Genomic DNA, 56145 nt, shown 5'->3' with positions numbered 1-56145 from the left:
GCCAAACGCCGTAATCACTTTATTTCCTTTATCTCGATGACTTCGATGATTGGCTTGGCGCTCGGCGTGCTGGCGATGATTGTGGTGCTGTCGGTGATGAACGGCTTTCAAAAAGAAATGAGTACGCGGATTCTCGGCATGGTGCCCCACGCGGCCATCCATGCCAGCGCGCCGCTGGACGACTGGCGGCCGCTGGCGGCCGCAGCCATGCAAAACCCGCAGGTGCTGGCGGTTGCGCCCTTTAGTGAGCTGGAGGGCATGTTGTCTTACAAGGGCAGCATGCAGCCGATTCAGATCAGCGGGATTGAGCCGGCGGAGGAATCCAAGGTTTCGATCATCGGTGAGCACATGACCCAGGGGCGTCTCGATGACCTCAAGCCCGGCGAGTTTGGGGTGATTGTCGGCGACATCACCGCCCGGCGTTTTCGCTTGAATCTCGGCGACAGCCTGACCCTGATCATCCCCGAGCGCAGCAGTAACGCCGGCGGCATCACCCCGCGTTTGCAGCGTTTGAATGTGGTGGGAGTGTTTAAGGTGGGCGCCGAGCTGGATGGCACCCAGGCCTTGATTAACCTGGCCGATGCCGCACAAATGCAGCACTGGCAGCCCAATCAAGTGCAGAGCCTGCGCTTGGCGCTGAAAGACCTGTATCAGGCGCCGCAAGTGTCAACGGCGATTGTGGCCCAGCTGGGCGCCGGTTATCAGGCGGCAGACTGGACCCTGACCCAGGGTGGGCTGTTCGCCGCCATGAAAATGGAGAAAACCATGATCGGCCTGCTGTTGCTGTTGATAGTGGCGGTGGCGGCGTTCAATATCATCGCCACCTTGATCATGGTGGTGGCCGACAAGGGCGCGGATATCGCCATCTTGCGCACCCTCGGTGCTACACCCGGACAGATCATGCAAGTTTTCATGGTGCAGGGCACCTTGATTGGCTTGGTCGGCACCAGCATTGGTGCGGTGCTGGGGGTGCTGGCGGCGCTGAATGTCAGTGAACTGGTGGGCTGGCTCGAGCGGCTCAGCGGTCAGCATGTGTTCAGCTCGGATGTGTACTTCATCAATAACCTGCCCTCTGATCTGCACGCCATCGATGTGCTACTGGTCTGTTCGGCAGGTTTTGGCCTGAGCTTCTTGGCCACCCTGTACCCGTCCTGGCGCGCCGCGCAGATTCAGCCGGCGGAGGCGTTGCGCTACGAGTAATGGCGCCGCCCCACATAAAAACGCCGTGGTTCAGGTGATCTGAGCCACGGCGCTTTTATTTAGGTTATGTGCCCGTGATGTGTTGCAAGGCGCAGTTCGTAGGGTGGGTTAGCGGCGCCACGCAGATTCAAAACCCACCGAGCAGCCCGTGCGCCGTGTAACCCACCAAGCGGTTTCAGTCTCTTACTGAGTTAGCGCGACATAGATCCGATGTTGGGTTACGCGGCGGCTCAAATCGTTGCGCCGCTTAGGTCATGCCAGTCGCCGCTAACCCAACCTACGAACGCGGCGTTTTTATTTAGGGCTGTTTTGCGCGACGCGCTTGTTGGCGTTTGTGCCAAGCATGGCGCACCCAGCAGCGCCAAAAGGTCATGGTTGCGCAGTAACCCAGGGCGCCCGCCAGCAAACCAGTGATCACCGAACCGAGTAAAAACGGCTGCCAGAGGGCGTTGAGTTCGGTGCCGATCCATTCCCAAGAGAGGCTGTCTGGCAGGTTGATGGCCGGGGTCTGCAGCAGCCAACTGCCGAGTTGGTAGGTGCAATAAAACACCGGTGGCATGGTGATTGGGTTGGTTAGCCAAACCAGGCCAACGGCAATCGGCAGGTTGGCCCGGCACAGCACCGCCAGGCTGGCGGCCAACAGCATCTGCATTGGCAGCGGAATAAAAGCCGCGAACAGACCCAGCGCCATGGCGCGCGACACCGAGTGGCGGTGGAGGTGCCAGAGGTTTGGCTCATGCAGCAGTTTGCCCAGAAATCGCAGCGAGCGATGCTCCTTGAGGCGCTCAGGGTCTGGCATATAGCGCTTGAATAGTCGACGCGGCATCTGGGCGCTCTCTAGGTTCTGTTGCTGTCGGCGCGCAGGCCGCGACGCAGGCGTCAACAGCGGCGGTGGGACTTCGACAATATTATGCACAGCTTTGCGCGACTCACCCTCGACCACTTTGTGACAAGTCTTGAGCGGGGCGGGCAAAGGCCACTGAGCCGCTATGCTCAGAGCGGTGAATCTGTTTTTCGGGAGTGTTTGGCTATGCGCGCAGGGATGCTGGCGCTTGCTCTGGGGCTATTGGTCTTGCGTTTCTTGCCGGCCTTGCCGCCGTTATGGCTATTGCTGTTATTGCCGCTGCTCGGTCTGTTGCTGCTGCCGACCCGCGGCTATCCACTGGCGTTTTTTCTCTTTGGTTTCAGCTGGGCCTGTGTCTCGGCGCAGCTGGCCTTGGATGATCGTTTGGCCCCTGAGTTGGATGGCCGCACCCTGTGGTTGGAGGGTGTGGTGGTGGGCTTGCCGGAATTACGCGGCGGCGTGGTGCGCTTTCAATTAGCCCAGGCGCAGGCGCGACGGGCCGAGCTGCCGCAGCTGATACGGGTGTCGTGGGTGGCCGGGCCTTCGGTGCTTGCAGGTGAGCGCTGGCGGTTGGCAGTGCAGTTGCGCAGCCCCTATGGCTCGGTTAATCCGCGGGTTTTCGATTATCAGGCGTGGCTGCTGGCACAACGGGTTGGTGCGCTGGGCACGGTTAAGGCCGGCGAGCGCGTGCAAGCGGCGACAGGGATTGCCGCTTGGCGCGACCAGTTGCGCAGGCGTCTGCTGGCTGTCGATGCCTTTGGCCGCCAGGGCGCGCTCGCCGCTTTGGTGCTGGGTGACGGTTCGGGGTTGTCACGGCAAGACTGGCAGCTGCTGCAGGCCACGGGAACCGTGCATCTGCTGGTGATTTCCGGTCAGCAAATCGCGTTGCTGGCCGGCTTGGTCTATGCCCTGGTGGTGGGCTTGGCGCGGCTCGGCCTCTGGCCAAAGAAATTGCCCTGGCTGCCTTGCGCCTGCGGGCTGGGCTTTGTCGTCGCCCTGGCTTATGCGCTGTTGGCAGGTTTTGAGGTGCCGGTGCAACGGGCCTGCGTGATGGTCGGGTTGGTGTTGCTGTGGCGCTTGCGTTTTCGTCATCTGGGCGTCTGGTGGCCGTTATTACTGGCGTTCGCTGGCGTGTTGTTGGTCGAGCCGCTGGCCAGTTTGCAGACCGGTTTTTGGCTGTCGTTTGCGGCGGTGGCGTTGCTCGCCTGGGTGTTTGCCGGGCGTCTCGGCGCCTGGCCCTGGTGGCATGCATGGTGGCGAGCGCAGTGGAGCCTGGCGTTGGGCTTGTTGCCGCTGCTGCTGGCCTTGGGTTTGCCTATTAGCCTGAGTGGCCCGCTGGCCAACCTGTTTGCAGTGCCCTGGCTGAGCTTGCTGGTGACGCCCTTGGCATTGCTCGGCACCTTGCTGTTGCCGATTCCTTGGTTGGGGGAGGGCTGTTTGTGGCTGGCCGGCGGTTTAATGCAGTTGTTGTTTGTGTTGCTGGGGCAGGTGGCCAGCTGGTTCCCGGCTTGGCTGTCAGCCACAGTGCCGCTGTGGGGCTGGTTGCTGGCCAGTCTTGGCGCATTGCTGCTGTTGCTGCCCGCAGGCGTGCCTTGGCGTGGTTTGGGCCTGCTGCTGCTGTTGCCGCTGTTTTACCCGCCGGTTGTTACGCCGCCTCTGGGGGAGGTGGAGGTCTGGCAGTGGGATGTGGGGCAGGGTTTATCGGTGCTGCTGCGTACTCGTACGCACAATCTGCTGTATGACGCCGGCCCCAAACATGCCGATTTCGATCTGGGTGAGCGCATAGTGCTGCCGGCGGTGCGTGGCTTGGGGGTGAAAAAACTCGACCTGATGCTGCTCAGTCATGCCGATATGGACCACGCCGGTGGCGCTTTGGCCCTGGCCCGTGGTTTGCCTATAGCCCAGGTGTTAAGCGGGGAGGCCGGCGAATTGCCTGCCTCTTTAGCGGCGCAACCCTGCGTCGATGGTGCGCACTGGCAGTGGGATGGGGTGGGCTTTACCACCTGGCGCTGGCAGCAAGCGCCGGCCGGTAATCCATCGTCTTGCGTGCTATTGGTCGAGGCGCAGGGTGGCGAGCGCTTATTGTTGACCGGCGACATTGATAAGGCCGCAGAGTTTGCCTTGCTTAAGCGTGCCGGCGATCTGCATGCCGACTGGCTGCAAGCGCCCCATCACGGCAGTCTTAGTTCGTCTTCCAGGGCTTTTTTACGCGCCGTGCAGCCGCGTGGGGTGCTGCTCTCGCGGGGCCGGCGCAACCCTTATGGTCATCCCCATCCACAGGTGTTGGCGCGTTACCAGGCATTGGGGGCGGTGCTGTACGACAACGTGCCCAGTGGTGCGCTGCGGATTCAGTTGGGCCGCCGTGCACCCGCGTACGGGGCGCGTGAAGTGCGGCATTTTTGGCAGCCTGAATTGATAAAATAAGCGAAGTGCGTCGGTCGGCGCACTGGCGACCCTATGCTAGAGTGTGGCCACTTTTTATTGGAGGGTGGCTTGCGTGTGGGAATTAGTGAAAGCCGGCGGCTGGATGATGCTGCCAATTATTTTGAGTTCGATAGTCGCCACCGCCATAGTCGCCGAACGCCTGTGGACCTTACGCGCCAGTCGCGTGTCGCCACCGCATCTGCTCGGGCTGGTGTGGCGCTGGATCAAAGACAAACAACTGAATGCGCAAAAGCTCAAAGATCTGCGCGCCACCTCGCCCTTGGGTGAAGTGCTGGCCGCCGGCTTGGCCAACTCCAAGCATGGTCGTGAGATCATGAAGGAGTGCATCGAGGAGGCCGCCAGTCGGGTTATCCATGAGCTGGAGCGCTACCTCAATGCCCTCGGCTCGATTGCCGCCATGGCGCCGTTGCTGGGTTTGCTCGGCACAGTGTTCGGCATGATCGAGATTTTTAACGGCTTTATGGGCGATGGCATGAGCAACACCGCCTCGCTCGCCAGTGGTATTGGCAAGGCTTTGATCACCACAGCTGCCGGCTTGATCGTGGCGATTCCGGCGGTGTTCTTCCATCGCTACCTGCTGCGTCGGGTCGATGAGTTGGTGGTGGCGATGGAGCAGGAGGCCATCAAGTTGGTCGAGGTGGTGCAGGGTGACCGTGAGGTGGATTTCAGCGAGGAAGCTAAAGCGTGAAATTTCGCCGCAGAGCGGGCAATGTGGCTCGCGAAGAGGTTTTCCTCAACCTCACCTCGTTGATTGATGTGATCTTCGTGTTGCTGCTGTTTTTTGTGGTGACTACCACTTTTAGTCGGCCCAACCAGCTGAAGATCGAGTTGCCCGAGGCGTCCAGTGGCAGCCCGCCGACGCAGACCGAGCTGAAGCAATTGGAAATCGCCATCGGCGCCGATGGCCAATACCAAGTCAATGCACAAAGCTTGCTAACCAACGACCTGGCCAGCCTGATGAGCGCCCTGCAGCGCGAGTCCGAGGGCGACAACAGCTTGCCTTTGACCATTAGTGCCGATGCCAAAACCCCTCACCAAGCCTTTATCACCGCGATGGATGCTGCCGGCAAACTGGGCTTTGCTCACCTGCGCATCACCACCGTTGAGGCCAAGGCGGCGCCTTGATGAGCGTTACCGAACGCCTGCTGCAAGCTTGGTATCAAGGCCATCCGGCGTTGCTGCTGCTGCGCCCGCTGGAGTGGCTGTACCGCGCGGTGGTCAAGCGTAAGCGCGGTAATTTCGTGGCCGGGCGTGGCGCCATTTATCGCGCGCCAGTGCCGGTGATAGTGGTGGGCAATATCACCGTCGGCGGCACCGGCAAGACTCCGCTAATTCTGTATTTAATCGAACATTGCCGGACCCGTGGCCTGCGCGTCGGCGTGGTCAGTCGCGGCTACGGCGCCCAGCCGCCCAGCTGGCCTTGGCGAGTGCGTGGCGAGCAGTCGGCTGCGGTGGCGGGCGATGAGCCCTTGCTGATAGTGCAGCGCAGTGGCGTGGCGCTGATGATCGATCCTGATCGTGGTCGCGCCGTCCAGGCGTTATTGGACGCCGAGCCGCTGGACCTGATTCTCTGCGATGACGGTTTGCAGCACTACCGTCTGGCCCGTGACCTGGAGCTGGTACTGATCGATGCTGCCCGGGGCCTGGGCAATGCTCGTTGCCTGCCGGCCGGTCCCTTGCGCGAGCCGGTCGAGCGCCTGCACAGCGTCGATGCGCTGCTGTATAACGGCGCCGCGGCTGATCGCAGTGATGGTTACGCCTTTACCTTGCAGCCTACCGCGCTGGTCAACTTGCTAACCGGCGAGCATCGCTGCCTAAGTGCTTTCCCGCCTGGCCAAGCGCTGCATGCGGTCGCCGGGATCGGCAATCCGCAGCGTTTCTTCAACACGCTCGAGGCGCTACACTGGCAGCCGATTGCGCATGCCTTTGCCGACCACGCGCAGTACAGTGCCGCGCAACTGTCGTTCAGCCCGTCGCTGCCATTGCTGATGACGGAAAAAGACGCGGTCAAGTGCCGGGCCTTTGCCCAGTCGGACTGGTGGTATTTGGCGGTGGATGCCCGGCCATCGGCGGCGTTTAGTCTGTGGCTGGACAGCCAGCTCGATCGCCTGTTGGCTGTCTCACGCTAAAGCGCAGTTGTCTGCTTGCGGGCTACTCGCCGCGCCGTTTTAACCCCCTTATCAAGGAGTCCCCATGGACCCGAAACTGCTCGATATTCTCGCCTGTCCCCTGTGTAAAGGCCCGTTGCACCTGGCTCGCGACAAGTCCGAGTTGATCTGCAAAGCCGACGCCTTGGCGTTTCCAGTACGCGACGGTATCCCGGTGATGCTGGAAACCGAAGCGCGTACCTTGAGTACCGATGAACGCCTAGATAAATAGGATAAGTAAGTCATGAGCAGCGTGTTTACCGTCGTTATTCCGGCCCGTTATGCCTCCAGTCGCTTGCCCGGCAAACCCTTGCAAGACATCGCCGGCAAACCCATGGTTCAGCATGTGTGGCAGCAGGCGAAAAAAAGCAGTGCCGCGCGGGTGGTGATAGCCACCGATGACCTGCGCATTCTTGAGGCTTGTCAGGCCTTTGGCGCCGAAGTGGTATTGACCCGCGTCGATCACAACTCCGGCACCGATCGCTTGGCTGAAGTGGCATTGCAACTGGGGTTGGCGGCGGACGCGATTGTGGTCAACGTGCAGGGTGATGAACCGCTGATTCCGCCGGCGATTATCGATCAGGTTGCGGCCAATTTGGCGAAGCATGCCGAGGCGCAAATTGCCACTTTGGCCGAAGCTATTACTGATGTGGAAACCCTGTTTAATCCCAATGCGGTGAAGGTGGTTGCCGATGTGAACGGGCTGGCGCTGACTTTTAGTCGCGCGCCCTTGCCTTGGGCGCGGGATGCGTTTGCCTTGGGGCGTGAGCAGTTGCCGGCGCAGGTTCCGTATCGCCGGCACATCGGCATTTATGCCTATCGCGCGGGCTTTTTGCAGGACTTCGTCGCCTGGGGCCCATGCTGGCTGGAAGATACCGAATGCCTGGAGCAGTTGCGGGCGCTCTGGCATGGCGTGCGTATCCATGTGGCCGACGCGCTGGAGTCGCCACCGGCCGGCGTCGATACCCTGGAAGATTTGCAGCGCGTGCGCGCGTTGCTGGGGGCTTGATGCGAGTCTTGTTTGTTTGCCTGGGCAATATCTGCCGTTCGCCGACCGCCGAGGGCGTATTGCGCCACAAGCTGGCGGCGGCCGGGCTGCAGGAGTTGGTTAGCGTTGATTCGGCCGGCACCAGCGACTGGCATGTGGGCAAGCCAGTCGACAGTCGCACCCGTTTGGCCGCGCAACGTCGGGGCTACGATCTGTCGGCGCTGCGTGGGCGGCAAGTGTGCGCGGCTGACTTTGCCGGCTTTGAGCTGATTTTCGCCATGGACCAAAACAATCTGCAGCACTTACAAAGCATGCAGCCCGCCGCCGGCATCGCGCAGCTGGACCTGTTCTTGCGCCGCTATGGCTTGCCGACTGAGGAGGTCCCCGATCCCTACTACAGCGGCGAAGAGGGCTTTGAGTTGGTGCTGGATTTGCTTGAGCAGGCTTGTGATGAGCTGGTCGCCGAGCTGAAGGGGCGCTTGTGAGTTTGCAACTAGAGCAAAATGTTTCGCTAAAAGCCTTTAACAGCTTCGGGCTGAACGTCAGGGCTCGCCTGTTTGCCCAGGCTCAGGATGATGCGCAGGTGCGTGAAGCCTTGGCCTTGGCCCGTGAGCGACAGTTAGCCTTGCTGGTGATCGGCGGCGGCAGCAATCTGTTGCTGACTCACGATGTTGATGCACTGGTGCTGCGCATGGCTAGTCGCGGTATTCGCTTGCTGGCTGACAGCGACGATGAGGTCATGGTCGAAGCCGAGGCCGGCGAACCCTGGCATCCCTTCGTGCTCTGGAGTTTGGCGCAGGGCTTGATGGGGTTGGAGAATCTCAGCTTGATCCCCGGCACCGTCGGCGCCGCGCCGATGCAAAACATCGGGGCCTATGGGGTGGAGCTGAAGGATGTGTTTGCCGGCTTGACCGCGCTGGATCGAGAGACTGGTGAGTTGCGCGAGTTTAGCCTCGAGCAAGCCGCTTTCGGTTACCGCGACAGTCTGTTCAAGCGTGAGGCGGGGCGTTGGTTAATTTTACGGGTGCGCTTTATCTTGCGCCGACAAGCCGCTTTGCATCTGCAGTACGGGCCCTTGCGCCAGTATCTGCAAGGGCAGGGCATAGCTGCACCAACCGCCAGCGATGTCAGTCGCGCGGTGTGCGCCATCCGCAGTGAAAAACTGCCCGATCCGGCCGTGCTCGGCAATGCCGGTAGCTTCTTCAAAAATCCTGTGGTCTCGGCTGCGCTGGTGCAACGCTTGCGCAGCGAGCACCCAGATTTGGTGGCTTATGAGCAGCCCAATGATCAGTTTAAGTTGGCCGCCGGTTGGTTGATTGAGCGCGCGGGCTGGAAGGGTTTTCGCGAGGGCGATGCCGGCGTACATCAACAGCAAGCGCTGGTCTTGGTCAACTATGGCGCGGCCACCGGTGCGCAACTGTTAAGTCTGGCGCGGCGGATTCAGGCCGATATCGCCGAGCGGTTTGCGGTCGAGTTAGAGATAGAGCCAAACGTGCTCTGAACCAATAAGCGCTGTCGGGGGCTGTGGTGCTTTTCCATGGCCCACAAAAAAGGGGATGCTTTTGGCATCCCCTTTTCGTTGGTGCAGCTTTTAGGCGAGAGGTTTCTCTTCCTCGGTCTGCGGAGCTGCTACTGGCTCAGGCTCTTGCGGGCCGGCAGTCTCGACTTCAGTCGGGGCTACGAACTCGATAGTGGCTTGGGCGGGCTCTTCAGCGCTGCTGCTTTCGGCTGCTGGTGCGGCGTCTACCGCTTCAACTGCTTCAGTTACAGCCTCAGGAGCTGCGGCCTCAACGGCAACCTCGACAGCGGCTACTTCAACCTCGGCCACGCTCACTTCGATAGGCGCAACAACAGGAGCTGCTGCAGCTTGGCTGGCAAGCGCCTCGGCTTCGCGTTGACGGCGACGAATTTCCCGTGGGTCGTTCGGTGCGCGACCAGTGCTGCTAACCGGCTCGGCAACGACTGCGGGTGCAGCTTCGATAGCGGCAGCTTCGTTGACTACTACTGGTTCGGCGACCGCAACCACTTCTGCAATTACTGCTGCGGGTGCAGGCTCGGCCTCTGCTTGGGTTTCTGCTGGGGCTTCGACGCGGGTCGGTGCTGGTGCAGTAACTTCAACAATGGCTTCGATTACCGGAGCGGCGACCACTTCGGTCTGCGCTACGGCAACTTCAGCTGGCTCGGTGCTGGCAACAGCTTCAGTGCTTGCGGCGCTTTGGTTGTCGGCGATTACTTCGCTGGCTACTGCAGCGGCTACTGCCACAACAGTGCTGGCCGGCAAATCTTGGCTGCTTTCTTCGCCGTCGTTTGCCTCAGTGCTTTCTTCGCTGCCTTCAATCACGTTGCCGTTGGCATCGCTTTGACGCTCGCGACGATTGCTGCGACGACGCTGACCGCGTGAGCGACGACGTGGACGCTCGCCTTCGGCGCCATCCTGCTCGTCATCCAGCAGTTGCTCATCAACAGGCAGTGCTTCTTCTTCAGTTGCGGCAGTTTCGCTAGCGGCGGCAGGGCGTGGCTGGCGCTCTTCACGTGGCGCCCGTGGTTGACGCTCTTCGCGCGGTGCACGAGCCGGGCGTTCTTCGCGGGGTGCGTCGGTGCGTGCAGCTTCTTGCGCTACTGGCTGGCCTTGTGCATCCAAAGGCTCGCGCAGTTCACGGGTTTGCCGCTCTTCTCTTGGCTGGCGTTCTTCACGCGGTGCGCGGGCCGGGCGTTCTTCGCGGGGTGGACGCGATTGACGAACTTCTTGTGGCTCGCGAACTTCTACTGCTTCACGGGGCTGGCGTTCTTCACGCGGTGCGCGGGCTGGACGCTCTTCGCGCGGCTCACGGGGTTCGCGGGCGGCACGTTCTTCGCGGGCAGGGCGCTCTTCACGCGGCTTGCGCTCTTCATCGCGACCACCGCTGCGGCCACCACGGCCACGGGTTTGCGGACGACCGCTGTTGCTGCGGCGGGCTTCTTCGGCGCGCGGAGGGCGTTCGCCGGCAGGCTTTTCGATGACCAGCAGCGGTTCTTCTTTACCGGCAAACAAGCTCACCAGCGATTTGACCAGACCTTTGAACAGGCTTGGCTGGGCGCTTTCAACGTGAGCAACTGGCGCGGCCGGAGCCTCGCTCACCGGCACAGGTGCAGTGCGCTGTGGCGCGGTCTTAATGGCTGCGTCTTGGCGAACCAGGGTGCGGGTGGCCGCAGCTGGTTGGACTTCTTCGACTTCGACGGCAGTCATTTCGTAGCTTGACTGGCCGGCTTGCAGATCGGCGCTGTCATCACGCAGGCGCTGCACTTCAAAGTGCGGCGTTTCCAAGTGATCGTTCGGCAGGATGACGATGCGGGCACGGCTGCGCAGTTCGATCTTGGTGATCGAGTTGCGTTTCTCGTTGAGTAGGAACGCGGCGACCGGGATCGGCACTTGCGCGCGAACTTCGGCGGTGCGGTCTTTCAGGGCTTCTTCTTCGATCAGGCGCAGGATCGCCAGCGACAGCGATTCGACGTCGCGGATCAGGCCTTGGCCGTTGCAGCGTGGGCAGACGATGCCGCTGCTCTCGCCCAGCGATGGACGCAGACGCTGACGGGACATTTCCAGCAGGCCAAAGCGCGAGATACGCCCAACTTGCACGCGGGCACGGTCGGCTTCGAGGCTTTCGCGGACCTTGTCTTCCACGGCGCGCTGGTTTTTGGCCGGTGTCATGTCGATGAAGTCGATCACTACCAAGCCGCCAATGTCGCGCAGGCGCAGCTGGCGGGCGATTTCTTCGGCGGCTTCGAGGTTGGTCTGCAGCGCGGTTTCTTCGATGTCGGCGCCTTTGGTGGCGCGGGCCGAGTTGATGTCGATAGAGACCAGAGCTTCGGTCGGGTCGATCACGATCGAGCCGCCGGACGGTAGGGTCACTACGCGCTGGAAGGCGGTTTCGATTTGGCTTTCGATCTGGAAGCGGTTAAACAGCGGCACGCTGTCTTCGTACAATTTGATTTTGCTTTCGTACTGCGGCATCACTTGGCGGATGAAGCTCAGGGCTTCTTCTTGCGCTTCGACGCTGTCGATCAGTACTTCGCCGATGTCTTGGCGCAGGTAGTCGCGGATGGCGCGGATGATCACGTTGCTTTCCTGGTAAATCAGGAAAGGTGCGGCGCGGTCCAGGGAGGCTTCTTTGATGGCGGCCCAGAGCTGCATCAGGTAATCGAGGTCACCCTGCATTTCGTCGCTGCTACGGCCAAGGCCGGCAGTGCGCACGATCAAGCCCATGTCGGCCGGTGCGTTGAGGCCGTTGAGGGCTTCACGCAGTTCGTTACGCTCTTCGCCTTCGATGCGCCGTGAAATGCCGCCAGCCCGTGGGTTGTTCGGCATCAGCACCAGGTAACGGCCAGCCAGGCTGATAAAGGTGGTCAGGGCGGCGCCCTTGTTGCCACGCTCTTCTTTCTCGACCTGAACTATGACTTCCTGACCTTCGGTCAGCGCGTCCTTAATGTTGGCACGGCCTTCGGTGCCTTTCTTGAAGTATTCGCGGGAAACTTCTTTGAGCGGCAGAAAGCCGTGGCGATCAGAGCCGAAATCGACGAAAGCGGCTTCAAGGCTTGGTTCTACGCGGGTGATGCGGCCTTTGTAGATGTTCGATTTCTTTTGCTCGCGTGCCCCGGACTCGATGTCCAGGTCATACAGGCGTTGACCATCTACTAGTGCGACACGCAACTCTTCGGGTTGAGTTGCGTTAATTAGCATTCTTTTCATGTTGTACCGTCGGTTTCCGGGCTGGCGGAAATGGCGCTCGGCACACACGACTCTAACGGTCGGTGCAGGTGCGTCAGGAGCGCTTGTCAGGCGCTCCAGTGTCTAGCGATGCTCGGCCAATTGGCCCGGGTTCGCGACGACGTCTCCTGGTATTGGTGAAGACTGAACGTATCAGTCAGGAGGAGGAATCAACCATCGGTAGCGGACAGAATGAAGCGTCTTGAAAAGCCCAGTGCTACACAGTCCGATGGTTGTGCGTCTCCACCCTACACGTATCCGAAGAATCGGGTGCCGCTCGCAGATTTCGCAGCGGGTTGCATTAATTGCGATTACCCCAGCGGGGTTCTCGCGGCTGATATCTCAAGGCCTTGGTTTCCGGAGTGTTCGCGGCCTTGGTGGCCTTTCTATCTTCGAACAGTCCGTGGGACGGCCCTACGTCCTGAATAACTCTTTGTCGTTCAGCGATGGCTATAGCGATCATCCGCTGAACGGGCCACTTTTGGCGGCGTTCGGGAATATAGCAGTAATCATTAAGTGCTTCAAATCCATAAAAAATTGTTATCATTGCCGGATGATAACTACTACCTCTCCGATCACCGCAGTGCAGCTGCTGGAGGTCGCGCCGGAGCTTGCCGGTCAGCGTATTGACAACTTTCTTCGCACCCAACTCAAGGGCGTGCCGAAGACCTTGATTTACCGCATTTTGCGTAAAGGCGAAGTGCGGGTGAATAAGGGTCGGATCAAGCCTGAGTACAAGTTGCAGGCCGGCGATATCATTCGCGTGCCTCCGCTGCGGCTGGCCGAGCGCGATGAGCCGGCGCCGCTGGCGAAGGGGCTGCTGGATCGGTTGGAAGCGGCGATTGTCTATGAAGATAAGGCGCTGATCGTTCTGAATAAACCGGCAGGCATTGCGGTGCACGGCGGCAGTGGCCTGAATTACGGGGTGATTGAGGCTTTTCGGCAGTTGCGCCCGGATACCAAAGAGTTGGAGCTGGTCCATCGCCTGGATCGCGACACCTCCGGCCTGTTAATGATCGCGAAAAAACGCAGCATGTTGCGCCATTTGCACGCCGCCTTGCGCGGCGATGGCATTGATAAGCGCTATATGGCGCTGGTGCGTGGCAATTGGCCGACGGCCAAGAAGCAGGTCAATGCGCCGCTGTTGAAAAACACCTTGCGCTCCGGCGAGCGGATGGTCGAAGTCAATGAAGAAGGCAAAGAGGCGCTGACGATCTTCAAGGTGTTGCGCCGTTTCGGTGAGTTTGCCACCTTGGTCGAGGCCAAGCCGGTTACCGGTCGCACCCATCAGATTCGCGTGCATGCCTTGCATGCCGGGCATGCGATTGCCGGTGATGATAAGTACGGTGATGAAGATTTTTCCCGTGAGATTCGTGATCTGGGCGGCAAACGCTTGTTTTTACATGCTTATTCATTGCGGGTGCCGCTGCCGGACGGTGGTGAAATGCAGTTTGAGGCGCCAGTCGATGAGTTGTGGCAGCGTACTATCGAGCGTTTAAGTGTCTGATATAGAAGTGCCGAGCGGTTATAAGCTGCTGATTTTCGATTGGGATGGCACGCTGGTGGACTCCATTGCGCGCATCGTTGAGGCCATGCATCTGGCGGCGGACAGTTGCGACTTGCTGCGCCGCGATGATGAAGCGGTCAGGGGTATTATCGGTCTGGCCTTGCCAGAAGCGGTTCGCGTGCTTTATCCCGATTTGCGCGAGTTGGCAGATGTTGAGCGTTTCACTCGAGTTTACAGCGAATGCTATCTGGCTCTTGAGGTTGAGCCGTCGGAGCTGTTTGCCGATGTCGATGAGTCGTTACAGGCTTTTCGCGAGCAGGGTTATCACTTGGCGGTGGCCACCGGCAAGAGTCGTCATGGTCTTGATCGAGTGCTCGCCGGGCGCGGCTGGAGTGATTACTTTGATATCACTCGTTGCGCCGATGAGTCGGCGAGCAAGCCGCATCCGTTGATGTTGGAGCAAATCCTCACGCATTTTCAGTTGCAGCCGCAGCAGGCGTTAATGGTCGGTGATTCAATCTTCGATTTGCAGATGGCCCGCAATGCCGGCATGCAGTCAGTGGCGGTTGGTTATGGGGCGCAGTCGTTGGCAGTATTGCGCCAGCAGCAGCCGCATTTGGCGATCGAGCGCTTTAGTCAGTTGCGTGACTGGTTGTCCTGTTAGGCGAATGATCAATAAATGGAGTGAGTGAATATGTCGGATGAATGGAAGGCTGCATCTGCTCCCGATGCGGATGGCAAAAGCTGGAAGCTGCTGGAAACTACGCTACTGGCTGGTGTGCAGGAGCAGCGTCGTGCGCGGCGTTGGGGGATTTTCTTTAAGTTGCTGACCTTTGTGTACTTGTTCGGTGCGCTGGCGATGTTTTCGCCGATGCTGGATCTGCAAAAAACGGCGGCGCGCGGCGAAAACCATACGGCGCTGATTGAAGTGCGCGGCATGATTGCCGATCAAGAGGCGGCCAGCGCGGACAATATAGTCGGCAGCTTGCGCGCCGCCTTCGATGATCCGAAAACCAAGGGCATCATTCTGCGCATCAATAGCCCGGGCGGCAGTCCGGTGCAGTCGGGCTATATCTATGATGAGATCCGGCGTCTGCGCGCGGAGCATAAAGACATCAAGGTCTACGCAGTGATTACCGATCTCGGCGCCTCGGGTGCTTACTACATTGCCAGTGCGGCAGATGAGATTTACGCCGATAAGTCCAGCCTGGTTGGCTCCATTGGTGTGACCGCCGCGACCTTCGGTTTTGTCGATGTGATGGCGAAGTTGGGGGTTGAGCGCCGCGTTTATACTTCGGGTGAGCACAAGGCTTTCCTGGATCCGTTCCAGCCGCAAAAGGCCGAAGAGACGAAATTTTGGCTGGGCGTGCTGGATACCACCCATCGCCAATTTATCGACAGCGTCAAGCAGGGTCGTGGTGATCGCCTGAAGGTCGACGGGCATCCTGAGCTGTTTTCCGGCTTGATCTGGTCGGGTGAGCAGGCGTTAGCGCTGGGCTTGATCGATAAGCTGGGCAATAGCAGCTATGTCGCACGGGAAGTGATTGGTGCGAAAGAGCTGGTTGATTACACCGTGCAGGATTCGCCGCTTGATCGCTTTGCCAAGAAGATCGGCGCTAGCGTGGCTGAGCGATTGGCCTTGTGGACTGGCTTTCAAGGGCCGGCATTGCGCTAAGTGGTGTTGCTTGCGTGAATGGAGCCCGGTTTTACCGGGCTTTTCATTTATGGGCGCTTCAAGGGATCTGTACGCCTTCGTTGAGCAGCATGTCGACCAGTCTAATCAGTGGCAGGCCGACCAGGCTGGTGGCGTCAGTGCCTTCGGTGGCGCGAAACAGGCTGACCCCAAGGCCTTCGGCTTTGAAGCTGCCGGCGCAGTCAAAAGGCTGTTCCGCTTCTAGGTAGCGGCTGATGCTGGCTTCGGATAGCCGGCGAAAATGCACCGTGAAGGGGATGCAATCGATCTGCCAGGTATTGGTGGTGCTATTGAGTAAGGCTAAGCCCGTTAGGAAGGTTACCGATGCGCCGCTGGCGGCTTGCAGCTGGGCTTTGGCGCGGACAAAGTCGTGGGGCTTGCCGATGATTTGGCCGTTGAGTACCGCTACTTGGTCTGAACCAATGATTAAGTGTTGGGTAAAGTCGCCGGCCAGCGCTTGGGCTTTTTCTTGGGCGAGGCGGCGTACCAGTGTTTCGGCGCTTTCATTGGGTTGATGGGTTTCGTCGATGGCGGGCGCGCTCCAGCTAAAGGGCAGCTGCAAGCGGCTGAGCAATTCGCGGCGGTAAGGGGAGCTGGAGGCGAGCGCGAGCGGCGTCATGGGCTTCTTCTTGGGCTTGTTTTTGGGTAAGAATACGATTCTAACTGGCGGGCCTGCAGGCGCACAGCGAGCAATTTCCTTTGACACTGAATGGGTAGATCCCTAGAATGCTGCGCCTATGTTGAATGCACCGATTCCACCTCATGTTGATCCGCGCAAGCTGGCTGATCGTGGCGCTACCCTTGAAGGGGAAGTGTCGCTAGCGAGTTTGTTGCGACTCTGCGATCCGCTTGCGGATAACAGTGGTTCTGTTCGAGCGAAATTTTCTTTCGGTCGGGACGAGCAAAAAGCTGTGGTTATTCGCAGCCGGATCGACGTTGAAGTCAAGATGGTTTGTCAGCGTTGTCTGGAGCTGGTCGCTCTGCCGATCCATAGCGAATGTGAATACGCTGTGGTGAAGGAAGGAACGGCCATTGAGTTGCAGCCTAAGGGCTACGATGTCCTGGAAATGGGTGAGGAGCCGCTGGATCTGTTGGCGTTGGTTGAGGATGAGTTACTACTCGCCTTGCCTATTGTTCCGACCCATAACACTAATTTTTGCCAGCAGCCGGCCGGTCTCGATGAGCCTGAGTCGAGCGAGGACGAGGTAACGCGGTCCAACCCGTTCAGCGTGCTGGCACAGTTAAAGCGTGACCCAAACGTTTAGGAGTTAATAAGTTATGGCTGTTCAGCAGAACAAAAAATCCCGTTCCGCCCGTGACATGCGCCGTTCGCACGACGCCCTCACTGCTAGCACTTTGTCGGTTGAGAAAACCACTGGCGAAGTACACCTGCGCCACCACGTATCGCCAGAAGGCGTTTATCGTGGTCGTCAAGTGATCGACAAGGGCGCTGACGAGTAAATCTTGTCCGCTCCGATCATCGCAGTTGATGCAATGGGTGGGGACTTCGGTCCCCACTGTATTGTTCAGGCCAGCCTTGCCTGTTTGGCCGCTATACCCTCGCTTCACCTGGTCCTTGTCGGCCAATCTCCCGTCATTGAAGAATTAATTACCCGCCATCCCGGTGTCGATCGTTCGCGCCTGCAGATTGAACATGCCAGTGAAATAATCGGTATGGCTGAGCGGCCTGCGCAAGCGCTGCGCGGTAAGCCTGATTCGTCGATGCGCGTGGCGCTGGAGTTGGTGCGCAGTGGTCGGGCGCAGGCCTGTGTCAGTGCCGGCAACACCGGCGCCTTGATGGCGCTGTCGCGCTATGTGTTGAAGACCTTACCGGGCATTGATCGCCCGGCGATGGTCACGGCAATACCCACCGCTCGCGGCCCGTGTTACTTGCTTGATCTGGGCGCCAATGTCGATTGCAGCGCCGAGCACCTGTACCAGTTCGCGTTGATGGGGGTGGTGGCCGCAGAGGCCTCAGGGGTGACCAATCCGCGCGTGGCGCTGTTGAATGTCGGCACCGAAGAAATCAAGGGCAATCAGCAGGTCAAGCTGGCGGCGAGTCTGCTGCAGCAAGCCATTGGCTTGAACTATATCGGCTTTGTTGAGGGTGACGGTCTGTATCGTGGCGAGGCCGATGTGGTGGTCTGCGACGGTTTTGTCGGCAATATCTTGCTCAAATCCAGCGAAGGTTTGGCGGCGATGATTGCTGCGCGCATCGAAGCTGTTTTTAGTCAGAGTCTGCTTTCGCGGTTGGTGGGTGCGTTGGCGTTGCCCTTGCTGCGCCGGCTAAAAAACGAGTTGGGCCCGGTACAGCACAATGGTGCGAGCTTTCTGGGTTTGCAGGGGATTGTGGTCAAGAGCCATGGCTCGGCGTCCCCTGAGGCCTTTCAAACGGCCATTCGCCGTGCCTTGGCTGAGGTGCAAGAGAATCTGCCGCAGCGTCTGCATGGACGTCTTGAGCATCTGCTGCTGTAACTCAGTCGTAAGCTGGTTGCGGCAGGATGTGACTGAGGTGTTTGGCTTTGCATCCAATTCAACAGTTTCTGGCGCGGCGCCCGCAGTGGTGCAGTTGTCGCTGAACCTGCTTGGCGCTGGCTGAAGGCGCAAAGCAATTATTTCGACGGTTAGATCACTAGAGAGCAGTTTAAATGTCTGCAAACCTCGCATTCGTTTTCCCCGGTCAAGGTTCGCAGTCGCTCGGCATGCTTGCCGAGCATGGCGCGCAACAACCGCTGATTATCGACACCTTTGCTGAAGCCTCCGAGGCGCTGGGCTATGACCTCTGGGCGTTAACTCAGCAAGGTCCAGAAGAGTTGCTGAATCAAACCGATAAAACTCAGCCGGCGATTCTCGCAGCCTCCATCGCACTGTGGCGTTTCTGGTTGGCTGAGGGCGGCATGCGCCCGGCTTTTGTCGCCGGGCACAGCTTGGGTGAGTATTCGGCGCTGGTCGCGGCGGGTAGCTTGGGCTTTGCCGATGCGCTCAAGTTGGTCGAGCGCCGTGGCCAGCTGATGCAGCAAGCGGTGCCGGCTGGGCAGGGCGCCATGGCGGCGATTCTTGGCTTGGACGATGCTCAGGTGATTGCGGCCTGCGCCGAGGCCGCGCAAGGCGAAGTTGTTAGCGCAGTAAATTTCAATGCGCCGGGGCAAGTGGTTATTGCCGGTAGCGTCGCCGCCGTTGAGCGGGCGATTGCGGCCTGTAAGGTCCATGGGGCGAAACGCGCCATGCCGCTGCCGGTGAGTGTGCCGTCGCATTGCGATTTGATGCGCCCGGCGGCTGAACGCTTTGCTCAGGCAATTAGCGAAGTCACGTGGCAGGCGCCAGAGATTGCCTTGGTGCAAAACGTCAGTGCCGCCGTGGTGGCCGATTTGGACACGCTCAAACGTGACCTGCTGGCGCAACTTTACAATCCGGTGCGCTGGGTTGAATCAATGGTTTGTTTGGCTGAGCGCGGTGTCACTGATTTGGTCGAGTGTGGGCCGGGCCGGGTGCTGAGTGGCTTGAATAAGCGCTGCGTTAAAGGCGTGAATAATCACAATTTGGATAGTCCAGAGGCTTTTGCGGCGACTCGCGCGGCGCTGGCCTGAATATCGCAACCTGAACTTAAGGAGAAATAGTTATGAACCTACAAGGTAAAGTTGCTCTGGTAACCGGCGCTAGCCGGGGTATTGGTCAGGCCATTGCACTCGAATTGGGGCGCCAGGGCGCGGTCGTCATTGGCACCGCAACCACCTCGGGCGGCGCTGAGCGTATCGCTGAAACCTTGAAGGCTGCGGGTGTCGAAGGTGCGGGTTTGGTGCTGGATGTGAGTAACAGCGAGTCGGTGGCGACAACGCTGGAACACATTCAGCAACACCTTGGTCAGCCGCTGATCTTGGTCAATAACGCCGGCATTACCCGCGATAATTTGATGCTGCGAATGAAGGACGATGAGTGGTTTGATGTCATCAACACCAACCTCAACAGCGCGTATCGTTTGTCCAAGGCGGTGCTCCGTGGCATGACCAAAGCGCGCTGGGGGCGGATTGTTAACATCAGCTCAGTCGTCGGCGCCATGGGCAATGCCGGGCAGTCGAATTACGCCGCATCCAAGGCCGGCCTTGAAGGTTTTAGCCGAGCCTTGGCGCGTGAAATTGGTTCCCGAGCGATCACCGTTAACTCGGTGGCGCCAGGCTTTATTGACACCGACATGACCCGCGAATTGCCTGATGCGCAACGAGAAGCCTTGCTGACGCAGATCCCTTTGGGGCGTCTGGGGCAGGCCGAAGAGATCGCCAAAGTAGTGGCTTTTCTGGTTTCTGATGGCGCTGCCTATGTCACAGGCGCTACTATCCCGGTGAATGGCGGTATGTACATGAGCTGAATGTGCCGGCATTGGCGCGGAGCGGGAGCGCCAGCAGGCGGTTACCTTATCCGGCCCCGGTGAATGGTGGTATGTACATGAGTTGAATGTGACGACATCCTGCGAGCTGTTGTCATATGGGTTGTGTAACATTGGGTATAAAGCACTAACTGGTTTATAAGCAGATCGTTGTGGTGTTGTTGAGCGGGTGACTGCATACAGCTTGAAATGCAGAAAACCCTTTCGCTACACTTAGCCGCAGACCAGTTGTCCAGAATTTTCAATAGGAGTGAAAGCAAGGTATGAGCACCATCGAAGAACGCGTCAAGAAAATCGTAGCCGAGCAACTTGGCGTCAAAGAAGATGAAGTAACCAACAGTGCTTCCTTCGTTGAAGACCTGGGTGCCGACTCCCTTGACACCGTTGAGTTGGTAATGGCTCTGGAAGAGGAATTCGAGACCGAAATCCCGGACGACAAAGCTGAAAAGATCACCACTGTTCAGGAAGCAATCGATTACGTTACCGCTAACGCGTAACACTCTGTAATCGTCGATTTCTGACTTGGAAAAACCGCACTGCCTTAACCGGCGTGCGGTTTTTCTTTAAGTGCAGTTAAATCGAACAACAATCAAGGAGCTTGCTGTGTCGCGTAGACGTGTAGTGGTCACTGGGATGGGCATGTTGTCGCCGCTGGGGAATGATGTAGCCAGCAGTTGGCAGGGCATTCTGGCTGGTCGTAGTGGTATCGGTCTGATTGAGCACATGGACCTTTCTGCCTACACCACCCGTTTTGGCGGCTCGATTAAGGGCTTCAATGTCGAGGAGTACTTGTCCGCCAAAGAGGCGCGCAAGATCGACCTGTTTATTCAGTACGGCCTGGTCGCGAGTTTCCAGGCCATGCGTCACTCCGGGTTGGAAGTGACTGACGCTAATCGTGAGCGCATTGGCGTAGCGATGGGTTCGGGTATTGGCGGTCTGACCAATATCGAGAATAACTGCAAAATCCTGCATGAGCAGGGGCCGCGGCGATTGTCGCCGTTCTTTGTGCCCGGCTCGATCATCAATATGATTTCTGGCTTTCTGTCGATTCACCTGGGTTTGCAGGGGCCGAATTACGCCATTGCCACCGCTTGCACTACCGGTACTCACTGCATTGGCATGGCCGCGCGCAACATCGCTTACGGCGATGCTGACGTGATGGTCGCCGGCGGTTCGGAAATGGCCGCCTGCGGTCTGGGCTTGGGTGGTTTTGCGGCGGCGCGCGCCTTATCTACCCGTAACGATGAACCGGAGCGCGCGAGCCGGCCGTGGGATAAAGGCCGCGATGGCTTTGTGCTGTCTGACGGTGCTGGCGCCTTGGTGCTGGAGGAGTTGGAGCATGCCAAGGCCCGTGGCGCGACCATTTATGCCGAGCTGATTGGCTTTGGCATGAGTGGCGATGCCTATCACATGACCTCGCCGCCAGACGATGGCGAAGGGGCAGCGCGCTGCATCAAAAACGCCCTGCGCGATGCCGGTGTGAACCCTGAGCAAGTCGATTACATCAATGCCCATGGCACTTCGACCTCGGCCGGTGACAAGGCGGAGGTGGCGGCGATCAAGTCGGTATTTGGCGAGCACGCCTACCAGCTTTCTGTCAGTTCGACCAAGTCAATGACCGGCCATTTGCTGGGCGCTGCCGGTGCGGTTGAGGCGATTTTCAGTGTGTTGGCGTTGCGCGATCAGGTGGCGCCGCCAACCATTAACCTCGATGAGCCGGATGAGGGCTGCGATCTGGATTTTGTCGCCCATCAAGCCAAACCGAGGCCAATTAATGTGGTGCTGTCGAATTCCTTCGGCTTTGGCGGTACCAACGGCTCGCTGGTGTTTCGCCGGTTTGCTGAGTGATGTTGAGCTGGGTCGACGGCCAGCCAGCGGAGCTGCTGTCGGTTAAGGATCGCGGTCTGGCCTATGGCGATGGCTTGTTTGCCACCCTGGGCGTGCGCAATGGCCAGCCGCACTTGTTGGAGCGCCAGCTGGCGCGCTTGCAGCTGGGTTGTCAGCGTTTGGCGTTGCCCTGTGATCAGGCGCTGGTGCGCAGCGAGCTGCTGGCCTTTGCCGAACAAGTGGGCAGCGGAGTACTCAAGCTGATTGTCACCCGTGGCGATGGTCAGCGCGGTTATGCCATGCCGCAGCCGACGCAGTCGCGGCGGATCTTGCAAGCGGCGCCGTTGCCGAGTTATCCCGCTACTAACGTCAACCAGGGCGTGCAGCTGTTTCCCTGTGCCACCCGGCTCGCCGAGCAGCCGTTGTTGGCCGGCTTAAAGCACCTGAATCGACTCGAGCAAGTTTTGGCGCGCGCCGAATGGCAATCAGACGATTACGCCGAAGGCTTGTTGTGCGATCACAGCGGGCGAGTGATTGAGGGGGTCTACAGCAACCTCTTTATGGTTCAGCAGCAGCGGTTGCTGACCCCAGCCTTGACCCGTTGCGGCGTGGCCGGGGTGATGCGCGCCGAGTTGCTGGCCCAGGCCACGGCGTTGGGCGTCGCGGTGGTTGAGCGGGATATCAGTTACGCCGAGTTGCTGGCCGCCGATGAAGTGTTTGTCTGCAACAGTCTTTATGGTGTCTGGCCGGTTCGCTCATTAGCTGGGCATGACTGGCCGGTCGGCCCGCTCACCCGTAAACTGCAGGCCATTGCTGGCGATCTACTGGGCTGCTGATTCGTGAAACGAAAAATATTGTTGTTGCTCGAAACCGGCCTGTTGCTGGCTGGCCTGTTATTGGCCTTGGCCGGCTGGCTACAACACAGTGCGCTGGAGCAGCCCTTGCGGGTCACGGCCGAGCAGCTGCTGGAGGTGCCTGTTGGTGCCACCCCAAGCGGGGTGCTCAACCGTCTGCAGCGCGAGGGCGTCTTGCAAGATGCGTTTTGGCTGCGTCTGTATTGGCGTTTCAATCTGTCAGGTCAGGCGCTACAGAGTGGCGAATACCAGCTGAAGCCGGGCATGCGGGTGGTGGATTTGCTCGGGCTTTGGCGGCGTGGCGAGGTGGTGCAGTACAAGCTGGCACTGATCGAGGGCTGGAGCTTTAAGCAGGTTCGCGCCGCCTTGGCGGGCCAGGGCAAGCTGGCGCAAAGCCTGATCGAACTCAGTGACGAGCAGCTGATGAGCAGCCTTGGTCGCGCCGGTGAGAACCCCGAGGGGCGCTTCTTTCCCGATACCTATCGTTTTGTCCGGGGCATGCGCGACATCGATCTGCTCAAGCAAGCCTTGGCGCGCATGGACGAGGTGTTAGCGCAGCAGTGGACGCAGCGCGCCGCCGACTTGCCTTACCGTGAGCCTTATCAGGCGCTGATCATGGCCTCCCTGGTGGAGAAAGAAACCGGGGTGCCGGAAGAGCGTGAAGAGATCGCCGGAGTGTTTTTGCGCCGGCTGAAAATCGGTATGTTGCTGCAGACCGATCCGACCGTTATCTATGGTTTGGGCGAGCGTTATAAGGGCAATCTGACCCGCGCCAATTTGCGTGAACCAAGCGCTTATAACACCTATTTAAACCCGGGTTTGCCGCCGACGCCGATTGCCTTGGTTGGCCGCGCAGCTATCTATGCGGCGTTGCATCCGGCGCCCGGTAACAGCCTGTATTTCGTCGCGCGTGGCGATGGTAGCCATGTGTTCTCCGCCGATCTGGATGCGCATAATCGCGCGGTGCAGGAGTTTCAACTCAAGCGCCGCGCCGATTACCGCTCCAGTCCGGCTAAAACCGACAGTCAAAAGGACAGCCAGTGAGCGGCCTGTTTATTACCTTGGAAGGCCCTGAAGGGGCTGGCAAGAGCACCAACCGAGACTATTTGGCCGCGCGTTTGGGCGAGCAAGGGATAGAGGTGTTGTTGACCCGTGAGCCCGGTGGCACGCCGCTGGCTGAGCGGGTACGCGAATTATTACTGGCGCCCAGCGCAGAACCGATGGCGGCCGATACCGAGTTACTTTTGGTGTTTGCCGCACGGGCTCAGCATTTGGCCGAAGTCATTCGCCCGGCCTTGGCCCGTGGCGGCGTGGTGTTGTGTGATCGCTTTACCGATGCCACTTACGCCTATCAAGGTGGCGGCCGTGGGTTGTCGGTTGAGCGTATCGCTCAGCTGGAGACTTTTGTTCAGGGGGAATTACGCCCCGACCTGACTCTGTTGTTTGATCTGCCGATTGAGGTGGGTTTGGCCCGTGCCGCAGCGCGCGGTCGGCTGGATCGCTTCGAGCAAGAAGGCCGCAGCTTTTTTGAGGCGGTGCGCCAGACCTATCTAGCGCGTGCCGCACAGGCACCGTCGCGCTATCGCATCCTCGATGCCGGGCAGAGTTTGCTGCAGGTGCAGTCGGCGTTGGACGCCTTGCTGCCGGAGTTGTTGGTGCGTTGCCGTGGCTGAGGTCTATCCCTGGCAGGCAACCCTGTGGCAACAATTGGCTGGGCGTAAGCAGCATGCGCATGCCTATCTGCTGCATGGGCCGGCCGGTATCGGCAAGCGCGCCTTGGCCGAGCGTTTGCGCGCACTGCTGCTCTGTCAGCGTCCGGTTGAGTTGGCGGCCTGCGGCCAGTGCAAAGGTTGTCACTTGCTGGCCGCGGGCAGTCACCCGGACAATTTTGTACTTGAGCCGGAAGAGGTCGACAAAGCCATTCGGGTCGATCAAGTCCGTGAGTTGGTCAGCTTTGTGGTGCAAACCGCTCAGCTTGGCGGTCGTAAGGTGGTGTTGGTGGAGCCGGCCGAGGCGATGAACCTGAATGCTGCCAACGCGTTGCTGAAGAGTCTGGAGGAGCCGGCCGGCAATACGGTGTTATTGCTGGTCAGCCATCAGCCGAGCCGCTTGTTGCCGACGGTAAAAAGTCGCTGTGTACAGCAGGCCTGTCCGTTGCCGAGCGCGGCTGCGAGTTTGCTCTGGTTGCAAACGGCCTTGCCTGAGAGCAGCGCTGAGCAGTTGCAAGAGCTGCTGGTGTTGGCCGCCGGCTCGCCATTGGAGGCGTTGCGTCTGCATGGGCAGGGCGTATTGGCGCAACGCGAGTTGGTGGTTGAGGGTGTGAAAAAGCTGCTCAAGCAACAGATTGGCGCCAGTCAGTTGGCTGAAAGCTGGAATGCCGTGCCCTTGATTCTGTTGTTCGATTGGTTTTGCGCTTGGTCGCAATTACTCCTGCGTTACCAGTTGACCCAGGATGACAGCGGCTTGGGTTTGGCCGATATGCGTAAAGTGTTGCCATATCTGGCGGCCAAGGCGTCGCAAGGCAAAGTGCTGGCGCTGCAGGACTGGTTACTGGCGCAGCGGCAAAAAGTCTTGGGTAAGGCCAATCTTAATCGGGTATTACTTCTCGAAGCCTTACTCGTGCAGTGGGCAAGCCTGCCTGAACCCGGCTAGAATCGGCCATTGAATCAATCAGCTAGGAATGCCGCATGAGCATGCCACCGAATTTGGGCCCGCGTAACGGGATCTTGTCTTTGACTATCAAGGACAAATCCGTGCTCTACGCCGCCTATATGGGTTTTGTTAAAAATGGCGGGCTGTTTATCCCGACCAACAAAAGCTACAAGCTGGGCGATGAAGTTTTTATGTTGCTCAGCTTGATGGATGAGCCGGAGAAAATCCCGGTCGCCGGCAAGGTGGTGTGGATTACCCCCAAAGGCGCCCAGGGCAACCGCGCGGCCGGTGTCGGCGTGCAGTTCAATGACGGCGACAACGCCGCGCGCAACAAGATCGAGACCTACCTGGCCGGTGCGCTGAAGTCTGATCGTCCGACCCACACCATGTGATTGCCCGACCTTCTATGTTGGTTGATTCCCACTGTCACCTCGACCGTCTCGACTTGGCTGCCCACGGCGGCTCGCTCGATGCGGCGCTGGATGCTGCGCGTGCCCGTGGTGTCGGGCATTTTCTCTGTATCGGCGTCAGTGCCGAAAACGCCCCAGCAGTTAAAGCCTTGGCCGAGCGTTATGCCGACGTGCATTGCTCGGTGGGTGTGCATCCGCTCGATCTAGAGCCTGGGGTGGCGCCGGCACTGGATTGGCTGTTGGCGGAGCTGAACCATCCGCGGGTGGTGGCGATTGGCGAAACCGGGCTGGACTATCACTACCAGCCAGAAGCCGCGCCGCTGCAGCGCGAGGCTTTTCGTTTGCACCTTGAGGCTGCGCAGATCACCGGCAAGCCGGTAATAGTGCACACCCGCGAGGCGCGCAGCGATACCTTGCAGCTGTTGCGCGAGGCCGCTTTGCCACAAGCGGGTGTTTTGCACTGTTTTACCGAAGACTGGCCAATGGCCAAGGCTGCGCTGGATCTGGGCTTTTATATTTCGCTGTCGGGAATCGTGACGTTTCGCAATGCCCAGGCCCTGCGTGAAGTGGCCTTGCAAGTGCCGGCCGACCGTCTGCTGGTTGAGACCGATGCGCCGTACCTGGCGCCGATACCTTATCGGGGCAAACCGAATTTGCCGCAGTATGTCCGTGAGGTTGCCGAGTTTTTGGCGGACTTGCGTGGGGTCAGCTTCGACAGCTTTGCCGAGCAGACCACCGATAACTTCCAGCGCTTGTTTAGCTTGGCGCAGCTAAACCGCAGCTAATTCGCAGCCAAAAAAAACCCGGATTCTGGGGGAGGAATCCGGGTTAAGACCATTTGGAGCAACCGAGGCACTCGGTCTATCGCGCCTCGCCTGGTGGGGCATTTGGGGATGTGCCGCACGCCAGTACTCTGAAGTATTGGCCAGATTCGCTGATCTTCCAGGCGGTTTCCCCGCATTTTTAAACTTATTTGGAATACCTAATACTTACTTCAGCGCACGCCGGCGTTTTTATCCGGTAACGGCCCCAAGTGGCTGAAGTTGCTTTGGCCTGGGATTGCTTTTTTGCTCGTCAATTGCAGGCTTATCTTCCCGTGGCAGCGCAGTGGCATGCTTAAGCGCGGGGGCGGCGCGTCGAATGGCGCTTATGCATGGTGTGTCGATGCCCGCCCAAACCTCGCTTGAGGCGGATGATCCGTGCATTTTCGCGTTAAGTAGGCATAATGCACGCCTTCTTTTTTTGTCTCCCGCAGTGTTTTTCTATGCACAAAGAACCCCGTAAGGTCCGTGAGTTTCTGCGCCGTGAGCAGGAGATTCTCGACACCGCGCTAAAGCTGTTTCTCGCTCAAGGCGAGGAAGGTGTGACCGTTGAGATGATTGCCGATGCGGTAGGTATTGGTAAGGGCACTATTTATAAGCATTTCAAATCCAAGGCCGAGATTTACCTGCGCTTGATGCTCGACTACGAGCGCGAGTTAAATGGCATCTTGCAATCTGCCGATGCTGAGCACGACAAAGAGGCTATCTCACGGGCCTTCTTTGAATTTCGTATGCGCGATCCGCAACGCTATCGACTGTTCGATCGTCTCGAAGAAAAAGCCGTGCGCGGCAATCATGTGCCCGAGCTGGTTGAGGAGTTACACAAGATTCGCGCCTCCAACTTCGATCGCTTGACCCTGCTGATCAAGGGTCGTATCAGCGAGGGCAAGCTGGAAGATGTGCCGCCGTACTTTCACTTCTGCGCCGCCTGGGCTTTGATCGATGGCGCGGTGTCGCTCTATCACTCACCGTTCTGGCGTGATGTGTTGGAAGACCAGGAAGGCTTCTTTCAGTTTTTGATGGATATTGGCGTGCGCATGGGCAACAAGCGCAAACGCGATGGCGACGTGCCGGTTAGTTGATGTCATTCAGCCGGCCAATGGCGCTGCGTTGCGCCTGTGTTGTGGTCGGTGGCGGCGATATACTCCGAGTATCCAGTAGCGGAGTTTCCTATGATTGTTGATCGCCAGGGCCGACGTTTTCGCAACTTGCGCATCAGCCTCACGGCGGCCTGCAACTACGCCTGCACCTACTGCGTGCCGGACGGCAAGCGGCTGGTGGCGGCGCAGGATGAGCTGTCGGCCCAGGCGCTGGTGCGTGGCGTTGCCTACCTGATTGAGGCCGCCGGTATTGAGCGCCTGCGCATCACCGGCGGTGAGCCGCTGGTGAGTCCAAAGCTTGAGGCATTTCTGCGTGAAGTCAGCGGCTTGGGGCTGCAGGACATTAGCCTGACCACTAACGGTCAGCTGCTTACGCGCAAGTTGCCCTTGTTGCTGGAGACTGGGATTCGCCGGCTGAATGTGTCGCTCGACACCCTCGACCCACAAGCCTTTCGCCGCATCGCCCGGGGTGGCGACTTGGCCAGCGTGCTGGAAGGGCTTGAGGCCGCCAGTGCGGCGGGCCTGAAAATCAAACTCAATATGGTGCCGCTGCGCGGCCAGAACCTCGATCAGGTCATGCCGCTGCTCGACTACTGCTTGGCGCGTGGCTTTGAACTGCGCTTTATCGAGCTGATGCGCATGGGCCACCTGGCCCGCGACTTGAATGGCTTTCAACAGCAGTTTGTCGGCATGCCCGAGTTGCTGGCGCTGATCGGTGCGCGCTATGAATACCTGCAGGCCGATGCGCCGCAGGATGCCACGGCGCTGCGCTATGAAATTCCCGGGCAGGGTTTTTTTGGCGTGATCGCCAATGAAAGCGTGCCGTTCTGCCGAACCTGTTCGCGCCTGCGCTTGTCATCTACCGGCTGGTTGCACGGCTGCTTGTCATCGAGCAACCGGCACTTTGTCGGCGACTTGCTCGATAAGCCTCGGCATGAGGCCTTGCCGGCGCTGCAGCGTTTGCTGGTGCGCGCCCTGGGTGACAAGCAAGAGGTGGCGTTCTCCGGTGGCGTTACCGTGATGAAAATTATTGGCGGCTAAGCCGCCTGTGTGAGTGAGTGGTTATGCCTGCAGAATTTCCAATCGACTACATCGAGCCCGTGTTTCGCCCGCCGAGCGAGGCGCACTCGCTGATTCTGCCGGTGACCAATGGTTGCTCCTGGAATGGCTGCAGCTTTTGCGAGATGTACACCCAGGAGCAAAAGAAATTCCGCGCCCGTGATGAGGCGCAAGTGCTGGACGAAATCAAACGCTGTGGCGAGCAGATGATAGTGCAGCGGATCTTTCTGGCCGATGGCGATGCGCTGGTGCTGCCAACCCGGCGGCTGCTGACGATTTTGGCGGCCATTGCCGAGCATATGCCGACTGTCACCCGCGTCTCCAGCTATTGCCTGCCGCGCAACCTGCGCAAAAAGTCGGTGGCCGAGCTTAAAGAGCTGGCCGACGCCGGGCTGAAAATGGCCTATGTCGGCGCCGAGTCGGGTGACGACGAGGTGCTGGCGCGGGTCAATAAAGGCGAGACTTTCGAGTCGACCCTAAGCGCCCTGGATAAGCTCGGTGAGGCCGGCATCACCCGCTCGGTGATGGTGCTCAATGGCTTGGGTGGCACCCAGCTGAGTGAGCAACATGCGCTGAACTCAGCGCGCTTGATGAATGCCGCGCAGCCGGAATTTCTCTCGACCCTGGTGGTGAGCTTCCCCACCGGCGAGGCGCGCTTTCGCGCAGGTTTTGCCGATTATCAGCCGCTTTCCCAGCAGCAGTTGTTTGTTGAGATCGAGCGCTTTGTGCAGGCACTGGAGCTGCGTGACACGGTGTTTCGCAGCGATCATGCGTCCAATTACCTGGTGCTCAAGGGTGTGTTGGGCGCCGACAAAGCCCGCATGCTGGCGCAGGTTCGTCAGGCCATCGAGCAACCGCAACAGGCGCGTTTACGCCAGGAGTGGCAGCGCGGCTTGTAATGGCCTGCAAGGGCTGGCGCGTAAACTGCATTGCTGAGTGACTATTGAACGGTCCGTCGATTTTCTGTCGCGGCGTCTGGAGAAATTCTCATGCGTGGTTTGATTGTCATGCGTAGTTTGATCGTCTCGCTGTTGTTGCTGAGCCTCAGCGCCTGCATGAGTGTCAGCGATATGGCCGACGGCGTCGGCGCTCAGCTCAGCGATGCCGGTGTGCTCGACCACAGTCGCACCTATCGGCTGAATTCTCGGCATCTGCAGCCCGACTCTTTCATCTATATCGCTCAAGGGCCTTTCGTGCCGCCGGGCAGCGCTTATCCGCGACCCAATGTGGTGGCCGAAGAAGCCTTTGTCGGGTTTATTCAATATTTTCCCTTGGTGCAGCGCTCGCCGCAGCCGCTTGGGCTGGATGCGGCCATGGGTCAGGCGCGTACCGCTGGGGCGAATTATCTGTTGTATGCGCGCTTTGCCGCTGCTGATGATCGCATCGGCAACACGGACGAGTGGCAAGACCAGGAGGCGCTTGATCGCCTCGGTGTCGACCACGGTGTGGTGCAGTTGATGTTGATCGAGACCAGCACTCGCTATCTGGTCGACTCGGCGCAAATCCGCAGCCGTGGCGGCCTGTTTAATTTCTACGATGCCAAGCCGCAAGACTTGCTGGCCGCGCCGCTGCGCGATTATGCCCGCAGCTTGCTGGGTGTCAGTGAGCAGGGAGCGACCTATGACTGAGGCTAAAACCGCCGATTTGTTGGCGCAAATTCCCATGCTGGGCAAGAAGGGCTTGCCGCCGGTGCATCTGTGGAATCCGCCGTGCTGTGGCGCTATCGACATGCGTATTGCCCGTGACGGCAGTTGGTTTTACCTGGGTACGCCGATTGGCCGCAAGCCGATGGTTAAACTGTTCTCCAGCATCATCCGCCGCGATGGGGATGAATACTTTCTGGTGACGCCGGTCGAGAAAGTCGGCATCCAGGTAGATGGCGCGCCTTTTGTGGTGGTCAGTCTGCAGGTCGAGGGCGAGGGTAAAACGCAGTTATTGCGCTTTACCAGTAACGTTGACGATGAGGTCGAGGCCGGCGCTAAGCATCCACTGCGTTTTGCTATCGATCCGCTGACCCAGGAGCCGTCGCCCTATGTGCTGATGCGCAGCAATCTGGAGGCGCTGATCTTGCGCAGTCAGTTTTATCAGCTGGTCGAGTTGGCGCAGCCCCATGAGGTTGACGGGCGAATTTGGTTGGGCGTTTGGAGCGGCGGGGTGTTCTTCCCGATTGGCCCGCAGGACGAGTAAATCGTAGGCAACAAAAAGGGCTCAGAGGAGCCCTTTTTTATGTGCCGCTAACCGCTTACATGTTCGGGTAGTTCGGGCCGCCGGCACCTTCTGGGGTTACCCAGTTGATGTTCTGCGATGGGTCTTTGATGTCGCAGGTTTTGCAGTGCACGCAGTTTTGCGCGTTGATCTGGAACTTCTTCTCGCCGTCTTCCTTAACCACGATTTCATACACGCCAGCCGGGCAGTAACGCTGAGCAGGTTCGTCGTACAGCGGCAGGTTACGGCCGAGCGGAATGCTCGCGTCGGTGAGTTTCAGGTGGCAGGGCTGCTCTTCTTCATGGTTGGTGTTGGAGAGAAACACCGAACTCAGCTTGTCGAAGCTCAGTTTGCCATCTGGTTTTGGATAGTCGATTTTCGCCGAGTCCGCCGCCAGCTTCATGCAGGCGTGGTCCGGCTTGTTGTCGTGCAGGGTGAACGGCAGTTTGCCGTTGAAGATGTTTTGGTCGATGAAGTTGAAGGCAGCGCCGGCCAAGACGCCGAACTTGTGCATCGCAGGACCCCAGTTACGGCTGCGGAACAGCTCATCAAACAACCAGCTGGCCTTGAAGCCATCGACGTAAGCGGTCAGTTGATCACCGCCTTCGCTGCCGGCAAACAGCGCATCAGCCACGGCTTCTGCGGCCAACATGCCAGACTTCATCGCGGTGTGGCTGCCCTTGATCTTGGAGAAGTTCATGGTGCCAAGATCGCAGCCGATCAGTGCGCCGCCAGCAAAGACCATCTTCGGCAGCGAGTTCAGGCCGCCCTTGGCGAGCGCGCGAGCGCCGTAGCTGACGCGTTTGCCGCCTTCCAGGTACTGGGCAAACACCGGATGATGTTTGAGGCGTTGGAACTCATCAAAGGGCGAGAGGTTGGCGTTGCTGTACGACAACTCAACGACCAAGCCTACTACCACTTGGTTGTTTTCCAGGTGATAGAGGAAGGAGCCGCCGGTGTCTTGGTTGCCGACTACATTCAGCGGCCAGCCGGCGGTATGTACCACCAGGCCTTGCTCGTGCTTGGCTGGGTCGATGTCCCAGATTTCCTTGATGCCGATGCCGTAGTGCTGGGCGTCAGAGTCGGAATCCAAGTTGAATTTGCTGATCAGTTGCTTGCCGAGGTGACCACGGCAGCCTTCGGCGAACAGGGTGTACTTGCCGCGCAGCTCCATGCCGGGGGTGTAGAGGCCGTCTTTCGGGTGGCCTTCGCGGTCAACGCCCAGATCGCCGGTGAGAATGCCGCGCACCACGTTGTTCTCGTCGATCAGCACTTCCTGAGCGGCGAAACCTGGGTAGATTTCCACCCCAAGGTTCTCGGCCTGCTGGGCCAACCAGCGGCACAGGTTGCCCAGGGAGATGATGAAGTTGCCTTCGTTGTGCATGGTCTTGGGCACGAACAGGCCGGGAAACTTAACGGACGATTGCGCATTGGTCAGCATGTAGATGTCGTCGCGCTTGACCGGGGTATTCAGCGGTGCGCCGAGTTCTTTCCAGTCCGGGAACAGCTCATTCAGGGCGCGTGGTTCGAAGACTGCGCCGGAGAGAATGTGTGCGCCAACTTCGGAGCCTTTCTCCACCACGCAGACGCTGATTTCTTTACCAGCCTCAGCGGCCTTCTGTTTCAGTCGGCAGGCAGCGGACAAACCAGCTGGGCCGGCGCCGACGATGACGACGTCGAATTCCATAAATTCGCGTTCCACAGACTTTCTCCTACTCAGGGCTCTTCGGTATTTTAGTTATGCTGTGAGGCTAGGGGCTTTTCACAGTTAAAGCTAAGGCATTATATCCAGACCCTGCGGCGGGTCCAATACAAACGTTTGTTTGAATTCTCTGTGAGCCTTGTGCCGCCTTGCTTGGCTGCTGATTAACGGGCATCCCTGCGTATTGACCGAGGAGGGTGATGCAGTCAAAATGCGGACGGTTTCACGCCCGCAGATTGGGCACTTATGTCGGTTGCGGCCGACCCTGCTGAGCTAGCCAGGTTCTACCTAGGCGACATTCTAATTCACCGGGAGTAACGAGTAAGCCATGAAGGTTCTTGTAGCTGTCAAACGAGTGGTCGACTTCAACGTCAAGGTTCGCGTTAAAGCGGATAACTCCGGCGTTGACCTTGCGAACGTCAAGATGTCGATGAACCCCTTCTGCGAAATCGCTGTGGAAGAAGCTGTCCGTCTGAAAGAGAAGGGCGTTGCTAGCGAAATCGTGGTTGTTTCCATTGGCCCAACTAACGCCCAAGAGCAGCTGCGTACCGCCTTGGCGCTGGGCGCAGACCGCGCCATTTTGGTTGACTGCGCGGACGAACTGAACTCTTTGGCCGTGGCCAAACTGCTTAAAGCAGTGGTCGACAAAGAACAGCCACAGCTGGTGATCTTGGGCAAACAGTCCATTGACAGCGACAACAATCAGACTGGCCAAATGCTCGGTGCCCTGACGGGTTTCGCTCAAGGTACTTTCGCCTCCAAGGTGGAAGTGGCTGGCGACAAAGTTAACGTGACCCGCGAAGTTGACGGCGGTCTGCAGACCGTTGCCCTGAGCCTGCCGGCCATCGTAACGACTGACCTGCGCCTGAACGAGCCGCGCTACGCGTCGCTGCCAAACATCATGAAGGCCAAGAAGAAGCCGCTGGAAGTGATCACCCCGGACGCCCTGGGTGTTTCGACTGCGTCCACCGTCAAGACTCTGAAAGTTGAAGCGCCGGCTACCCGCAGCGCTGGCGTCATGGTTAAGTCCGTGGCTGAGCTGGTTGAGAAACTTAAGAACGAGGCGAAGGTAATCTAAATGACTATCTTGGTTATTGCTGAACACTCAAACACTGCTATCGCTGGCGCCACGTTGAACACTGTTGCCGCGGCGCAAGCCATCGGTGGCGATATTCACGTACTGGTTGCCGGTAGCGCTTGCGGCGCTGCTGCTGAAGCTGCAGGCAAAATTGCTGGCGTGGCTAAAGTGCTGGTGGCTGACGACGCGGCTTACGCCCATCAGCTGCCGGAAAACGTTGCGCCGCTGATCGCCGAACTGGGTAAGGGCTACAGCCACATCCTGGCTTGCGCGACCGCCAACGGCAAAAATATCCTGCCGCGGGTTGCCGCTCAGCTGGATGTTGACCAGATCTCGGAAATCATTGCCGTGGTCAGCGCCGATACCTTCAAGCGTCCGATCTATGCCGGTAACGCCATTGCTACCGTGCAGTCGACTGCGTCGGTAAAAGTGATCACCGTGCGTTCCACCGGTTTTGACCCAGTGGCCGCCGAAGGCGGTTCTGCTGCTGTTGAAGCCGTCAGTGGCTCGGCTGATGCCGGCAAGTCGGCATTCGTGGCCGAAGAGCTGGCCAAGTCGGATCGTCCTGAGCTGACCGCCGCCAAAATCGTCATCTCTGGCGGTCGTGGCATGCAGAACGGCGACAACTTCAAGCATCTGTACTCGCTGGCCGACAAGCTCGGCGCAGCTGTTGGTGCTTCGCGCGCCGCAGTTGACGCAGGCTTCGTACCGAACGATATGCAGGTGGGTCAAACCGGCAAAATCGTTGCACCACAGCTATACATCGCAGTGGGTATTTCCGGCGCGATCCAGCACTTGGCCGGCATGAAAGACTCCAAAGTGATTGTTGCAATCAACAAGGACGCTGACGCGCCGATCTTCCAAGTGGCCGATTACGGCCTGGTGGCAGACCTGTTCGAAGCTATCCCTGAGCTGGAGAAACTGGTTTAAGCCAGTTTCATCGGCGCATAAAAAACCCGCTCATTGAGCGGGTTTTTTTATCGGTTTTTTCTATCGGTAAAAATCAGCTCTTGCTGCTGTCGAGAAAGGCTTGGTAATGGGCGGCGGTTTCTTCCGGGCGTTCGATCATCGGTACGTGGCCGCAGTCTTTCATGATCACCACGGTCGGTTGCTTGAGCAGCGGTTTCATTACCTCGATGCTTGACACATCCAGGGCACGATCCTGGTCGCCCCAGAGCAGCAGAGTTGGCACCTGGATCTTGGCCAGCTCCGGCTCCAATGGGATATAGCGTTCGCGCAGTTGACTGAAGATTTTCTGATTCAGCTCATGGTTGGCTATCGAGCGTCGGGCAAAGTGCTGTTTCAAGGATTCGGGCAGGCTGGGCTGCTCGACAAACAGAAAGCTCATCATCCGCTCGAAGTCTTCCGGTTGGCTGACCAGCAGCGGATTCGGCTCGCCCCGCTCAAGACGTTTGAATAGTTCGCTTTGCTGTGGTGCCGTGATGCCGGCGTTGTCCAGCAGCGCCACGCTCAGCACTTGCTCTGGGTAGCGGGCGGCATACAGAGCGGCGATATGGCCGCCCATGGAGTTGCCAATCAGGTGCAGCTTATGGATGCCCAGTTGTTTGGCAAAGGCGGCCAGGCGCTCGGTCTGGGTGCCAACGTCGTAGCTGGCGTCGGGTTTGCTACTTTCGCCAAAGCCCGGCAAGTCCAGGGCAAGCACATGGTAACGGGCGGTTAGTGGCCGGGAGAAACGCAGCCAGTTGTCTTTGTCGGCGCCAAAACCATGAATCATCAGGATGGTTTCAGCGTCTTTTGGCCCACCCTCGTAGTAGTGAATATTGAAGTCACCGACTTGCACTTGTTTGTGCGTCAGCCCGGCCAGTTGCCGTTCGGCAAATTGCGCGGTGGCCAGCAAGGCGCTGGGTGACAGGTAGAGGGTCCCGCCGGCAGCGGCCAGAATCAGGGTGAGTGCGAGTAGCAGTTTTCTCATGACGCAGCCTTTTGGTGATTGGTTATTGATAAGCCGATTAAGCTAGCATGAAGCCCCGCTCAAAGGCTCGGGCGTGCTGTGCGCCTAGCCAAAGGTTCAGTCGAGAGAGTTTATGCGAGTTGCTTGTTACCTGGCGGCTTGGCTGCTAAGCCTGGCCTGTTGGCCGCTCGCCGTGTTGGCGGCGACGCCCTGCGAGCGGCTGGTAGCGACCGCTGATACGCAAGCGCCGCCCTACCTTTGGCAGGATCCTGCGCATCCGCGGCAATTGCTCGGCGCCAATGCCGATTTGCTGAAGCACCTCAGTCGTGAATTGGGCGTGCAGATCAAGCTGCTCGATAGCGGTTCTTGGGCTGCTGCTCAGCAAGAGGTGCGCAGCGGTCGCAGCGATCTGCTGCTCGGGGCGTTTTTGAGCTTGCCCGAACCGCAACAATACGATTTTATTCTGCCGCCCGTCTGGCCAGGCGGCCAGGTTTCGGCTGACGCTGATCCGCTGGCGAGCCTGGTACCCGGAGCGCAGTCGGACAGCACCCCGCCCATGCTCGAGAATCCGGCGCAATACCTGGCGCTGGGGCGTGACTCGGCGTGCAATACGCCGTTGCTACGCGGACAGTTGGCAAAAAAAATGGCAGAATTGCGCGCCTCTGGCCTGCTCGAAGCGCTGCTAAAGAGCAATTTGGCCCGTTGGCAAGCGCAGCAACTGCAAGTGTTGCTGGCGCCGGGCACCCCAACTCAGTAGGAAGGCTTGTGTGAATAATCGTGTTTTTTGCATCTTTGCAGCACTGCTGGCACTGGCCGGTTGCGCCAGCGATCCGGCGCCGACTGAACAGCTGCGCCTAACCGAACAAGCCCTGCTGCAGGCCCGTGCAGTCGGCGCCACTGAGCTGTTGGTGGACATGCGGCTGGCCGAGCAAAAATTTGCCCTGGCGCAGAAGAACATGCCCGAAGAGGATTACAAACGTGCCCGGTTGCTGGCCGAGCAGGCCGAACTGGACGCTCGCCTGGCTGAGGCGCAGGTGCTGACGGGCAAGAGTCAGGAACAGTTGAGCGCCCTGAATGCGCGCATCACGCGGCTGCGCAAGCAGTTGGGAGATCTGCAATGAAGCGCCTTAACTATCGCCCCACGGCTGCGCTGTTGGTCTTGGCGCTGCTGGCTGGTTGCGCCGGTTCCGCGCTTAGCGAGCAAGAGCTGGCCGCCGCCCGGGTCAGCTTTCAGAAGGTCAAACATGATCCGCAAGTGCTGCGCAGCGCCCCTCTGGATGTGGTACGGGCCGGTGAGTCCTTGACCCGCGCCGAGGGGTTTTCTGGTTATTGGGGCAGCAGCGCCGATGTGAGCCACTACGCCTACCTGAGTCTGCGCTTCAGTCAGATTGCCAGCGAGCACAGCCTGTTGATGGTTAACCAAGAGCGCCTGGGCAAACTTGAGCACGAGCGTCAGCGCCTGCAGCAAGCGTTGCGCGACGCCAAGTTGCTCAGCGTGCAGCAACAAGGTCAGGCGCAGGATGAGCAAATGGTCAGCCTGACCCGCACTCAGGTCGATCGCGGCTTGGTGATGACCCTGAACGACGTGCTGTTTGAGCCCGCGCAAGCCAATCTGAATGCCACGGCCAATCGCACCCTGCTGAAATTGGTGCAGTTTCTGCAACTCAACCCGCGGCGGATTGTGCGGATCGAAGGTTACGCCGATAACCAAGGCACCCAGGCGCAAAACCTGCTGCTGAGTGTTGAGCGCGCCCAAGAGGTCGCCAATGTGCTGGAGGACTTAGGGATAGATAAGAAGCGCCTGCAGGTGCAAGGCTACGGCGAGGCTTACCCGCTGGCCGAAAACGCCTCACGGCGTGGTCGCGAGCAAAATCGCCGGGTTGAAATTGTCTTCTCCGATGAGCAAGGCAACTTAAGCCCGGCTCGCTAAGACCTCCGCCCAAGAAAGCCCTGGTTGCTGCAAGCACCGGGGCTTTTTGTTGTCTGCGCCAAGCACCTGCCTGGATTTGTACTGTATTGGCCAGATCAGTTAAAACTGTGCCGGTGCAATTTCTGGTGGCTTTGCTACTGTAATGGTTCAACGTCACGGACTCGCCAGCATGACTAACTTATTGCTGTATCAACGCATCGCCCAACAATTGGCCGAGGACATACGCCTGGGCGTTTATCGGCCCGGTGAGCGGGTGCCGTCGGTGCGCAAGCTCAGTGCGCAGATGAGCGTCAGCCATGCCACCGTGCTCCAGGCCTACGCCAACCTGGAAGATCAGGGGCTGATCCGGGCGCGGCCGCAGTCGGGTTTTTATGTCCATCAGAGCGCCGCATTGACCGCTGCCACCCCAGCCATTGCCCGGGTCGAAGGGCCGGCGCTGGTGACGCGCAGTAGCATCATCAATCAGGTTCTGCACGAATCGCGTCGCGAAGGCGTGTTGCCCCTGGGCGCGGCGGTGCCGCATGCCAGTTATTTGCCGGTGCGGGCGTTGCAGCAGCAGGTCGCCAAGGTCACCCGTTTCCATGCCGCCGAGGCCTTTGGCTATATGTTCAGCCCGGGCTACGAGCCGCTGCGCCGGCAGGTGGCGATTCGCATGCGCGATGCCGGCGTGCTGGTGGCGCCGGATGAGGTGGTGATTACCCACGGCTGTACCGATGCGGTGCACATGGCCTTGCGGGTGATGACTCAGCCCGGCGATCTGATCGCCGTCGAGTCGCCGACCTACTACGGCTTGCTGCAAGTCGCCGACTTGCTCGGCCTGAAGGTCATCGAAATCCCCAGCGACGCCAACACCGGCATCAGCCTGGAAGCCTTGCAGTTGGCGGCCAGCCAGTGGCCGATCAAGGCCTTGGTGTTTACCGCCCGGGGCAGCAACCCAATGGGCGGCACCTTGCCCGAGGCGCGGCAGCGCGAGTTGCTGCAACTGGCGGCGCGCCATGACCTGCAGATTATCGAGGACGATATCTACGGCGAGCTGATGTTCGAGCCAGGCGCAAGCCGCGCCCTGAAAGCCTTGGATACTCAAGGGCGGGTGGTGTACTGCTCGAGCTTCTCAAAAACCCTGTCGCCGGGGGTGCGCATCGGTTGGGTGATTGCCGGCAAATACCAGGCGGCGATCCAACGTTTGCAAACCTTCAGCACCTACTCGGCCTGCAGCGTGACGCAGATGGGCGTGGCGGCGTATCTGGAGAATGGCGGCTACGACCGCCACCTGCGCTATATCCGCCAGGAGTATCGCAAGAATCTCACGGCCTTTCAGTTGGCGGTGCAGCAGCACTTTCCGCCCGGCACCCAGATGACCCGGCCCAATGGTGGCTTCACCTTGTGGCTCAGTTTGCCGGCGCCGGTCAATTGCAAAGAGCTGCACGTGCGCGCCTTGCAACAGGGCATCAGCATCGTGCCCGGGCAGATCTTCAGTAACACCGAGCAGTTCAACCACTGCCTGCGCCTCAGCTGTGGCATGCCCTGGAGTCGCGATATTGAGCGGGCCATCATGACTCTCGGAATGCTGGCGACCCAGCTGTGTACGGCGGCCAATAGCGCTTAGTTGCACCTGCGGGCGCGGTGAAAATAACCTCAGCGCTGCTGCTTGGCTTTACCCGTGGGCGGGGGTGACGACGGTGGCGCGGCGCTCGCATTCCAGGCCGCCGCAGAGGTTTCTACCCGGCCAGCTACCCCCCCCCATGTTTGTCCCCGGTTATCTGCGCCGCATCGGGCCAGCACGTCGACGGCTGAATCGACCAGGCCGCAGGCCAGCAATACCCTGCAATATCTAGCGCAAGCACTCTGGGCCGGCGCCGGTAAAATGCGCGCCACATAGATTCCTCCGAGTACAAACACACCGTGCTCGGGCGGATTTTTCTTAACTACCTCTCCGGCCAGCTGCGCCTGCCGGAAGCTGAAGTGCTGGTTGCGGAGACCCTATGACGCTGCCCCAAAATGACAATTTCAAGCGCCTGCTGGCCCATTTACAGAGCCAAGGTGAGGCGGCTTGTTTAAAAAGTGAAAGCTCCGATGACTACCAGCGTTTTATTCAGGCTTTTCCGCTGGCGCAGTTGCCCCAGTTGAGCCTGGAGCAGTACTGCGTCGGCAAAGGCGATAAGACGTCGTTCTGCTGGTGGATCGAGCGTGGCTTGGAGGAAGTGCTTGGCCGCTATATGCCGGGTACTGCGAAGGGGCACATCCTGTACTTTCAGGCCGATGGCAGCCTGTACAAGAGTCAGCGACTGGCTGACCTCAGCGATGAGCAGGCACTGCGTTACACCCTGAAGATCCAAAGCGCCATTGCGGCTGCCGACCCTGCCGACATGCTGTGGGTGGATGACGACCAGGCCATTTATCAGCGTGCCGAGGTCGAGGCGCGGGTCACCGTGGGCGAGGGCCGCAAGCTGCGCTTGCTGTCGTGCTATCACCCAGCAGATACCCTGCCGATTTCATCCTCTGCCCATCTGACGCATTTTCTCAGCGTGCTGGGCTGCCCTAACGCTGAGATACCGGCGAATGGCCAGCCGGTGGCGCGCATGCTCAAGTTGCGCGAGTACTACGCATTGGCCCGCGAAAGCATTCCCAACCTCAGCCCCTACGGCTTTATGCGCGGGCTATATAACCGGGAGCTGGGGCTGGCCCCCATCAAGGATCAGCCGTCAGACGACGATGCCGTAGAAGGCAGCGCGGCAAGGGAGTTACCGATGCGCGAACAGACGCCTGCGCTCAATCAGATCCTCTTTGGCCCACCGGGCACCGGTAAAACCTACGCCACCATTGAGGCGGCGCTAGAAATTCTTGATCCGCAGTGGCTGACGGCCCAGCGCAAGAACCGTAAAGCCTTAAAGGAGCGTTTCGATAAGTTGGCCACGGCAGGGCAGGTTCGCTTTGTGACCTTTCACCAGAGCTTCAGCTATGAGGACTTTGTCGAGGGGTTGCGGGCCGAAAGCGACGATGAGAGCAAGCAACTCGAGTACAAGGTCGAACCGGGTGTGTTCAAGCGCCTGTGCGATGCTGCGCGTACCGAGGGCGTTCAGGCGGACAGTGGCATTCGCAGCAATCCGCGTATTTGGAAAATGTCTATTAATGGTACGGGCAGTTCGCCGACTAAGAGCTACTGCCTGGAGCACGGCGAGGCGCGGGTTGGGTGGGGTGAGACGGGAGACCTGCGACTGGCCCCAGAGCAGAATACTTACTACCAGCAGCTTGGTACGGGCGATAAGGGCACTCTGAACTATTTCGCTGAGGAAATGGTGATTGGTGACATTTTGCTCTGCATCCATTCTGCTGATCAGATTGGTGCGGTGGGGGTGGTCACCAGTGACTATCGCTATGAAGAGACGGTACCCGACGACGTTGTCAGCCACTACCAGCATGTTCGCTCGGTGAAATGGCTATACCGCGACGTCAAGCAGTCGATCCTGCCACTAAACGACAACCGTCAATTCACCCTGAAGACGGTCTATTCCATGTCTCGCTTCGGCTGGGCGGATCTACTCAGCTACCTAGAAAAGCAAGGTGTCAAACCTGTGCAGCCGTTGGTGACCGCCGACGGTAAGCGTAAACCCCATGTGCTGATTATTGATGAGATCAATCGGGGTAACGTATCGCGCATTTTCGGCGAGCTGATCACCTTGATCGAAACATCCAAGCGGGAAGGGGCGGACGAAGCATTAAGCGTCGAATTACCCTATTCGAAGAAGCCCTTCAGCGTGCCGTCCAACGTCTACTTGATCGGCACCATGAACACCGCTGACCGCTCGCTTGCTGGATTGGATATCGCCTTGCGTCGGCGCTTTACCTTCAAAGAAATGTTGCCCGATCACCAACTGCTCAAAGGCGTGTTGGTGGAGGGTATCAATATTGGCAAGCTGCTGGAGGTGATGAACCAGCGCATTGAGGTGCTGCTGGATCGCGATCACTGTCTGGGCCATGCCTACTTTATTCCGCTCATGACTGAGCCAAGCCTGGAGCGGCTGGAGTCGATCTTCCGTAACCAGATTCTGCCGTTGTTGCAGGAGTATTTCTTCGAGGATTGGCAGCGTATTCAGTGGGTGTTGAACGACCATCGTAAATCCCCGGCTGATCGTTTTGTCGAGCAAGCCAAGCCTGACTTGAGAAGCTTGTTTGGCAGTACCGTGACTGGCGTGCAGGGCGGGATTTGGCGAGTGCGGCCTGACGCCTTCACGCGGGCTAGTGCCTATGCCGGGATCATTGCCGCCACGCCCGAAGCGCAAGCTGTGACCAGTGATGATGCCGCCAGTGCGGAGCCTGAGGATTGATCACTTCGGTAACCATTCGCGAGTACGCACAGCTGACCACCAGCAAGGTGCCGGCGGGTAATTTGGATTGCGCCTGCATCTCCGAAACTGCCTTCGACTGGCTGTGCGAGCTAAGTGCCAGCTTTAACCGCAACGGCGCCACGCTGTTGCAGGTAGAGGGGCGTCGCTCGTTGAAGTGGGATAGCTATGTGGGCGTGCTGGAAACGCCCTGTGGCACGCGGCTAGAGATTCTTCCCAAGCATGTTGAGCAGGACGATTGCGTAAAACAGAGTCGGGCATTGCTGCGCAAGTTGATCCAGGCAGCGCTATCGCTCAAGCCACGCCAGGTTTCGGTGGCCGGATTGGAGCTGTTCGATGCGCCACTGACTGAGTGGGTGATGGGGCAGTTCCTCAGTGAGTTGGACCATCTGGTGAAGCGTGGCATCCGCTTCGACTATCAGCGTGTCGAGCAAGAGCAGCGCTTTCAGCGCGGGCAACTCAACGTGGTCGCGCAGATGCGCCAGCCACCGGGGCGGCAGCATCACTTCCAGATTCGTCACGATGTGTTCCTGCCTAATCGGGCCGAGAACCGCTTGCTTAAATTGGCGCTGACGCAGGTGGCTAACGCCACTCAGGACGCCGCTAATTGGCGCTTGGCCAATGAATTGCGTTCACTGTTGGCCGAAGTGCCAGCTAGCCGACAGGTGCCAGCGGACCTGCGGGCCTGGAGCCGTGATCGGCTGATGGCCCACTATCAAGCGATCAAACCCTGGTGCGAGCTAATCCTTGACCGGAAAATGCCGATTGCCGTGGCCGGTGAGTGGCAGGGCATGAGTCTGTTATTCCCGATGGAAAAGCTCTTCGAGCGCTATGTGGAGGGCTGGCTGCGTGGGCAACTACTGCCGGGGGCTACGCTCAAGCCACAAGCGGCCAGCGAGTATTTGTGCGCGCACGGCAAGGAACGGATATTTCGTCTGAAACCGGATCTGTTAATCGATGCAGGGCCACAACGCTGGATCCTGGACACCAAGTGGAAACGCTTGGATTCCAGGCAGCGTGAGAAGAACTACTGGCTTAGCCAAAGCGACTTTTATCAGTTGTTTGCTTACGGTCATAAGTACCGCGAGACGCAGGGCGCGCCCAAGCTGGTATTGATTTATCCCTGTTGGTCCGGTTTGCAGCAGGCCTTGCCAGCCTTCGATTACGGCGAGGAAATGCAGCTGTGGGTGTTGCCGTTCGATCTGGATAATGATCTTTTGTTAAATGCCGATAGGCCTGGCTTGCCAGTGCAGCCGGTTATTGAGCCGCGGCAACAGGCGTGCTGGTGAATAGCCAAGGCGTCGCCAGCAACGCCGAATATTTTATTTATCCAGGCTTAACCCGATCCAAACCACCACTGCGTCTACCTAGGTGAATTGATTATTCACCTAGGAGTTCGCTGCCATGTCTGCATTTATCGTTTTGCTGCGCCAACCACTGCTGGCCGGTTTTAGTGCCGGTTTGGCGATTAGTCTGGCGGCTTGTAACGCCACTACTTCTGAAGCACCGGCCAAGCCGGCGCCGCCTGCGGTGTTAAACGATGCCGCGTTGCATGAGCAATTGAACGAGCCGCAGGTGCAGCCTGCGGTGCAAGAAAAAGCCGATATGGCTGTCCACGCCAACTCGCTTGCCAAAGATAAAGCCGAGGCGTCGGTGGTGGGTAAAATGGCGGCCAGTGCCGAGCTGAAAAAGCCGCTGCAATCGATGTCGGCCCCCATGAGCATCGCGCCGGCGCCGGCCGATAGCGTGCCGGGTTATCAGGATGTCTATCGCGAGCAGTATCAAAAACTGGTCAGTAACCCGGTGCTGGCGGTGGCTGAACAGCCGGTTTCAACTTTTAGCATCGATGTGGATACCGGCAGCTACGCCAATGTGCGGCGCTTTCTCAATGATGGCAGCCTGCCGCCCAAGGAGGCGGTGCGCCTGGAGGAGTTGGTCAATTACTTCCCCTACAGCTACCCCGCCGCGCAGGATGGCAGCCCCTTTGGCGTCAGCACCGAACTGGCGCCGTCGCCGTGGCACGCCGGCAGTCAATTGCTGCGGGTGGCGATCAAGGCCAGCGACCTGCAGGTGGCCGAACTGCCGCCGGCCAATCTGGTGTTTCTGGTCGATGTGTCCGGCTCCATGGACAGGCGCGATGGCTTGCCGCTGGTGCAAAGCACCCTGAAGTTGCTGGTCGAGCAGCTGCGCCCGCAAGACCGAGTGGCGCTGGTGACCTATGCCGGGGAGTCGCAAGTGGTGCTGGCCTCAACCTCCGGCCGCGAGAAAGCCAAGATTCGCGCCGCCATCGATCAGCTTGCGGCGGGCGGCTCAACCGCAGGCGAATCGGGCATTCAGCTGGCCTATCAGCAGGCGCAACTGGGCATGGTCAGTAAGGGCATCAACCGCATCCTGTTGGCCACCGATGGCGACTTCAATGTCGGCATCAGCGATTTTGACAGCCTCAAGCAACTGGCGGCGGACAAGCGCAAAACCGGTGTGTCGCTGACCACCCTGGGTTTTGGCACCGACAACTACAACGAGCAGTTGATGGAGCAATTGGCCGATGCCGGTGACGGCAACTACGCCTATATCGACAACCTGCGCGAGGCGCGCAAGGTGCTGGTGGATCAGCTGGCCTCGACCCTGGCGACAGTCGCTAGCGATGTAAAAATCCAGATCGAGTTCAACCCGGCGCAGGTCAGCGAGTATCGTCTGCTGGGCTATGAGAACCGTGCGCTCAAGCGCGAGGATTTTAGCAACGACAAGATCGACGCCGGCGAGATCGGTGCCGGCCATACGGTGACGGCGTTGTACGAAATAGTCCCGGTCGGCGCCAAGGGATGGCTGGAGCCATTGCATTTTGAGCAAGGCGCACGGCCACAAGCCAAAGCTGGCGAGCTGGCCTGGTTGCGGCTGCGCTACAAGGCCCCGCAACAGCAGCACAGTAAGCTGCTGGAAGTGCCGATCAAGGCGGCAACCGGGCCGGACTCCATCGCCCAGGCCAGCGAAGATTTACGCTTCGCCGCGGCAGTGGCCGCCTTTGCCCAGCAACTGACCGGCGGGCAATACACCGGCACGTTCAGCCTGGCCGACAGCGCCAAGCTCGCCCGCGGCGCCAAGGGCGAAGATCGCTTCGGTCTGCGCGCCGAGTTCGTGCAACTGGTAGAGCTGGCCCAAAGCCTGCAAACTCCGGCAACTGTGCTAACCAAGGCTGACTAATTGAACACGCCATTACTGGACACCGACGCCGCCTTGCTGCGGCGTTATCGAGGCGGCGATGCCGGGGCTTTTACGCTGCTGTATGAGCGCCATCGCCTCGGCTTGCTGCGTTTCCTGTTGGGCCTGTGCGGCGATCCGGCGCTGGCCGAGGAGGTGTTTCAGGACACCTGGCTGAGCCTGATTCGCAGCCAGTCTGAACAGCGCGAGGCGGTGCTGTTTAAAACCTGGCTGTACCAGATTGGCCGCAATCGCTTGATCGATCATTGGCGTAAGTCCGGTCGTCGCCAGGGCCAGCAGGATGAATATGACGAGCAGCAACACGGCGCGGCTGACCCCGCGCCGGGTCCCGAGCAGCAATTCAGCCTGAGTCGCGATCAGCAACGCTTGCAGGCCGCACTGGAGGATTTACCGCTCGAACAGCGCGAGGTGTTTTTGCTGCGCGCGCATGCCGATCTGGAGTTGCAGGAGATCGCCGAACTCACCGCCACGCCCATGGAAACGGTCAAGAGTCGCCTGCGTTACGCGCTGCAAAAGTTACGTCGGCTGTTGGCTGACCCCGCCAAGGCCGAGGAGCTGTCCGCATGAAAAAGCCATTAACAACCGTCCATCCCGAGCAGCCGCTGGCCGATGAGCAGGCGCTGCTCGACCACTATCGCCAGCACAGCCTGGCGCAGCCGACGCCGGCCACTGATGCGCTGATTCTGGCCGCCGCTGCCGCCGAACTAACTCGCGCCAAGCCGGCCGCGTTGCCCTGGGCGCAACGCCTGCACGGCTGGTTGTTTGGGCCAGGCCATCGAGTGCGCTGGTCGGTGGCGTTCGCCAGCCTGGCCAGCATCGGCCTGGGCTTGGGTTTAAGCCTGCGCACCTGGCAGGAGTTGCCGCCGGCTTATGAGCTGGGCGAGCCGCTGCCGGCCATGAGCGCCGCGCCGGCACCGGCATCAGCGCCAGTAGTTGAGCCAATGGCCGAGGCCATGGAGCTGAAAAAACCAGCGGCGCCAGTGCGATCTGCCCCGCTTGCCGCACCGCCGAGCCCGGTTGTGGCCCAGGATAAAGCCAGCAGCTACGGCAAGGCCGAGTCTGCCGCCGAATCGGCGCAAGCGCTTGGTGAACTGAAGGCCAATAGCAGTGCCGTGGCTAAACAGCGGGCTGCCGATGCGTCTGAGGCTCGCCTGGCCAATAGCGCGGCCAAGGCCGACAACGACGCTGAGTTGGCCAAGGCCAAAACCGCGCCGACCCTTGAGCAGCAGTTGCGCGCGCTGCTGCAGTTGCAACGCAGCGGTGCCACGCAAGCGGCAGCAGCCGAGCTTAAGCGCTTGCAGCGGCTCTATCCGGAGCATGACCTGACGGCGGAGCTGATAAAACTGCGGGCCAGCCAGCCCTAACAGACCGTTGAAAAATGTAGGCGAGGCAGCCGAGACAAGGCAAAAACAGGCGCAACGCAGCGAAGCGGAGTAACAGCCGAAGGCTGGCCCGCAGGGCGAGTGTAGCGAGTCAAAAGCGGAGTTTACGTGCTGTAAATGAGCATTTTTAGCCTGTTTTTAACGCCGTATCGGCAACGCAGGTAGTTTTTCAACGGTCTGCTAAAGCTTGCCTGGGTCACGGCCCTGGCGTGCGCAGGGTATTACACTGCGGGGCTTGAATTAGGCTATGTCCCATTACGTGTTGCACGCAGCTTTTGTAGGGTGGGTTAGGCGCGAACCACGGCCTGCCAACAACGCAAAACCCGACCGCGCCGTAACCCACCATGGTGCTCGACCGGCAAACCGCATGGTGGGTTACGCAGCGCCCGGCTTGCGCGGTGATGCAAATCACCAGCGTCCGCGCCGCTAACCCACCCTACGAATTACCGCGCACCAGGCATCGCCTAACCGACCCGCACGCTGCAACACATAACTGGGACAGAGCCTCGAATCACCCCAAGAGCCGCAAGGAACCGCGCCATGCCGGAACATCCATCCAAACCCTCGCCTGCCAGCCCCGGCGGATTCAGCCAGAGTCTGCCGGGCTTGTTGCTGGATCTGCTCTGGTCACTGCTGCGCTTGCTGTTGCCGATCCTGTTGCTGGCGATTTTGCCGCCGCTGCCGGGTTTGGCGCTGATTGGCCTGCTGGTGCTGCTGATGGGTTTGAGTGCTTGGGCCGGCTGGGTGCGTCTAGGCCAAGGCTTGAGTCTGTTGCTGACGGCGGCGGTGATAGGTTTTGCCTTTTCGGTGGCGCGCTGGATGGCCAGCGATTGGAGCATTCCGGTCTGTGGTCTGTTGATTGTCGGCGGGCTGGCGTTGGTGGCCACCTACGAGCAGCGGCTGGGGCTGGTCAAGCTCAAACCACCGCCGGGCAACGCCGCACCGACGCCAGGCGGCAGTGCCTGGGGCGGCGCTGAGGTCAGTGAAACCCCGGAAGGGCAGCCGATTCGCGTGTTCAATCATGGCGAAATCTGTATGGGCGGGCCGACCTATTGCGACTACCTGTTCCCCGATGGCGTGTTGCTGGAGGGGCTGGGCAGCTCCAGTCGGTTTTCCAGCGATGGGCGCTATTTTGCTGCCCCGGTGCCGTCGCGTAATCAGTGGTGGTTGGCGATTTTTGACCGGCACACGCGGCGCCTGTACCGCTGCACGGACGAAGGCAGCCTGTGGGAGATCGATGGCTTTAGCGACGAAGCAATCAGCGGCCGACATAGCCCGCTGGCGCACAACGACGACGTGCGCCTGAGCCTGGCGCAACTGCTGGAACAGGCCGAATCGGTCGACTTGCAGGCGGTGCAGGATCTTTGGCTCACGCCGGATTGGCTGGAACAAATGCCCGCCGCCGTCATCGACTGGCCAAGCTCGGCCGCCGACCATCGTGTGCAGGGCCAGTTGGCCTTGCCGGCGTCGCTGCGTGAACTGGACGATCCGCTGGCGCCAATACGTTATCCCCGTTACCAACTGCTACTGGATGCTGAGCCCAGCGGGCTGTTGATCGATCCCGACAATCCGTCGTTATGGCGCGCCGACGGCTTAGCCTTGGTCTGTCAGGCACTGGGCGAGCAGGGCGGTTACTGGTACTGGCAAGCAAACCTGGGTTGGCGTCAATTAGCCGCGCCGGCGTTGTTGGAGGCGGCGCGGTTATCCATCGACTATGGCCAGTTTGTGGCGCTGGATGAGCAGCACGCCTGGCTGCTGGCCGAGCTGGATCTGCCGCAGCCGAGCAGTGGTGAGTACGGACAGATGCTGCACAGCATCCACAGCGACACCGAGACCAGTCTGGGCCACGACCGCTACGGGCAGATTCGGGTCGGCGCCATTGCCCGCACGCGCTTGCGCATTGGCATCCCCTTGGATGGCCGGGCGCAACCGCTGCTGGCCGGCGCGGCAGCGGTGGGCGGCGCCGCGCTAAGTTTCGTCTTGGTGGACGCTAACGGCACCGGGCAGGGCGCCTACCAGTGCCAGATAGGCGACTGGCTACTACTGGGCGCTTGGCAGTTGGAGCACCGCCGCTCCGATTGCGGGCGCTACCTGGCGTTGCTACCGGCCTGTGCTGATGCGGCCTTGGCCGAGCGGGTGGTGGTGGTCGACAGCCGTGCGCGGCGTTTGCTCAGTAGCGGCCCACTGCTGGTGGAGCGTTTGTATGATTTTCAGCGCGGGCGGCTCGAGGTGATAACCCTGGCGGGCCTGTGCAGCGCCGATTTCACCAGCCATCCGCTGCGCCGCTGCGATCTGCCCGCACCGCCGGCGGCAACCGCCGCGCACTGCTTGCAGCAGGCGCCGGCCTATGGCGCGTGCCATCGGTTACAGCGGTTTAGCCTGGGCGCTGCAGAGTTGTTGCCGGAGCCGACTTACCGGCTGGTCGACGTGCCGCAGGCGGCTAACGCCGACGGTGACTTCATCTTGCCGGCGCCCCATGGCCGCGACGCGGCCTGGCTGTGCGGCAGTGAGACCGAGTACGCCGACGCTTGGTTGCGGGTTCAGGAGGCTCGTCAGGACGGTTATTTGCTGACCGCCTCCGGCTGCGCCCTAAGCGGGCTGACGCCATCCTTTTGCTGGTCCGACGATGGTCGCTACTTGGCCCTGACTCGGCTGCTGCAATGGAATGATCCGGCTAACGACGACCCCGAGCATCAGCGGCAATGGCAGCTCTGGCTGCTCGACACCCAACGGCGCAGCTTGCGCTGCCAGCCCGGTTCAATCGGCCTGATGCCGCGCTTTGAAGGCTGCACAGCGGGCGTCTGGACGTTGCGGGTTTACCAGCAAGCCTGGGCGCGGCCGGAGGACCGTGGCCGGCGCATGCAGTTGTCGCTGCAGGACTTGCTGGCCTTGCCCGAGCAGGCGTTAGAGCCACGCGGCACACGTTGGCATCTACCCACCGAGCAGCTGGATGCCGCGCTCTGGGATAGCCTTGATGCACAAACTTTGTCCCCCTGGAGGGCGCCATAAGCAGCAGCGAATCGTTTGGCTGGGCGTTTTATCAGCATGCTGCCGTTGTAACTGGTGTGGTTGTTCGGCGTGGCGCTGTGGCTACTTGCCAGCGGGCCCGTGGCGGGCGAGCATAGTCATATCGATAACGCCTCGGAACACCATGAATCGAACCATTCTGATTCTGTTGCTGTTGGCACTGGCGGCCGGCAATAACGCCGTTGCGGCCAGCGCTGCGCCACCCAAAAGTCCGACGCTTGAGTCGGCCGCTGCGGCCTATGCGCCCAAGCCATTGCTCATCCCGGCGGCCAAGGGCACGGCCAAAGCACCGGCTAAAGCTAAAGCGTCTAAAATGCCAGCCAAACCGGCGAGTAAAACTCGGGCGAGCAAGGCGGCGCCGGTGAAAGCGCGCAAGTCGGGCAGCAGCACTAAAGCGCGCCAAGCGACTAAAGCTAAAGCTAAGGCGGCCAGCTCCAGCGCCAAAAGCACCAAGCTGGCGCCGATTAAGCTCAATCTCAGTTTGCCGCCTGAGCTGCTTGAGAACATGGAGCTGGGCAAGCCGGTAACGGATAGCGCAGAGGTGCCCTTGCTGCCATCGCTGTTTGTTGAGGAAAACCCCGCCCCCTCGCCCTATCAGCTCAGCGGCAAGCTGATTACCAATGAGCGCCAACGGCCTGAGCAAGACAACTACTTTGATGTGGTCGAAGGCGCCGAGCTGTCGATTGAGTATCGGCATTAGTCGGGTGGCGGTTCATCGGCTGTTGAACTGACCGTTCTTTGGCGGACTGTTCGCTGCGCTCCTGAGTCCCTAGGGTTTTGCCGTCAACACGTAACTGGCAGATCGCCTTTTATTGCAGGGTTTCCCTGGCGCAGTCTGTTGCACACTAATCTTGTTGGTGTTGCATTGCCCGACGGCAGTTCTAACCTTTTCAGTAACGCCGTTCTCTGCGCGGGTTAGTCGCGCACCGGCAAGACTCAGGAACCAATAGCGACTTATGAAACTGGCACAGATCAAGATTTCCACCCTCGACCTGGCGCCGATTCGCGCCGACGGCGGTTCCGCGCAAGCCCTGCACAATTCCTTGGCCCTGGCCCAACATGTAGAAAACCTCGGCTACACCCGCTTCTGGGTGGCCGAGCACCACAACATGGACGGCATCGCCAGTTCGGCCACCGCCGTGCTGATCGGCTATCTGGCCGCCGGCACTCGCAGCATTCGGGTTGGCGCCGGCGGGGTGATGTTGTCTAATCATTCGCCGCTGGTGATCGCCGAGCAGTTCGGCACCCTCGAGACCCTGTATCCGGGGCGGATCGATCTGGGCCTGGGCCGCGCGCCCGGCGCCGATGCCTACACCGCTCGTGCCCTGCGTCGCAGGCACGTCGGCAACACCGACGACTTCCCGCAGGATGTTGAGGAGTTGCAAGGCTATCTTGGCCCATTAACCGCCGATCAGCGGGTTATCGCCGTGCCCGGCAGCGGCACCCAAGTGCCCTTGTGGTTGCTCGGCTCCAGCCTGTACAGCGCGCAACTGGCGGGGGAGAAGGGTTTGCCCTATGCCTTCGCCTCGCACTTTGCGCCGCGCCTGATGCACGAGGCGATTCGCGTCTACCGCAATCACTTCAAGCCCTCGGCGGTGCTCGCCAAGCCCTATGTGATGCTTGGCGTGCCCTTGATTGCGGCGGACAGCGACGAGCAGGCGGAGTATCTGGCGACCAGTGCCTATCAGCGGATTCTGGCCTTGCTGCGTGGCCAAAGCCTGCTGCAACAACCGCCGGTAGCGAGCATGGAGGGGCTCTGGTTACCCCATGAGCGGCAAGCAGTAGGCGAGTTCCTTGGGCTGGCGATGGTCGGTGGCCCAGAGAAGATTCGCGCCAAACTGGAGCTGCTACTGGAGCAGACCGAGGCCGATGAGCTGATATTTACCGGCGATATGTATGACTTTGCCGATCGCCTGCGCTCTTACCAGATTCTCGCCGAGCTGCGCTGAACGTAATACGGGTTGTGCGGATCTTGGCGGCTGCGGCTACAGAATTTTGTGAGCGGGGCCTTAGCCGCAAAGCGATAGCGCCACCGACGCATATTTTGCATCCGAAGGCCGCATTGGCGTTGGTATTTGCATAATGCTTGACTCACTACCTTCGTCCTTGCGGCGAATCACTACTATAGAGCTTGATAAGTCCCAGAAAGGGACTTATCGTTCCCTTTCTGGGACTTATCAGGCGCACCATGCAAACCATACCGCTCAGCGATGCTCTGTTTACGTCTACCCAGCAGAAGGTGCTGGGCTTGCTCTATGGCCGACCGGATCAAAGCTTTTACGCCAATGAGATCGCACGTTGGGCCCAAGTCGGCAAGGGCAGCTTGATGCGTGAGCTTAAGCGCTTGCACCAAGCCGGTGTGCTAACAATGAGTCGTCAAGGCAATCAGACACACTACCAAGCCAACCAGGCTTGCCCGATTTATTCGGAGCTGCTGGGTATCGTGCGCAAGACCTTTGGTATCGGCGAGCAGTTGCGCGCAGCGCTTGCGCCTTTGGCTGGGCAGCTGGCTTGGGCATTCGTATATGGCTCCATCGCCAAAGGGGCGGCGCACGCAGGCAGTGACATCGATCTGATGCTGATTGGCGAAGACCTGCACTACAGTGACCTGATGGAGCGCCTGCTACCGCTAGAAGAGCAGTTGGGTCGCACCATCAATCCGACCCTTTATACCTTGGCGGATTGGCACGCTAAACACGCTGCAGGTAACAGCTTTGTGCAGCGTGTAGAGCAGCAGGACAAACTCACCATCATCGGCAGCAACCCGCTGGAGCTGGTACATGAGCGCTAACGAGAGCCTGGAAAACCTGCTGCGCACCGGCGGCCTTAAGGCTGAGCCGCCAGACCGCAAGGAGTGCGAAGGCTTGATGCATTCCGCGCTGGATCGCTTGCAGGATGCTCACAGCGCAGCACTGTCTTTTGCCAGCCGTTTCGATCTGACTTACAACGCCGCCCATGCGCTGGCGCTAACAGCCTTGCGCCTTTGTGGTTATCGCTCGGATCGTCGTTACCTGGTATTCCAGTGTCTTGTGCATACCTTGGGATTGGGCAAGGTGCAGGTCAGGCTTTTTGCGCTATGCCATGAGCGGCGCAATTTGGCTGAATACGAAGGCTATATGGAAATGGATGAAGCCTTGCTGGCTGAGCTGATTGCTGCGACCGATGCCCTGTCGGTTCAGGTGCAGCGGGTGATGAAGGATTTTGTGAGCAATAGTAGCCGTTAAATGTTCGATGTTTACCGGCGCTACTCGCTTGTGCAGGCGCGTGCTGGTCTGCGACGCGACAGTGCCGCCGCCCAATCGCGCTAATCGCTACTCCCGCTGGCTTATCCGGGCTGTTGCTGGCGCCCGGCCTATGCTCGCTGGCGCACAGACAGCCCGCGGTTGGCTGGCGAAAAATGGAAGTCCTCCTCAGGCGTAATCAACTAGAGCGCCAGGGATTTCTGTCATCGGAGTACCTCGCATGAGCATTTCCAAGCTGATCTTCACCGCCGTCCTGCTGTCTTCTCTTGGTTTGAGTGGCTGCGCCGGCTGGTCCCATCAAGAAAAAGGCACTGCCGCCGGGGCTGTGATTGGTGGTGTGGCGGGCAACTTGTTGTGTGGTGGCGTGCTGTGCACCGGCGCGGGTGCCGCGGTAGGCGGCGTGATCGGTCACGAAGTCACCAAGAAAAAATAGTATTTGGCCCATGAGCTCAAGGCTTGCTGGCGTTAAGCCAATCCGTTTAGGGTTACTCTCAGTCGCGCGGCCCGCTCTGGCGTTTTACACTGACGCGCAGGCTTGGCTGCACACTTCATGGGAGGCATGGGAATGATCGGAAAGATACTTTCGACGGGTTTTAGTTTGGCCACTTTGCCCGCCCGGCTGACGTTTCGCAGTGTCCGCGCTTTGGCCATGACACCCTCCGAAGCCAGCCGTTTGCTGGCCGAAATGCGCGACGCATCGGATCAGGCCGTGCAGGAGATTCACGCGCTGCTGGCCAGCGTCGATGACGAGATGGGGCGCAAAACCGCGCACCTGAGCAATGCCGACAAGCGTCTGGCGGCCGAGCTGGCCCTGCAAGCCGCCGAGCAGCACCTGAGCATGGCCGCGATCAATATCCTGCGGGCCGTATGGCTGACGCTCAACTCGACGCCGCAGTTGCCGCACGCTGAGGTTGATCGGTTGCTTGAGCACAAGCCAAACGGCTGAATGCTGGCTCGCTTATGTAGGAGAGGATTTGTCCGCGAAGCGCTGGTGCCGTCACCTCTAACCTCGGCAACCACGGTGATCGAGCTTTTGTAGGAGGGGCTTTAGCCGCGAAAGCTGTTGTTTTCGATTTGGCATTTCAGCGCCGCAGTTGTGTTGTTTGCTCAATCGGTTCCGCCCTTACGGCGGCTCACTTTTGGCAGTCGCCCCAAAAGTAAGCAAAAAGTCTTGCCCCATGCATCCGGGTCTCGCTGCGCTCGACTTCCCTCACTCCATCATTGCTCCGTGGGCACGCTGCGACGGGCCATCCTTGGCCCAACGCAGCTCTCGCAACATCCTGTTGCTCAACCCACTGCACAACGATTGCGCTCGGCCTGCTGAAAGGGGCGTTGCCCTGGCTCGGATGGATGGGTTTGGCCGCACAGCGAGTGGGCTTTGGCTTTGTAGGATGGGTTGAGCAGAGCGATACCCATGCGGTTGAGTGATAGCCTGCTTGATGGGTATCGCTGCGCTCAACCCATCCTACGATCTTATGCCCGGCGCTCGCGGACCAGCGCCTGGGCGCGTTGGGTCATCTGGTCGAGTAGGCGGTCGCGCTGTTTCTCCGCCTCGCTCATGGCCTGTTTACCGTGTTGTTTGACGAGGTAGGCGTGAATCTGCCGGACTTCTTCAGATTGATAGATTGGCGCCAGGTCCTGCACCGCCACTAAGCCGTCCGAGCGATAGTCCCGAGTACTCATCAGCACTTGCGGCCCATGTGCCGCCAGCACTTGAAACCCCATGGCCTCGAAGGTCGGCACTTTACTTGCCACACAGGCCAGTTCGGCATGCGGGTGGCGAGTGAGCATGCGCTGCAGCATGGCCCGGGCAATACCGCGTCGGCGCTGGCTGGCTTGCACGGCCATATAAACCAGCGTGCAGGCCTCGGGGTCATCCTTGGCCGGCAGGTAAAGGGCAAAACCCAGCACCTGGCTGGGGTCCAGATCGTCCAGCGCCAAGATCAACTGCGCGCTGCTCTCCAGGGCGCTGTCCATGGCTTGCAAGTACAGGTGCATCTGGTAGCCAATCACGTACTGGTACAGCTGGTAGAGGGGATTACTGGGCGTCAGCGACACCGGGCTGATGTCGCTGAGGTAGTCGACCACCATCTGCAGAACCTGGCTCTTCAATGCCTCGGGTGGCGGGCTGTTCAGCTGGGCAAGGGTGAACATCGTCAGTCTGGCTCCGGGGCGTGGTCGATGGGGGGCTGCGTGGGCGGCATTGTAACGCCCGTGGGGTTTGCGCGGCTTTGGGATGTTGGCGGATGGCTTTGGATTGTGTCGAAGGGCGGCTGAGTGCGTGTGTGCGCTTGTGTTGGAGCGGACTTGTCCGCGAAGCTGCGCGCCCGATAGTGCGCTATTGAACCGCTGGCTTTGGCCGTCGGATTGACCGCCTGTTGGCTGTCGCCGCTCTGCGTCACGTAGAGGCAGTCTGATTTGCGATCAGTCAGCGAATCAAGAGTCTCGCCGCACAAAGCCAAGTTTGTCGCTTTCGCCATGGAAAGCGTGGCGTTGTACGGCGAGCTTGGGCCGTTTGGTTGAGCGGTGATAGGTCTCACTGCTCAACTCTATGCTCCGGCCCCGAATTAACGCGCCAGCTCAGTACTGCCTACGCCTTTTTGGCCTTCGGCCTCAGAGACTTCTGTCAGGTTCGCGCCACCGACAAAGACGCCGAACTTGATGTACTGACGTACATAGTAATTTTTACCCGCTTCGGCGTTCAGGTTGATGGTGTTGTCGCTGAACTCGGACTCTGTGGCCAGAACGTGCTGGCCGGGGCTGACCACTCGATAGAAATAGGTGTTCATTGCCGTTTCACCGACAACTTTGTTGTCGATTTTGACTGTCTTTTTCAGGATCGGGCCAAGGGCCGAATCACGGAAGATATACAGCCCGGCCTGGTTCTCGGGCGGAGCCGGGAAAGCCTTGAATTCTTGGTTTTTTTCGGCCGATTCCATCGGTACGGATGCACAACCGGACAGCAGCGCAACGCCGAGCGTGGCTGCACAGATCATCAATTTCTTAGACATGGATTACTCGTTCCTGAGTAGTGATTTGAATGTGGCGCAATAGCAATGTGCCAGCAGGCAACACCTTATAGGGAACTTCTTAGAAATCAAGCCGTTGGCAGGAAAAAGCTGGTTTTACCTAGCGAGTTCTGGTGTCAGCTCAAGGGGTGGATAACCTTAGGCCTTCGCCTTTATCCCGCCCAGCGCTTGTACCTGGGTGATTGCCTGCTTGATGGGTATCGCTGCGCTCAACGCATCCTACGAGCTCCGGTCGAGCTTTTGTAGGAGGGGCTTTAGCCGCGATGCTGTTGCTGTTGTTTTGAGTGCTGCATCCGAACGCCGCACTGTGTTGTTTGAATGATTTGTTCCGCCCTTACGGCGGCTCACTTTTGGCAGTCGCCCCAAAAGTAAGCAAAAAGTCTTGCCCCATGCATCCGGGTCTC

The 56145-nt window shown here is 59.5% G+C and carries 55 protein-coding genes (1 of these 55 cut by a window edge); 48 read left to right on the top strand and 7 right to left on the bottom strand.

The genetic code is table 11. The annotated features are described in order from the left end of the window. Nucleotides 1–1200, top strand: the 3' portion of a protein-coding gene (locus tag Q8R10_RS03350; protein ID WP_305651005.1) for a lipoprotein-releasing ABC transporter permease subunit. 45 nt of this gene lie to the left of the window's left edge; only the last 1200 of its 1245 coding nucleotides appear in the window; the start codon falls outside the window, past its left edge; it ends in the stop codon at nt 1198–1200. A 298-nt stretch (nt 1201–1498) separates the two neighbouring features. Here the strand turns inward: Q8R10_RS03350 and Q8R10_RS03345 are convergent, their stop codons facing one another. After that, on the bottom strand, nt 1499–2026 hold the full coding sequence (locus Q8R10_RS03345) for a DUF2062 domain-containing protein (protein ID WP_305651003.1): 528 nt from the start codon (nt 2024–2026) through the stop codon (nt 1499–1501). 204 nt (nt 2027–2230) lie between these two features. Here Q8R10_RS03345 and Q8R10_RS03340 point away from each other — a divergent pair, with 204 nt between their 5' ends. The 8 genes from Q8R10_RS03340 (at nt 2231) to murB (ending at nt 9125) form a co-directional block, all read left to right on the top strand. Next, nucleotides 2231–4468 carry a DNA internalization-related competence protein ComEC/Rec2 gene (locus tag Q8R10_RS03340; protein ID WP_305651001.1) on the top strand — a complete coding sequence of 746 codons (2238 nt, stop codon included), beginning with the start codon at nt 2231–2233 and terminating at the stop codon, nt 4466–4468. 73 nt (nt 4469–4541) lie between these two features. Continuing rightward, nucleotides 4542–5177, top strand: a complete 636-nt coding sequence (locus tag Q8R10_RS03335; RefSeq protein WP_305650999.1) for a MotA/TolQ/ExbB proton channel family protein — start codon at nt 4542–4544, stop codon at nt 5175–5177. Further along, nucleotides 5174–5614, top strand: a complete 441-nt coding sequence (locus Q8R10_RS03330) for a biopolymer transporter ExbD (protein WP_305650997.1) — start codon at nt 5174–5176, stop codon at nt 5612–5614. The genes Q8R10_RS03335 and Q8R10_RS03330 overlap by 4 nt, the downstream gene beginning before the upstream one ends. Continuing rightward, a complete protein-coding gene (gene lpxK, locus Q8R10_RS03325) occupies nt 5614–6618 on the top strand; it encodes a tetraacyldisaccharide 4'-kinase (RefSeq protein ID WP_305650996.1) in 1005 nt (334 codons plus the stop codon). The genes Q8R10_RS03330 and lpxK overlap by 1 nt, the downstream gene beginning before the upstream one ends. A gap of 64 nt (nt 6619–6682) precedes the next feature. Beyond that, on the top strand, nt 6683–6868 hold the full coding sequence (locus tag Q8R10_RS03320; protein WP_305650994.1) for a Trm112 family protein: 186 nt from the start codon (nt 6683–6685) through the stop codon (nt 6866–6868). A 12-nt stretch (nt 6869–6880) separates the two neighbouring features. Then, on the top strand, nt 6881–7645 hold the full coding sequence (kdsB, locus tag Q8R10_RS03315) for a 3-deoxy-manno-octulosonate cytidylyltransferase (protein ID WP_305650993.1): 765 nt from the start codon (nt 6881–6883) through the stop codon (nt 7643–7645). Beyond that, nucleotides 7645–8109, top strand: coding sequence for a low molecular weight protein-tyrosine-phosphatase (locus Q8R10_RS03310; RefSeq protein ID WP_305650991.1), 465 nt, complete (start codon nt 7645–7647; stop codon nt 8107–8109). The genes kdsB and Q8R10_RS03310 overlap by 1 nt, the downstream gene beginning before the upstream one ends. After that, nucleotides 8106–9125 (top strand): UDP-N-acetylmuramate dehydrogenase, encoded by a 1020-nt coding sequence (murB, locus tag Q8R10_RS03305; protein ID WP_305650989.1) that lies wholly within the window; start codon nt 8106–8108, stop codon nt 9123–9125. Before Q8R10_RS03310 ends, murB begins: the two co-directional genes overlap by 4 nt. Before the next feature lie 90 nt (nt 9126–9215). Here the strand turns inward: murB and rne are convergent, their stop codons facing one another. Beyond that, nucleotides 9216–12350, bottom strand: coding sequence for a ribonuclease E (gene rne / locus Q8R10_RS03300; RefSeq protein ID WP_305650987.1), 3135 nt, complete (start codon nt 12348–12350; stop codon nt 9216–9218). Nucleotides 12351–12921: 571 nt separating this feature from the next. Between rne and rluC the strand changes: the two genes are divergently transcribed. The 3 genes from rluC to sppA are packed head-to-tail and all read left to right on the top strand — an operon-like array spanning nt 12922 to nt 15550. Further along, a complete protein-coding gene (gene rluC, locus Q8R10_RS03295) occupies nt 12922–13875 on the top strand; it encodes a 23S rRNA pseudouridine(955/2504/2580) synthase RluC (RefSeq protein ID WP_305650985.1) in 954 nt (317 codons plus the stop codon). A 7-nt stretch (nt 13876–13882) separates the two neighbouring features. Continuing rightward, nucleotides 13883–14539, top strand: a complete 657-nt coding sequence (locus Q8R10_RS03290; RefSeq protein ID WP_305651163.1) for an HAD-IIIA family hydrolase — start codon at nt 13883–13885, stop codon at nt 14537–14539. A gap of 30 nt (nt 14540–14569) precedes the next feature. Then, a complete protein-coding gene (sppA, locus tag Q8R10_RS03285) occupies nt 14570–15550 on the top strand; it encodes a signal peptide peptidase SppA (protein WP_305650984.1) in 981 nt (326 codons plus the stop codon). A gap of 58 nt (nt 15551–15608) precedes the next feature. Here the strand turns inward: sppA and Q8R10_RS03280 are convergent, their stop codons facing one another. Further along, a complete protein-coding gene (locus Q8R10_RS03280; protein ID WP_305650982.1) occupies nt 15609–16187 on the bottom strand; it encodes a nucleoside triphosphate pyrophosphatase in 579 nt (192 codons plus the stop codon). 118 nt (nt 16188–16305) lie between these two features. Here Q8R10_RS03280 and Q8R10_RS03275 point away from each other — a divergent pair, with 118 nt between their 5' ends. The 18 genes from Q8R10_RS03275 to Q8R10_RS03190 all read left to right on the top strand — a co-directional run bounded on the left by Q8R10_RS03275 (nt 16306) and on the right by Q8R10_RS03190 (nt 30859). Beyond that, nucleotides 16306–16833, top strand: coding sequence for a YceD family protein (locus Q8R10_RS03275; protein ID WP_305650980.1), 528 nt, complete (start codon nt 16306–16308; stop codon nt 16831–16833). Nucleotides 16834–16846: 13 nt separating this feature from the next. Then, nucleotides 16847–17029 (top strand): 50S ribosomal protein L32, encoded by a 183-nt coding sequence (gene rpmF, locus Q8R10_RS03270; RefSeq protein ID WP_305650978.1) that lies wholly within the window; start codon nt 16847–16849, stop codon nt 17027–17029. A 3-nt stretch (nt 17030–17032) separates the two neighbouring features. Further along, nucleotides 17033–18043 (top strand): phosphate acyltransferase PlsX, encoded by a 1011-nt coding sequence (plsX, locus tag Q8R10_RS03265; RefSeq protein ID WP_305650976.1) that lies wholly within the window; start codon nt 17033–17035, stop codon nt 18041–18043. A 173-nt stretch (nt 18044–18216) separates the two neighbouring features. Continuing rightward, nucleotides 18217–19155, top strand: coding sequence for an ACP S-malonyltransferase (fabD, locus tag Q8R10_RS03260; RefSeq protein ID WP_305650974.1), 939 nt, complete (start codon nt 18217–18219; stop codon nt 19153–19155). Between the two features lie 32 nt (nt 19156–19187). Next, nucleotides 19188–19931 carry a 3-oxoacyl-ACP reductase FabG gene (gene fabG, locus Q8R10_RS03255; protein ID WP_305650972.1) on the top strand — a complete coding sequence of 248 codons (744 nt, stop codon included), beginning with the start codon at nt 19188–19190 and terminating at the stop codon, nt 19929–19931. 281 nt (nt 19932–20212) lie between these two features. Beyond that, nucleotides 20213–20446, top strand: a complete 234-nt coding sequence (gene acpP / locus Q8R10_RS03250; RefSeq protein ID WP_305650970.1) for an acyl carrier protein — start codon at nt 20213–20215, stop codon at nt 20444–20446. A 106-nt stretch (nt 20447–20552) separates the two neighbouring features. Further along, nucleotides 20553–21797 carry a beta-ketoacyl-ACP synthase II gene (fabF, locus tag Q8R10_RS03245; RefSeq protein ID WP_305650968.1) on the top strand — a complete coding sequence of 415 codons (1245 nt, stop codon included), beginning with the start codon at nt 20553–20555 and terminating at the stop codon, nt 21795–21797. Continuing rightward, nucleotides 21797–22612, top strand: a complete 816-nt coding sequence (gene pabC, locus Q8R10_RS03240) for an aminodeoxychorismate lyase (protein ID WP_305650967.1) — start codon at nt 21797–21799, stop codon at nt 22610–22612. Before fabF ends, pabC begins: the two co-directional genes overlap by 1 nt. A gap of 3 nt (nt 22613–22615) precedes the next feature. Beyond that, nucleotides 22616–23674: an endolytic transglycosylase MltG gene (gene mltG, locus Q8R10_RS03235; RefSeq protein ID WP_305650966.1), complete on the top strand. Its 1059-nt coding sequence runs from the start codon at nt 22616–22618 to the stop codon at nt 23672–23674. Then, on the top strand, nt 23671–24303 hold the full coding sequence (gene tmk / locus Q8R10_RS03230; RefSeq protein WP_305650965.1) for a dTMP kinase: 633 nt from the start codon (nt 23671–23673) through the stop codon (nt 24301–24303). The genes mltG and tmk overlap by 4 nt, the downstream gene beginning before the upstream one ends. Then, nucleotides 24296–25282, top strand: coding sequence for a DNA polymerase III subunit delta' (locus Q8R10_RS03225; protein ID WP_305650964.1), 987 nt, complete (start codon nt 24296–24298; stop codon nt 25280–25282). The genes tmk and Q8R10_RS03225 overlap by 8 nt, the downstream gene beginning before the upstream one ends. 35 nt (nt 25283–25317) lie before the next feature. After that, nucleotides 25318–25674, top strand: coding sequence for a PilZ domain-containing protein (locus Q8R10_RS03220; protein ID WP_305650963.1), 357 nt, complete (start codon nt 25318–25320; stop codon nt 25672–25674). 14 nt (nt 25675–25688) lie between these two features. Beyond that, on the top strand, nt 25689–26477 hold the full coding sequence (locus Q8R10_RS03215) for a TatD family hydrolase (RefSeq protein WP_305650962.1): 789 nt from the start codon (nt 25689–25691) through the stop codon (nt 26475–26477). Nucleotides 26478–26956: 479 nt separating this feature from the next. After that, on the top strand, nt 26957–27595 hold the full coding sequence (locus Q8R10_RS03210; protein WP_305650960.1) for a TetR/AcrR family transcriptional regulator: 639 nt from the start codon (nt 26957–26959) through the stop codon (nt 27593–27595). 90 nt (nt 27596–27685) lie between these two features. Continuing rightward, on the top strand, nt 27686–28654 hold the full coding sequence (locus Q8R10_RS03205) for a GTP 3',8-cyclase MoaA (RefSeq protein ID WP_305650958.1): 969 nt from the start codon (nt 27686–27688) through the stop codon (nt 28652–28654). A 23-nt stretch (nt 28655–28677) separates the two neighbouring features. Further along, a complete protein-coding gene (locus Q8R10_RS03200; protein WP_305650956.1) occupies nt 28678–29571 on the top strand; it encodes a radical SAM protein in 894 nt (297 codons plus the stop codon). A gap of 108 nt (nt 29572–29679) precedes the next feature. Further along, nucleotides 29680–30300 (top strand): DUF4823 domain-containing protein, encoded by a 621-nt coding sequence (locus Q8R10_RS03195; protein ID WP_305651161.1) that lies wholly within the window; start codon nt 29680–29682, stop codon nt 30298–30300. Next, on the top strand, nt 30293–30859 hold the full coding sequence (locus Q8R10_RS03190; protein ID WP_305650954.1) for a DUF1285 domain-containing protein: 567 nt from the start codon (nt 30293–30295) through the stop codon (nt 30857–30859). The genes Q8R10_RS03195 and Q8R10_RS03190 overlap by 8 nt, the downstream gene beginning before the upstream one ends. Before the next feature lie 55 nt (nt 30860–30914). On the opposite strand, the gene Q8R10_RS03185 is transcribed toward Q8R10_RS03190, so the two are convergent. Beyond that, complete coding sequence (locus Q8R10_RS03185) at nt 30915–32579, bottom strand: electron transfer flavoprotein-ubiquinone oxidoreductase (protein ID WP_305650952.1); 1665 nt, start codon at nt 32577–32579, stop codon at nt 30915–30917. A 328-nt stretch (nt 32580–32907) separates the two neighbouring features. Between Q8R10_RS03185 and Q8R10_RS03180 the strand changes: the two genes are divergently transcribed. Together Q8R10_RS03180 and Q8R10_RS03175 are read left to right on the top strand one after the other, a co-directional pair. Beyond that, a complete protein-coding gene (locus Q8R10_RS03180) occupies nt 32908–33657 on the top strand; it encodes an electron transfer flavoprotein subunit beta/FixA family protein (protein WP_305650950.1) in 750 nt (249 codons plus the stop codon). Continuing rightward, complete coding sequence (locus tag Q8R10_RS03175; RefSeq protein ID WP_305650948.1) at nt 33658–34587, top strand: electron transfer flavoprotein subunit alpha/FixB family protein; 930 nt, start codon at nt 33658–33660, stop codon at nt 34585–34587. It begins immediately after the preceding gene. 73 nt (nt 34588–34660) lie between these two features. Here the strand turns inward: Q8R10_RS03175 and Q8R10_RS03170 are convergent, their stop codons facing one another. Further along, nucleotides 34661–35590: an alpha/beta fold hydrolase gene (locus tag Q8R10_RS03170; RefSeq protein WP_305650946.1), complete on the bottom strand. Its 930-nt coding sequence runs from the start codon at nt 35588–35590 to the stop codon at nt 34661–34663. Between the two features lie 112 nt (nt 35591–35702). Here Q8R10_RS03170 and Q8R10_RS03165 point away from each other — a divergent pair, with 112 nt between their 5' ends. The 16 genes from Q8R10_RS03165 (at nt 35703) to Q8R10_RS03090 (ending at nt 53658) form a co-directional block, all read left to right on the top strand. Next, entirely contained in the window at nt 35703–36326 is a 624-nt protein-coding gene (locus Q8R10_RS03165; RefSeq protein ID WP_305650945.1) for a transporter substrate-binding domain-containing protein, read from the top strand. A 10-nt stretch (nt 36327–36336) separates the two neighbouring features. Further along, nucleotides 36337–36690, top strand: coding sequence for a DUF4398 domain-containing protein (locus tag Q8R10_RS03160; protein ID WP_305650943.1), 354 nt, complete (start codon nt 36337–36339; stop codon nt 36688–36690). Next, the gene (locus Q8R10_RS03155; protein WP_305650941.1) at nt 36687–37499 is read left to right on the top strand and encodes an OmpA family protein; all 813 of its coding nucleotides are present in this window, start codon (nt 36687–36689) and stop codon (nt 37497–37499) included. Before Q8R10_RS03160 ends, Q8R10_RS03155 begins: the two co-directional genes overlap by 4 nt. Nucleotides 37500–37668: 169 nt before the next feature. Beyond that, nucleotides 37669–39105, top strand: a complete 1437-nt coding sequence (locus Q8R10_RS03150) for a PLP-dependent aminotransferase family protein (protein ID WP_305650939.1) — start codon at nt 37669–37671, stop codon at nt 39103–39105. Nucleotides 39106–39481: 376 nt separating this feature from the next. Then, nucleotides 39482–41824, top strand: a complete 2343-nt coding sequence (locus tag Q8R10_RS03145) for an AAA family ATPase (RefSeq protein ID WP_305650937.1) — start codon at nt 39482–39484, stop codon at nt 41822–41824. Then, complete coding sequence (locus Q8R10_RS03140; RefSeq protein WP_305650936.1) at nt 41821–43131, top strand: McrC family protein; 1311 nt, start codon at nt 41821–41823, stop codon at nt 43129–43131. Before Q8R10_RS03145 ends, Q8R10_RS03140 begins: the two co-directional genes overlap by 4 nt. Before the next feature lie 115 nt (nt 43132–43246). After that, complete coding sequence (locus Q8R10_RS03135; RefSeq protein WP_305650934.1) at nt 43247–45043, top strand: VWA domain-containing protein; 1797 nt, start codon at nt 43247–43249, stop codon at nt 45041–45043. After that, on the top strand, nt 45044–45628 hold the full coding sequence (locus Q8R10_RS03130) for an RNA polymerase sigma factor (protein WP_305650932.1): 585 nt from the start codon (nt 45044–45046) through the stop codon (nt 45626–45628). Beyond that, complete coding sequence (locus Q8R10_RS03125) at nt 45625–46425, top strand: hypothetical protein (RefSeq protein WP_305650930.1); 801 nt, start codon at nt 45625–45627, stop codon at nt 46423–46425. Before Q8R10_RS03130 ends, Q8R10_RS03125 begins: the two co-directional genes overlap by 4 nt. A gap of 558 nt (nt 46426–46983) precedes the next feature. Then, complete coding sequence (locus Q8R10_RS03120) at nt 46984–49452, top strand: hypothetical protein (protein WP_305650928.1); 2469 nt, start codon at nt 46984–46986, stop codon at nt 49450–49452. 142 nt (nt 49453–49594) lie between these two features. Continuing rightward, nucleotides 49595–50170: a hypothetical protein gene (locus tag Q8R10_RS03115; RefSeq protein ID WP_305650926.1), complete on the top strand. Its 576-nt coding sequence runs from the start codon at nt 49595–49597 to the stop codon at nt 50168–50170. A gap of 256 nt (nt 50171–50426) precedes the next feature. Then, the gene (locus Q8R10_RS03110; RefSeq protein ID WP_305650924.1) at nt 50427–51419 is read left to right on the top strand and encodes an LLM class flavin-dependent oxidoreductase; all 993 of its coding nucleotides are present in this window, start codon (nt 50427–50429) and stop codon (nt 51417–51419) included. A gap of 239 nt (nt 51420–51658) precedes the next feature. Beyond that, entirely contained in the window at nt 51659–52261 is a 603-nt protein-coding gene (locus Q8R10_RS03105; protein WP_305650922.1) for a nucleotidyltransferase domain-containing protein, read from the top strand. After that, nucleotides 52251–52694, top strand: a complete 444-nt coding sequence (locus Q8R10_RS03100; protein WP_305650920.1) for a hypothetical protein — start codon at nt 52251–52253, stop codon at nt 52692–52694. The genes Q8R10_RS03105 and Q8R10_RS03100 overlap by 11 nt, the downstream gene beginning before the upstream one ends. A 238-nt stretch (nt 52695–52932) precedes the next feature. Then, the gene (locus Q8R10_RS03095; protein ID WP_305650918.1) at nt 52933–53145 is read left to right on the top strand and encodes a glycine zipper 2TM domain-containing protein; all 213 of its coding nucleotides are present in this window, start codon (nt 52933–52935) and stop codon (nt 53143–53145) included. Between the two features lie 132 nt (nt 53146–53277). Then, on the top strand, nt 53278–53658 hold the full coding sequence (locus Q8R10_RS03090; RefSeq protein WP_305650916.1) for a hypothetical protein: 381 nt from the start codon (nt 53278–53280) through the stop codon (nt 53656–53658). 527 nt (nt 53659–54185) lie between these two features. Here Q8R10_RS03090 and Q8R10_RS03085 read toward each other — a convergent pair. Beyond that, entirely contained in the window at nt 54186–54866 is a 681-nt protein-coding gene (locus Q8R10_RS03085; RefSeq protein WP_305650914.1) for a GNAT family N-acetyltransferase, read from the bottom strand. Nucleotides 54867–55279: 413 nt separating this feature from the next. Next, complete coding sequence (locus tag Q8R10_RS03080; RefSeq protein WP_305650912.1) at nt 55280–55723, bottom strand: DUF2846 domain-containing protein; 444 nt, start codon at nt 55721–55723, stop codon at nt 55280–55282. Nucleotides 55724–56145: the final 422 nt, after the last annotated feature.

The sequence above is a fragment of the Pseudomonas sp. genome (assembly GCF_030698175.1).
Taxonomy (GTDB): Bacteria; Pseudomonadota; Gammaproteobacteria; order Pseudomonadales; family Pseudomonadaceae; genus Aquipseudomonas.
Note: the sequence above shows the minus strand (reverse complement) of the source record. Positions and strands in the feature narration are given on the sequence as shown.

Excerpts from the sequence above, each read along its gene's own strand:
- Q8R10_RS03095 (WP_305650918.1), top strand. The coding sequence starts at position 52,933 with ATGAGCATTTCCAAGCTGATCTTCACCGCCGTCCTGCTGTCTTCTCTT.
- Q8R10_RS03135 (WP_305650934.1), top strand. The coding sequence starts at position 43,247 with ATGTCTGCATTTATCGTTTTGCTGCGCCAACCACTGCTGGCCGGTTTT.
- Q8R10_RS03175 (WP_305650948.1), top strand. The coding sequence starts at position 33,658 with ATGACTATCTTGGTTATTGCTGAACACTCAAACACTGCTATCGCTGGC.
- Q8R10_RS03200 (WP_305650956.1), top strand. The coding sequence starts at position 28,678 with ATGCCTGCAGAATTTCCAATCGACTACATCGAGCCCGTGTTTCGCCCG.
- Q8R10_RS03340 (WP_305651001.1), top strand. The coding sequence starts at position 2,231 with ATGCGCGCAGGGATGCTGGCGCTTGCTCTGGGGCTATTGGTCTTGCGT.
- pabC (WP_305650967.1), top strand. The coding sequence starts at position 21,797 with ATGTTGAGCTGGGTCGACGGCCAGCCAGCGGAGCTGCTGTCGGTTAAG.
- rluC (WP_305650985.1), top strand. The coding sequence starts at position 12,922 with ATGATAACTACTACCTCTCCGATCACCGCAGTGCAGCTGCTGGAGGTC.
- Q8R10_RS03105 (WP_305650922.1), top strand. The coding sequence starts at position 51,659 with ATGCAAACCATACCGCTCAGCGATGCTCTGTTTACGTCTACCCAGCAG.
- Q8R10_RS03120 (WP_305650928.1), top strand. The coding sequence starts at position 46,984 with ATGCCGGAACATCCATCCAAACCCTCGCCTGCCAGCCCCGGCGGATTC.
- lpxK (WP_305650996.1), top strand. The coding sequence starts at position 5,614 with ATGAGCGTTACCGAACGCCTGCTGCAAGCTTGGTATCAAGGCCATCCG.
- fabG (WP_305650972.1), top strand. The coding sequence starts at position 19,188 with ATGAACCTACAAGGTAAAGTTGCTCTGGTAACCGGCGCTAGCCGGGGT.
- Q8R10_RS03150 (WP_305650939.1), top strand. The coding sequence starts at position 37,669 with ATGACTAACTTATTGCTGTATCAACGCATCGCCCAACAATTGGCCGAG.
- Q8R10_RS03220 (WP_305650963.1), top strand. The coding sequence starts at position 25,318 with ATGAGCATGCCACCGAATTTGGGCCCGCGTAACGGGATCTTGTCTTTG.
- sppA (WP_305650984.1), top strand. The coding sequence starts at position 14,570 with ATGTCGGATGAATGGAAGGCTGCATCTGCTCCCGATGCGGATGGCAAA.
- Q8R10_RS03115 (WP_305650926.1), top strand. The coding sequence starts at position 49,595 with ATGAATCGAACCATTCTGATTCTGTTGCTGTTGGCACTGGCGGCCGGC.
- Q8R10_RS03190 (WP_305650954.1), top strand. The coding sequence starts at position 30,293 with ATGACTGAGGCTAAAACCGCCGATTTGTTGGCGCAAATTCCCATGCTG.
- fabD (WP_305650974.1), top strand. The coding sequence starts at position 18,217 with ATGTCTGCAAACCTCGCATTCGTTTTCCCCGGTCAAGGTTCGCAGTCG.
- Q8R10_RS03125 (WP_305650930.1), top strand. The coding sequence starts at position 45,625 with ATGAAAAAGCCATTAACAACCGTCCATCCCGAGCAGCCGCTGGCCGAT.
- Q8R10_RS03345 (WP_305651003.1), bottom strand. The coding sequence starts at position 2,026 with ATGCCGCGTCGACTATTCAAGCGCTATATGCCAGACCCTGAGCGCCTC.
- acpP (WP_305650970.1), top strand. The coding sequence starts at position 20,213 with ATGAGCACCATCGAAGAACGCGTCAAGAAAATCGTAGCCGAGCAACTT.
- Q8R10_RS03215 (WP_305650962.1), top strand. The coding sequence starts at position 25,689 with ATGTTGGTTGATTCCCACTGTCACCTCGACCGTCTCGACTTGGCTGCC.
- rpmF (WP_305650978.1), top strand. The coding sequence starts at position 16,847 with ATGGCTGTTCAGCAGAACAAAAAATCCCGTTCCGCCCGTGACATGCGC.
- Q8R10_RS03155 (WP_305650941.1), top strand. The coding sequence starts at position 36,687 with ATGAAGCGCCTTAACTATCGCCCCACGGCTGCGCTGTTGGTCTTGGCG.
- Q8R10_RS03085 (WP_305650914.1), bottom strand. The coding sequence starts at position 54,866 with ATGTTCACCCTTGCCCAGCTGAACAGCCCGCCACCCGAGGCATTGAAG.
- Q8R10_RS03320 (WP_305650994.1), top strand. The coding sequence starts at position 6,683 with ATGGACCCGAAACTGCTCGATATTCTCGCCTGTCCCCTGTGTAAAGGC.
- Q8R10_RS03210 (WP_305650960.1), top strand. The coding sequence starts at position 26,957 with ATGCACAAAGAACCCCGTAAGGTCCGTGAGTTTCTGCGCCGTGAGCAG.
- Q8R10_RS03090 (WP_305650916.1), top strand. The coding sequence starts at position 53,278 with ATGATCGGAAAGATACTTTCGACGGGTTTTAGTTTGGCCACTTTGCCC.
- Q8R10_RS03310 (WP_305650991.1), top strand. The coding sequence starts at position 7,645 with ATGCGAGTCTTGTTTGTTTGCCTGGGCAATATCTGCCGTTCGCCGACC.
- Q8R10_RS03100 (WP_305650920.1), top strand. The coding sequence starts at position 52,251 with ATGAGCGCTAACGAGAGCCTGGAAAACCTGCTGCGCACCGGCGGCCTT.
- Q8R10_RS03180 (WP_305650950.1), top strand. The coding sequence starts at position 32,908 with ATGAAGGTTCTTGTAGCTGTCAAACGAGTGGTCGACTTCAACGTCAAG.
- Q8R10_RS03280 (WP_305650982.1), bottom strand. The coding sequence starts at position 16,187 with ATGACGCCGCTCGCGCTCGCCTCCAGCTCCCCTTACCGCCGCGAATTG.
- Q8R10_RS03080 (WP_305650912.1), bottom strand. The coding sequence starts at position 55,723 with ATGTCTAAGAAATTGATGATCTGTGCAGCCACGCTCGGCGTTGCGCTG.
- Q8R10_RS03110 (WP_305650924.1), top strand. The coding sequence starts at position 50,427 with ATGAAACTGGCACAGATCAAGATTTCCACCCTCGACCTGGCGCCGATT.
- Q8R10_RS03145 (WP_305650937.1), top strand. The coding sequence starts at position 39,482 with ATGACGCTGCCCCAAAATGACAATTTCAAGCGCCTGCTGGCCCATTTA.
- kdsB (WP_305650993.1), top strand. The coding sequence starts at position 6,881 with ATGAGCAGCGTGTTTACCGTCGTTATTCCGGCCCGTTATGCCTCCAGT.
- Q8R10_RS03170 (WP_305650946.1), bottom strand. The coding sequence starts at position 35,590 with ATGAGAAAACTGCTACTCGCACTCACCCTGATTCTGGCCGCTGCCGGC.
- Q8R10_RS03195 (WP_305651161.1), top strand. The coding sequence starts at position 29,680 with ATGCGTAGTTTGATCGTCTCGCTGTTGTTGCTGAGCCTCAGCGCCTGC.
- rne (WP_305650987.1), bottom strand. The coding sequence starts at position 12,350 with ATGAAAAGAATGCTAATTAACGCAACTCAACCCGAAGAGTTGCGTGTC.
- Q8R10_RS03275 (WP_305650980.1), top strand. The coding sequence starts at position 16,306 with ATGTTGAATGCACCGATTCCACCTCATGTTGATCCGCGCAAGCTGGCT.
- Q8R10_RS03205 (WP_305650958.1), top strand. The coding sequence starts at position 27,686 with ATGATTGTTGATCGCCAGGGCCGACGTTTTCGCAACTTGCGCATCAGC.
- Q8R10_RS03165 (WP_305650945.1), top strand. The coding sequence starts at position 35,703 with ATGCGAGTTGCTTGTTACCTGGCGGCTTGGCTGCTAAGCCTGGCCTGT.